The sequence below is a fragment of the Variovorax paradoxus genome (assembly GCF_022009635.1).
Lineage (GTDB): Bacteria > Pseudomonadota > Gammaproteobacteria > Burkholderiales > Burkholderiaceae_C > Variovorax.
The window spans coordinates 827,765-883,596 of the sequence record NZ_CP091716.1; the positions used below are offsets into that span (position 1 = coordinate 827,765).

At 68.6% G+C, this 55,832-nt stretch carries 51 protein-coding genes and 2 pseudogenes (2 of these 53 running past the window's edge); 21 read left to right on the forward strand and 32 right to left on the reverse strand.

Features of this window, described 5'->3' with window-relative positions:
* Positions 1-284: the 3' end of a hypothetical protein gene (locus L3V85_RS04125; RefSeq protein WP_237678138.1), read on the forward strand. 733 nt of this gene lie to the left of the window's left edge; 284 of the gene's 1,017 nt are visible here — the last part of the coding sequence; its start codon lies beyond the left edge, outside the window; the stop codon is at positions 282-284.
* A 22-nt stretch (positions 285-306) separates the two neighbouring features.
* Here L3V85_RS04125 and L3V85_RS04130 read toward each other — a convergent pair whose 3' ends face one another.
* The 6 genes from L3V85_RS04130 to L3V85_RS04155 all read right to left on the reverse strand — a co-directional run bounded on the left by L3V85_RS04130 (position 307) and on the right by L3V85_RS04155 (position 5,396).
* On the reverse strand, positions 307-528 hold the full coding sequence (locus L3V85_RS04130; RefSeq protein ID WP_237678139.1) for a hypothetical protein: 222 nt from the start codon (positions 526-528) through the stop codon (positions 307-309).
* Between the two features lie 28 nt (positions 529-556).
* Entirely contained in the window at positions 557-1,270 is a 714-nt protein-coding gene (locus L3V85_RS04135; protein ID WP_414080184.1) for an ABC-type transport auxiliary lipoprotein family protein, read from the reverse strand.
* 18 nt (positions 1,271-1,288) lie between these two features.
* Positions 1,289-2,248, reverse strand: a complete 960-nt coding sequence (locus L3V85_RS04140) for an MlaD family protein (protein WP_237678140.1) — start codon at positions 2,246-2,248, stop codon at positions 1,289-1,291.
* Positions 2,249-2,264: 16 nt separating this feature from the next.
* Positions 2,265-3,110 (reverse strand): ABC transporter ATP-binding protein, encoded by an 846-nt coding sequence (locus L3V85_RS04145; RefSeq protein WP_237678141.1) that lies wholly within the window; start codon positions 3,108-3,110, stop codon positions 2,265-2,267.
* A 4-nt stretch (positions 3,111-3,114) separates the two neighbouring features.
* Positions 3,115-4,281: an MlaE family ABC transporter permease gene (locus tag L3V85_RS04150; protein WP_237678142.1), complete on the reverse strand. Its 1,167-nt coding sequence runs from the start codon at positions 4,279-4,281 to the stop codon at positions 3,115-3,117.
* 182 nt (positions 4,282-4,463) lie between these two features.
* Positions 4,464-5,396: a LysR family transcriptional regulator gene (locus L3V85_RS04155; protein ID WP_237678143.1), complete on the reverse strand. Its 933-nt coding sequence runs from the start codon at positions 5,394-5,396 to the stop codon at positions 4,464-4,466.
* Between the two features lie 119 nt (positions 5,397-5,515).
* Here L3V85_RS04155 and L3V85_RS04160 point away from each other — a divergent pair, with 119 nt between their 5' ends.
* Together L3V85_RS04160 and L3V85_RS04165 are read left to right on the forward strand one after the other, a co-directional pair.
* On the forward strand, positions 5,516-7,027 hold the full coding sequence (locus L3V85_RS04160; protein ID WP_237678144.1) for a CoA-acylating methylmalonate-semialdehyde dehydrogenase: 1,512 nt from the start codon (positions 5,516-5,518) through the stop codon (positions 7,025-7,027).
* 78 nt (positions 7,028-7,105) lie between these two features.
* Positions 7,106-8,737 carry a GMC family oxidoreductase gene (locus tag L3V85_RS04165; protein WP_237678145.1) on the forward strand — a complete coding sequence of 544 codons (1,632 nt, stop codon included), beginning with the start codon at positions 7,106-7,108 and terminating at the stop codon, positions 8,735-8,737.
* Here L3V85_RS04165 and tetR read toward each other — a convergent pair.
* Positions 8,679-9,365 (reverse strand): tetracycline resistance transcriptional repressor TetR, encoded by a 687-nt coding sequence (tetR, locus tag L3V85_RS04170; RefSeq protein ID WP_237678146.1) that lies wholly within the window; start codon positions 9,363-9,365, stop codon positions 8,679-8,681. The genes L3V85_RS04165 and tetR overlap by 59 nt on opposite strands.
* Positions 9,366-9,439: 74 nt before the next feature.
* On the opposite strand from tetR, the gene tet reads away from it, so the two are divergent.
* Positions 9,440-10,672: a Tet(A)/Tet(B)/Tet(C) family tetracycline efflux MFS transporter gene (gene tet, locus L3V85_RS04175; protein WP_237678147.1), complete on the forward strand. Its 1,233-nt coding sequence runs from the start codon at positions 9,440-9,442 to the stop codon at positions 10,670-10,672.
* Positions 10,673-10,676: 4 nt separating this feature from the next.
* Here tet and L3V85_RS04180 read toward each other — a convergent pair whose 3' ends face one another.
* Genes L3V85_RS04180 through L3V85_RS04210 form a run of 7 tightly spaced genes read right to left on the reverse strand, consistent with a single transcriptional unit; the run spans position 10,677 to position 17,343 of the window.
* Positions 10,677-11,729, reverse strand: a complete 1,053-nt coding sequence (locus L3V85_RS04180) for an ABC transporter substrate-binding protein (protein ID WP_237678148.1) — start codon at positions 11,727-11,729, stop codon at positions 10,677-10,679.
* Positions 11,730-11,750: 21 nt separating this feature from the next.
* Entirely contained in the window at positions 11,751-12,914 is a 1,164-nt protein-coding gene (locus L3V85_RS04185; RefSeq protein WP_237678149.1) for an NAD(P)/FAD-dependent oxidoreductase, read from the reverse strand.
* Positions 12,911-14,308 carry an NAD(P)/FAD-dependent oxidoreductase gene (locus L3V85_RS04190; protein ID WP_237678150.1) on the reverse strand — a complete coding sequence of 466 codons (1,398 nt, stop codon included), beginning with the start codon at positions 14,306-14,308 and terminating at the stop codon, positions 12,911-12,913. The genes L3V85_RS04185 and L3V85_RS04190 overlap by 4 nt, the downstream gene beginning before the upstream one ends.
* Complete coding sequence (locus L3V85_RS04195) at positions 14,305-14,610, reverse strand: (2Fe-2S)-binding protein (protein WP_237678151.1); 306 nt, start codon at positions 14,608-14,610, stop codon at positions 14,305-14,307. The genes L3V85_RS04190 and L3V85_RS04195 overlap by 4 nt, the downstream gene beginning before the upstream one ends.
* A 3-nt stretch (positions 14,611-14,613) precedes the next feature.
* Positions 14,614-15,408 (reverse strand): ABC transporter permease, encoded by a 795-nt coding sequence (locus L3V85_RS04200; protein ID WP_237678152.1) that lies wholly within the window; start codon positions 15,406-15,408, stop codon positions 14,614-14,616.
* Between the two features lie 4 nt (positions 15,409-15,412).
* Positions 15,413-16,273 carry an ABC transporter permease gene (locus L3V85_RS04205; protein WP_237678153.1) on the reverse strand — a complete coding sequence of 287 codons (861 nt, stop codon included), beginning with the start codon at positions 16,271-16,273 and terminating at the stop codon, positions 15,413-15,415.
* The gene (locus tag L3V85_RS04210; protein WP_237678154.1) at positions 16,270-17,343 is read right to left on the reverse strand and encodes an ABC transporter ATP-binding protein; all 1,074 of its coding nucleotides are present in this window, start codon (positions 17,341-17,343) and stop codon (positions 16,270-16,272) included. Before L3V85_RS04210 ends, L3V85_RS04205 begins: the two co-directional genes overlap by 4 nt.
* 217 nt (positions 17,344-17,560) lie before the next feature.
* Here L3V85_RS04210 and L3V85_RS04215 point away from each other — a divergent pair, with 217 nt between their 5' ends.
* The 5 genes from L3V85_RS04215 to L3V85_RS04235 all read left to right on the forward strand — a co-directional run bounded on the left by L3V85_RS04215 (position 17,561) and on the right by L3V85_RS04235 (position 22,865).
* On the forward strand, positions 17,561-18,421 hold the full coding sequence (locus tag L3V85_RS04215; protein ID WP_237678155.1) for an IclR family transcriptional regulator: 861 nt from the start codon (positions 17,561-17,563) through the stop codon (positions 18,419-18,421).
* 52 nt (positions 18,422-18,473) lie between these two features.
* Positions 18,474-18,893, forward strand: a complete 420-nt coding sequence (locus L3V85_RS04220; RefSeq protein WP_237678156.1) for an MAPEG family protein — start codon at positions 18,474-18,476, stop codon at positions 18,891-18,893.
* 143 nt (positions 18,894-19,036) lie between these two features.
* Entirely contained in the window at positions 19,037-20,569 is a 1,533-nt protein-coding gene (locus tag L3V85_RS04225; RefSeq protein ID WP_237678157.1) for an aldehyde dehydrogenase family protein, read from the forward strand.
* A gap of 167 nt (positions 20,570-20,736) precedes the next feature.
* On the forward strand, positions 20,737-21,633 hold the full coding sequence (locus tag L3V85_RS04230) for an amino acid ABC transporter substrate-binding protein (protein ID WP_237678158.1): 897 nt from the start codon (positions 20,737-20,739) through the stop codon (positions 21,631-21,633).
* Complete coding sequence (locus L3V85_RS04235; RefSeq protein WP_237678159.1) at positions 21,630-22,865, forward strand: pyridoxal phosphate-dependent aminotransferase; 1,236 nt, start codon at positions 21,630-21,632, stop codon at positions 22,863-22,865. The genes L3V85_RS04230 and L3V85_RS04235 overlap by 4 nt, the downstream gene beginning before the upstream one ends.
* Before the next feature lie 25 nt (positions 22,866-22,890).
* Here the strand turns inward: L3V85_RS04235 and L3V85_RS04240 are convergent, their stop codons facing one another.
* Together L3V85_RS04240 and L3V85_RS04245 are read right to left on the reverse strand one after the other, a co-directional pair.
* Positions 22,891-23,193 carry a hypothetical protein gene (locus L3V85_RS04240; protein ID WP_237678160.1) on the reverse strand — a complete coding sequence of 101 codons (303 nt, stop codon included), beginning with the start codon at positions 23,191-23,193 and terminating at the stop codon, positions 22,891-22,893.
* Positions 23,194-23,211: 18 nt separating this feature from the next.
* Positions 23,212-24,447, reverse strand: a complete 1,236-nt coding sequence (locus L3V85_RS04245; protein ID WP_237678161.1) for an ammonium transporter — start codon at positions 24,445-24,447, stop codon at positions 23,212-23,214.
* A 375-nt stretch (positions 24,448-24,822) separates the two neighbouring features.
* Between L3V85_RS04245 and L3V85_RS04250 the strand changes: the two genes are divergently transcribed.
* The gene (locus L3V85_RS04250; RefSeq protein ID WP_237678162.1) at positions 24,823-25,581 is read left to right on the forward strand and encodes a TSUP family transporter; all 759 of its coding nucleotides are present in this window, start codon (positions 24,823-24,825) and stop codon (positions 25,579-25,581) included.
* Positions 25,582-25,629: 48 nt separating this feature from the next.
* Here the strand turns inward: L3V85_RS04250 and L3V85_RS04255 are convergent, their stop codons facing one another.
* The 5 genes from L3V85_RS04255 to L3V85_RS04275 all read right to left on the reverse strand — a co-directional run bounded on the left by L3V85_RS04255 (position 25,630) and on the right by L3V85_RS04275 (position 29,064).
* Positions 25,630-27,141: a tripartite tricarboxylate transporter permease gene (locus tag L3V85_RS04255; protein WP_237678163.1), complete on the reverse strand. Its 1,512-nt coding sequence runs from the start codon at positions 27,139-27,141 to the stop codon at positions 25,630-25,632.
* A 13-nt stretch (positions 27,142-27,154) separates the two neighbouring features.
* Complete coding sequence (locus L3V85_RS04260) at positions 27,155-27,643, reverse strand: tripartite tricarboxylate transporter TctB family protein (RefSeq protein ID WP_237678164.1); 489 nt, start codon at positions 27,641-27,643, stop codon at positions 27,155-27,157.
* Between the two features lie 195 nt (positions 27,644-27,838).
* The gene (locus L3V85_RS04265; RefSeq protein ID WP_237678165.1) at positions 27,839-28,249 is read right to left on the reverse strand and encodes an RNA recognition motif domain-containing protein; all 411 of its coding nucleotides are present in this window, start codon (positions 28,247-28,249) and stop codon (positions 27,839-27,841) included.
* A 180-nt stretch (positions 28,250-28,429) separates the two neighbouring features.
* Positions 28,430-28,666 (reverse strand): DUF3820 family protein, encoded by a 237-nt coding sequence (locus tag L3V85_RS04270; protein WP_081270675.1) that lies wholly within the window; start codon positions 28,664-28,666, stop codon positions 28,430-28,432.
* A gap of 20 nt (positions 28,667-28,686) precedes the next feature.
* Entirely contained in the window at positions 28,687-29,064 is a 378-nt protein-coding gene (locus L3V85_RS04275; protein ID WP_237678166.1) for a translation initiation factor Sui1, read from the reverse strand.
* 49 nt (positions 29,065-29,113) lie between these two features.
* Between L3V85_RS04275 and L3V85_RS04280 the strand changes: the two genes are divergently transcribed.
* A complete protein-coding gene (locus L3V85_RS04280) occupies positions 29,114-30,397 on the forward strand; it encodes a DEAD/DEAH box helicase (RefSeq protein ID WP_237678167.1) in 1,284 nt (427 codons plus the stop codon).
* A 32-nt stretch (positions 30,398-30,429) separates the two neighbouring features.
* Here L3V85_RS04280 and L3V85_RS04285 read toward each other — a convergent pair whose 3' ends face one another.
* From L3V85_RS04285 to argE, 10 genes are all read right to left on the reverse strand, one after another.
* A complete protein-coding gene (locus L3V85_RS04285) occupies positions 30,430-31,188 on the reverse strand; it encodes a slipin family protein (RefSeq protein WP_237678168.1) in 759 nt (252 codons plus the stop codon).
* Positions 31,189-31,262: 74 nt separating this feature from the next.
* On the reverse strand, positions 31,263-32,438 hold the full coding sequence (locus L3V85_RS04290; RefSeq protein WP_237678169.1) for an acyl-CoA dehydrogenase family protein: 1,176 nt from the start codon (positions 32,436-32,438) through the stop codon (positions 31,263-31,265).
* 7 nt (positions 32,439-32,445) lie between these two features.
* Positions 32,446-33,606, reverse strand: coding sequence for an acyl-CoA dehydrogenase family protein (locus L3V85_RS04295; protein WP_237678170.1), 1,161 nt, complete (start codon positions 33,604-33,606; stop codon positions 32,446-32,448).
* Positions 33,607-33,632: 26 nt separating this feature from the next.
* On the reverse strand, positions 33,633-34,535 hold the full coding sequence (locus L3V85_RS04300) for an SDR family oxidoreductase (RefSeq protein ID WP_237678171.1): 903 nt from the start codon (positions 34,533-34,535) through the stop codon (positions 33,633-33,635).
* 46 nt (positions 34,536-34,581) lie between these two features.
* A complete protein-coding gene (locus tag L3V85_RS04305; RefSeq protein WP_237678172.1) occupies positions 34,582-36,534 on the reverse strand; it encodes an acetyl-CoA carboxylase biotin carboxylase subunit in 1,953 nt (650 codons plus the stop codon).
* Entirely contained in the window at positions 36,531-38,141 is a 1,611-nt protein-coding gene (locus tag L3V85_RS04310) for an acyl-CoA carboxylase subunit beta (RefSeq protein WP_237678173.1), read from the reverse strand. The genes L3V85_RS04305 and L3V85_RS04310 overlap by 4 nt, the downstream gene beginning before the upstream one ends.
* Before the next feature lie 96 nt (positions 38,142-38,237).
* Positions 38,238-39,014 (reverse strand): MHYT domain-containing protein, encoded by a 777-nt coding sequence (locus L3V85_RS04315; protein ID WP_237678174.1) that lies wholly within the window; start codon positions 39,012-39,014, stop codon positions 38,238-38,240.
* 134 nt (positions 39,015-39,148) lie between these two features.
* Positions 39,149-40,864 carry a hypothetical protein gene (locus tag L3V85_RS04320; protein WP_237678175.1) on the reverse strand — a complete coding sequence of 572 codons (1,716 nt, stop codon included), beginning with the start codon at positions 40,862-40,864 and terminating at the stop codon, positions 39,149-39,151.
* 141 nt (positions 40,865-41,005) lie between these two features.
* Positions 41,006-42,229 (reverse strand): DUF445 domain-containing protein, encoded by a 1,224-nt coding sequence (locus tag L3V85_RS04325; RefSeq protein ID WP_237678176.1) that lies wholly within the window; start codon positions 42,227-42,229, stop codon positions 41,006-41,008.
* Between the two features lie 31 nt (positions 42,230-42,260).
* Positions 42,261-43,427, reverse strand: a complete 1,167-nt coding sequence (gene argE / locus L3V85_RS04330; RefSeq protein ID WP_237678177.1) for an acetylornithine deacetylase — start codon at positions 43,425-43,427, stop codon at positions 42,261-42,263.
* 134 nt (positions 43,428-43,561) lie between these two features.
* On the opposite strand from argE, the gene L3V85_RS04335 reads away from it, so the two are divergent.
* The 3 genes from L3V85_RS04335 to L3V85_RS04345 all read left to right on the forward strand — a co-directional run bounded on the left by L3V85_RS04335 (position 43,562) and on the right by L3V85_RS04345 (position 46,482).
* Positions 43,562-44,092 carry a nucleoside deaminase gene (locus L3V85_RS04335; RefSeq protein WP_237678178.1) on the forward strand — a complete coding sequence of 177 codons (531 nt, stop codon included), beginning with the start codon at positions 43,562-43,564 and terminating at the stop codon, positions 44,090-44,092.
* Between the two features lie 85 nt (positions 44,093-44,177).
* On the forward strand, positions 44,178-45,380 hold the full coding sequence (locus L3V85_RS04340; RefSeq protein ID WP_237678179.1) for a M20 aminoacylase family protein: 1,203 nt from the start codon (positions 44,178-44,180) through the stop codon (positions 45,378-45,380).
* Positions 45,381-45,387: 7 nt separating this feature from the next.
* Positions 45,388-46,482, forward strand: coding sequence for a M14 family metallopeptidase (locus L3V85_RS04345; RefSeq protein WP_237678180.1), 1,095 nt, complete (start codon positions 45,388-45,390; stop codon positions 46,480-46,482).
* Here the strand turns inward: L3V85_RS04345 and L3V85_RS04350 are convergent.
* Positions 46,472-47,602 carry an ABC transporter substrate-binding protein gene (locus tag L3V85_RS04350; RefSeq protein ID WP_237678181.1) on the reverse strand — a complete coding sequence of 377 codons (1,131 nt, stop codon included), beginning with the start codon at positions 47,600-47,602 and terminating at the stop codon, positions 46,472-46,474. The genes L3V85_RS04345 and L3V85_RS04350 overlap by 11 nt on opposite strands.
* A 51-nt stretch (positions 47,603-47,653) precedes the next feature.
* Between L3V85_RS04350 and L3V85_RS04355 the strand changes: the two genes are divergently transcribed.
* The 7 genes and pseudogenes from L3V85_RS04355 to L3V85_RS04385 all read left to right on the forward strand — a co-directional run.
* The gene (locus tag L3V85_RS04355) at positions 47,654-49,714 is read left to right on the forward strand and encodes a molybdopterin-containing oxidoreductase family protein (protein ID WP_237678182.1); all 2,061 of its coding nucleotides are present in this window, start codon (positions 47,654-47,656) and stop codon (positions 49,712-49,714) included.
* A complete protein-coding gene (locus L3V85_RS04360) occupies positions 49,711-50,835 on the forward strand; it encodes an aminopeptidase (RefSeq protein WP_237678183.1) in 1,125 nt (374 codons plus the stop codon). Before L3V85_RS04355 ends, L3V85_RS04360 begins: the two co-directional genes overlap by 4 nt.
* Complete coding sequence (locus tag L3V85_RS04365) at positions 50,828-51,142, forward strand: polyhydroxyalkanoic acid system family protein (protein ID WP_237678184.1); 315 nt, start codon at positions 50,828-50,830, stop codon at positions 51,140-51,142. The genes L3V85_RS04360 and L3V85_RS04365 overlap by 8 nt, the downstream gene beginning before the upstream one ends.
* Positions 51,143-51,154: 12 nt before the next feature.
* Positions 51,155-51,781, forward strand: a pseudogene (locus tag L3V85_RS04370) (CaiB/BaiF CoA transferase family protein); the annotation flags it as partial.
* Between the two features lie 159 nt (positions 51,782-51,940).
* Entirely contained in the window at positions 51,941-53,668 is a 1,728-nt protein-coding gene (locus L3V85_RS04375; protein WP_237674302.1) for an IS1634 family transposase, read from the forward strand.
* 64 nt (positions 53,669-53,732) lie between these two features.
* Positions 53,733-54,350: pseudogene (locus L3V85_RS04380) on the forward strand (CaiB/BaiF CoA transferase family protein); the annotation flags it as partial.
* Positions 54,351-54,417: 67 nt separating this feature from the next.
* A protein-coding gene (locus L3V85_RS04385) for a S8 family peptidase (RefSeq protein ID WP_237678185.1) crosses the window boundary here: on the forward strand, positions 54,418-55,832 show its 5' portion. It continues 247 nt past the right edge of the window; the window shows 1,415 of its 1,662 coding nt (coding positions 1-1,415); the start codon lies at positions 54,418-54,420; its stop codon lies off the right edge, out of view.

The window sequence follows — 55,832 nt, forward strand, 5'->3', positions numbered from 1 at the left end:
CGCAGGCACATGCGAAAGTGCCGATCCTGTGGATGGTGGTGCCGAACAAATGGACTACTTACCTGGAGCCGTCGCATTCGCAAGCGTTCGTCAAGGCGCTACGCCAGACCGATCTGGGGCCTGACCTCTTCACCTTCGCGGTGGAGGAGAAGACGAAGATGAAAGACTTCTACTTCCCCAACGACACCCATATTTCGACACAGGGCCAGCTCGTGCTGGGCGATCGGATGGTGAAAGCAGTCGAGCAGAAGCTGGGCGCTGCGACCGCGCCTGCGGGCGACTGAAGCGCCAGACGGGGCAAGGGCCTCAGCCTCTTTTGCCACCCAGCAAAACCAGCGCCCCGCCCACTACGATCACCGCCACCCCGGCCCATGCCGGCAGGTTGACGGTCTGCTTCTCTTTCACCGAGAACTCCAGCGGCCCCAACTTGGCTTGATGGGTTTCCTTGGTGAAGCTGAAGCTTCCCAGGGCCAGCACGGCGAGGCCGGCCACGATCAGCAGGATGCCGACGATGCGTGTTGCGTTCATGGTGTAGCTCCTCCGTTCCAGCCGCAGGTTACTGCCGGGGCGGTTGCTGCTGCAACTGGTCGACCCACTGCACCACCTCGGCCACGGCCGCGTCGCTGGCGGCGATCAGCGCTTTCACGCCGCCGGGCGCGTCGGCGCTCGGGGCGGGGCTGCGCACGGTGAACACGCGCTGGCCCAGCACGCGGTCGCCGCCGGGGGTGCCGCGGATCAGCGTGGCGCGCAGGCGCACCAGGCCCGTGCTGGCGCTGGCCGAATCGAAATAGTGGGTGAACTCGTCGAGCGAGATGCGCAGCGTGTCGGGCACTTCGCCCTTGCTGCGCGAGATGGTCGCGCTTTCTTCCGGGCCGAGCACCATGCGGCGCTCCGACAGCGTGTCGCGCAGCCGCTGGCGCAGCAGTTGCGCCGGCGGCATGCTCCAGCGCGACTGTCCGTAGGGCCGCAGTTCGTTGGCGTCGGCGTAGCCCAGGCGGTAGAGGATCTGCGTGCCGTCCAGGCGGCTGTTGCTCTCGAACTCGGCCAGCGCCAGCGTGGGGCGCATCTGCGCCGGCGCCGAAGCCGGGGCTTGCGCGGTGGCGGCCGGGCCGGGACCGAAGTCGTACAGCGCGGCGCGCGCGGGCTTGTCGGGCAGCGCGCCGCAGCCGGCGGCCAGCAGCGCGAAGCCTATGGCCAACGCCGCAGCGGCAGCAGCACGGCACGGCCTGGCCAGGGATCGGATGGCGTGGATGGTGGCGTTCATGGTCATGATGGCCTCTTGTCTCCCTCAGGGCCGCGTCGCGGCGGGCGCGCTGAAACCCGGTTCGCCCGGGCCGGCCGCCGTGCCGCCGTTGCCGAACAGCAGCGATTGCGGGTTGTCGTTGATGCTGTCGGCCGCGCGGCCCAGCCGGCGGATGGCGTGCGATGTGTCGTCGGCCACGCGGTTCACGCGCGGAAGCGTTGCGGCGTTGAACGAATCGACCGCCTGCGCCAGTGCCTTGGTGCCGTCGCTCAGGCGCTCGACCGGTCCGTCTGGCGCATTCAGCCGCACGACAGTGGTGTTGAAGTTGTTGGCCACGCGCGAGACGTCGCCCGCCGCCTTCTTCACCGAGGCCATGGTGTCGGGCAGCTTCGTCAGCGCCGGGTTCAAGCCGGTCTTCACGGTGTTGTCGAGCGTCTTGAGCAGCGTGTTGGCGCTGGCCGAGGCGGCCGCGATGTTCTCCAGCGCGTCGGCGGCGCGCTTCTGGTTGGGGTCGCTCAACAGCTGGTTGGCGCGCTTGGTCACTTCCTCGACCTGGTTGATGATGGCCTCGCCGCGGTCCTGCAGCTGCGCCAGCATCGACGGCTTGAGCGGAATGCGCGGCGGGTCGTCGTTGTCCGGCTTGAGCGACACGGTCGACTCGCCCTTGTCGTCCAGCGCGATGAAGGCCAGGCCGGTCACGCCCTGATAGCTCAGCGTGGCGAAGCTGGAGGTGGTGAGCGGCACGCGCTCGTCGACCGTGATGCGCACCCGCACGTTGCCCTTGACCTTGGGGTCGAAGTCGATCGACGTCACCTTGCCCACCGCGATGCCGCGGTAGCGCACCATGGCCTGCGGCTGCAGGCCGCTCACGGCCTCGCGCGTGGACAGTTCGTAGACGTTGCGCACGGTGTTGTCGCGCGTGAACCAGATCACCAGCGCAATGAGCGCGGCGATCAGGCCGAGCACGAAGGCGCCGGCGGCGAGGGCATGGGCCTTGTTTTCCATGATGGCTACCTACCTTTCAGCGGCCCGCCTCGGCGGCGGGCTGCGATGCGAGAGATGCGTCGGCGGGCTTGTCGTGCAGGGCTTCCAGGGCGCGCTGTCCGCGCCCGCCGAGAAAGTATTCGTGGATGAACGGGTGCGGGTACGCGATGACCTCGCGCGCCGCGCCGGTGACGATCACCTTCTGGTCGGCCAGCACCGCGATGCGGGTGCTCAGGTCGAACAGCGTGTCCAGGTCGTGCGTGACCATCACCACCGTCAGGCCCAGCTCGCGGTGCAGGCCGCGCAGCAGGGTGCAGAAGCTGTCGGACGCCTCCGGGTCCAGGCCGGCCGTGGGTTCGTCCAGCAGCAGCAGCGGCGGGTCCATGATGAGCGCGCGTGCCAGCGCCACGCGCTTGATCATGCCGCCCGACAGGTCCGACGGGCTCATGTTGGCGTGCCGGGGCTCCAGGCCCACCATCTGCAGCTTCACCAGCGCCGCGTGGCGGATCAGCTCGTCGGGCAGCAGCTTGAGTTCGCGCAGCGGAAAGGCGATGTTCTCCAGCACGCTGAAGGCCGAGAACAGCGCGCCGTGCTGGAACAGCATGCCCACGTTGGCCGCGCCCGAGGCGCTGAGCTCGCCGGGCTCCTGGCCCAGCACCTCGACATGGCCGCGCGTGGGCTTTTCCAGCCCGAGGATCTGGCGCAGCAGCACCGTCTTGCCGGTGCCCGAGCCGCCGACCAGCGACAGCACCTCGCCGCGGTCGATGTGCAGCCGCAGGTCGCGATGCACCACCTGCTCGCCGTCGGCATTCTTGAACACCGTCCACAGGCCGCGGATGTCCACCACGGTCTGGTCGGTGTCGGGGCGCACGGGCATGCTCATCGCGTCATCCCCGGAAGCCGATGCCCTTGAAGAGCACGGCGAAGAGCGCGTCCACCAGGATCACGGCGGTGATAGAGGTCACGACCGACGAGGTGGTGCCGCGCCCCAGGCTCTCGGTGTTGGGCTTGACCTTCATGCCGAAGTAGCAGCCGATCAGCGCGATCATCACGCCGAACACCGCCGACTTGGCCATGGCCAGCCACAGGTTGGAGATAGGCACCGCGCGCGGCAGCGCCGACAAAAAGTACGACGGGGAAATATTGAGCGCCGCGTCGGCCGCCAGCATGCCGCCCGCAAGCGCGGCCATCGAGGTCCAGAGGCTGATCAGCGGCATCGCGATGGCCAGCGCCAGCACGCGCGGCATCACCAGCCGGAAGCCGTGCGGTATGCCCATCACGCGCATGGCGTCGAGTTCCTCGGTCACGCGCATCACGCCGATCTGCGCGGTGATGGCCGAGCCCGAGCGCCCGGCGATCAGCACGGCCGCCAGCACCGGCCCCAGCTCGCGGATCAGCGAGAGGCCGAGGATGTTGACCACGAAGGTCTCGGCGCCGTACTGCCGCAGCTGCTGCGAGATCAGGTAGGCCAGCACCACGCCGATCAATAGCCCGACCAGCGCCGTGATGTGCAGCGCGGTCGCGCCGAACTGGTACAGGTGCCCGGAAAAATCGCGCCACGGTCCGCGGTGCGGCGCGCGGACCAGCGCGCACAGGTCGATCGCGAGCTGGCCGAGCAGGCCGGTGAAGTCGCGCATCACGATCATCGCGCGCGGGCCGTTGTGCGAGAACGCGCGCACGCGGTCGTTCAGCGTGGGCGAAGGCTCGACGGGCGTGGCGACGGTGTATTGCGCGACCTGGTCGAGCACCGCCTTGTGCTGCGGCGCCATCTCGAGCGTGGCGGGCCAGGCGTGGTGCCAGTGCTCCCACAGCAACTGCGCGCCGATGTGGTCGAGCTGCTGGATCGGGCGCAGGTCCCACGCGCGGTCGTCGGCGGCCGGCGCGGCCTCCAGGCTCTTCGACAGCGCCTGCCAGGCCGGCTTGGACGACATCGCCAGCGTGGTCCAGCGGCCGGTTGCCACGGTCCACTGCCGGCCGTCCTGCTCCTGCTGCCCGACACGGGGCCACGCGCTGTCGGCGGCTGAGGCGTCGGCAGGCAAGTGGGCAGGAGACATAGGGCGGATGAGCAGGAAAGTAAACAAAAACCAGCGTGCGAATCGCGCATCGTAACCGGGTGCTTCCAGGGTACAGGTGTTCCAGACCCCTCGTTCGCGTAGGGCACCACGCCGTTTCTTCACCTTTTCTTAAGACCGTGCTCCCGGCGTGGTCGCTGACGTTCGTGAACTGAATTAACTGCTCAGGCCGCGAAGCCTTCCGCCAGCGCCTCGCGCAGCCATGCCACGAAAGCGGTCACCGCCTGCGGCACGTGCGTGGCGTAGGGCCGGATCGCGTACAGCCGCTCGCCGAACGCGCCCACCGAGCGCCATTGCGGCAGCACCTGCTGCAGCTTGCCCGACTGCAGCGCCGACTGCGCGCTGAAGTCGGGCACCAGCGCGATGCCCAGCCCGCTCAGCGCCGCGTCGCGCAGCGCCTCGCTGTTGTTCGCCACCAGCGGGCCCGACACCGGCACGGTGATGCGCGGCGCCGAGGCCTTGCGGGCCTCGAAGTGCCAGGTCGGCGTGTCCTGCGCGCGCGGGTAGTGCAGGCAGTCGTGGCCGGCCAGCGCCTGCGGCTCGCGCGGCGTGCCGCGGCGGCGCAGGTAGGCGCGGCTGGCCACCAGCACCGAGCGCGTCTCGCACAGCGTCCAGGCCACGTGGGTGTCTGGCGGCGCGGCGGTGTGGCGGATCGCGAGGTCGAAGCCCTCCATCGCGAGCGAACTGAGCCGGTCCGACAGGTCGAGTTCGATGCGCACCTCGGGCTGCGCGCGCAGGAAGTCGGCCAGCCGCGGCACCAGCTGCTGGCGTGCGAAGGCCACCGGCGCCGTCACCCGCACCAGCCCGCGCGGCACGCCCGCCAGGTCGCGCACGCCCGCGAAGCTGTGGGCGATCTGCTCGAAGGGCGCGCGCATGTCCTCCACCAGCCGCTGGCCCGCCTCGGTGAGCCGCACGCTGCGCGTTGTGCGCTGCACCAATGGCGCGCCGGCCGCGTGCTCCAGCTCGGCGATGCGCTGGCTCATGGCCGCCTTGCTCACGCCCAGGCGCAGCGCGGCGGCGGTGAAGCTGCCTTGCTGCGCGAGCACGGTGAGCCAGTGCAGGTGGGTCCAGAGCGACTCGATATTTTGGGGTTTCATGCTTGCATTGTTCGCCATAGCGAACAATAAGTTCAAGTTTCGTGTCTAGGCGCGGACGGGGCCGCTGCCTAAACTGGCCGCACTCTCCCTCTTGATCCGTCACGCGAAAGCACAGACCCATGCCCACCACCAACATCGACCACTTCATCGGCGGCCAACCCGCCGCCAACACTTCCGGCCGCACGCAGGACGTGACCAACCCCGCCACCGGCGCCGTCACCGGCAAGGTCGGCCTGGCCGATGTCGCCCAGGTTGCCGCCGCCGTGGCGGCCGCGCAGGCCGCCTTCCCGGCCTGGGCCGACACCCCGCCGATCCGCCGCGCGCGCGTCATGTTCAAGTTCCTGCAGCTGCTCAACGAGCACAAGGACGAGCTGGCCCACCTCATCACCGCCGAGCACGGCAAGGTCTTCACCGACGCGCAGGGCGAAGTCAGCCGCGGCATCGACATCGTCGAGTTCGCCTGCGGCATTCCGCAGCTGCTCAAGGGCGACTTCACCGACCAGGTGAGCACCGGCATCGACAACTGGACCCTGCGCCAGCCCTTGGGCGTGGTCGCCGGCATCACGCCTTTCAACTTCCCGGTGATGGTGCCGATGTGGATGTTCCCGGTGGCCATTGCCGCGGGCAACACCTTCGTGCTCAAGCCCAGCCCGACCGACCCGAGCGCCTCGCTGCGCATGGCCGAGCTGCTCAAGGAAGCCGGCCTGCCCGACGGCGTGTTCAACGTGGTGCAGGGCGACAAGGTCGCGGTCGACGCGCTGCTGGAGCACCCGGACGTCAAGGCCATCAGCTTCGTCGGCTCCACGCCCATCGCCAACTACATCTACGAAACCGGCGCACGCCACGGCAAGCGCGTGCAGGCCCTGGGCGGCGCGAAGAACCACATGGTGGTGCTGCCCGACGCCGACATCGACCAGACCGTCGACGCACTGATCGGCGCCGGCTACGGCTCCGCCGGCGAGCGCTGCATGGCCATCAGCGTGGCGGTGCTGGTGGGCGACGTGGCCGACAAGATCATCCCCAAGCTCATCGAGCGCACGAAGACGCTGCAGGTGCTCAACGGCACCAACCTCGCGGCCGAGATGGGCCCGATCGTCACCCGTGCCGCGCACGAGCGCATCACCGGCTACATCGACCTGGGCGAGAAGGAAGGCGCGAAGCTCTTGGTCGACGGCCGCAAGTTCGACGGCAACAAGGCGGGCGAAGGCTGCGGCGACGGCTTCTGGATGGGCGGCACGCTGTTCGACAACGTCACGCCCGAGATGCGCATCTACAAGGAAGAGATCTTCGGCCCGGTGCTCAGCTGCGTGCGCGTGGCCAACTTCAAGGATGCCGTCGACCTGGTCAATGCGCACGAGTTCGGCAACGGCGTGAGCTGCTTCACCCGCGACGGCAACGTGGCGCGCGAATTCAGCCGCCGCATCCAGGTGGGCATGGTCGGCATCAACGTGCCGATCCCGGTGCCCATGGCCTGGCACGGCTTCGGCGGCTGGAAGCGTTCGCTGTTCGGCGACATGCACGCCTACGGCGAAGAGGGCGTGCGCTTCTACACCAAGCAGAAGTCGGTCATGCAGCGCTGGCCCGAGAGCATCGGCAAGGGCGCCGAGTTCGTGATGCCTACGGCCAAGTAGCATGCGCAGCGGCGCGAGGGGCGCCGCGATTCCGCCCGGGAATTCCGTCGAACAAAAAAGAGAGACAAGCAAAACGCCATGAGCGAGACCCAATTCGACTACATCATCATCGGGGCCGGCACCGCCGGCTCGCTCATGGCCAACCGGCTCAGCGCCGACAAGAGCAAGCGCGTGCTGCTCGTCGAGGCCGGCCGCAAGGACGACTACCACTGGATCCACATTCCGGTCGGCTACCTGTATTGCATCGGCAATCCGCGCACCGACTGGCTCTACAGCACCGAGCCCGATGCGGGCCTGAACGGCCGCGTGCTGCGCTATCCGCGCGGCAAGACGCTGGGCGGCAGCTCCAGCATCAACGGCATGATCTACATGCGCGGCCAGTCGCGCGACTACGAGCAGTGGGCGCGGCTCACGGGCGACGAGTCATGGCGCTGGCAGAACGTGCTGCCGGCGTTCAAGAAACACGAAGACTTCTACCTGGGCGCCGACGAGATGCACGGCGCCGGCGGCGAATGGCGCGTCGAGAAGCAGCGGCTGCGCTGGGACATCCTCGACGCCTTCGCCGAAGCCGCGGCCCAGGCCGACGTGCCGCACACCACCGACTTCAACCGCGGCAGCAACGAGGGCGTTGGCTACTTTCAGGTCAACCAGAAGAACGGTTGGCGCTGGAACACCGCCAAGGCCTTCCTGCGTCCGACCTGCTATGGCAGGCCCAACTTCGAGCTGTGGACCGGCGCGCAGGTGTCGCGCCTGCTGTTCGAGACGCAGCCCGACGGCACGCGCCGCTGCACCGGCGCCGAAGTGTGGAACGGCAGCGAGATGGTCACCGCGCACGCTTCGCGCGAGGTGATCCTGAGCGCGGGCGCCATCGGCTCGCCGCAGATCCTGCAGCTTTCGGGCATCGGCCCGGCGGCGCTGCTGCGCCAGCACGGCATCGACGTGGTGCTCGACGCGCCCGGTGTCGGCGCCAACCTGCAGGACCACCTGCAGATCCGCGCGGTCTACAAGATCAGCGGCGCGCCCACGCTCAACGTGCTGGCCTCGTCGATGTTCGGCAAGGCCAAGATCGGGCTCGAGTACATGCTCAGGCGCAGCGGGCCGATGAGCATGGCGCCCTCGCAGCTCGGCGCATTCACGCGCAGTTCGCCCGACCATGAGTGGCCGAACCTGCAGTACCACGTGCAGCCGCTGTCGCTCGATGCCTTCGGCGATCCGCTGCACAGCTTTCCGGCGTTCACCGCGAGCGTGTGCAACCTCAACCCCACGAGCCGTGGCGCGGTGCGCATCAAGAGCGGACGCTTTCAGGACGCGCCGGCCATCGCCCCCAACTACCTGAGCACTGACGAAGACCGCAAGGTGGCTGCCGATTCGCTGCGCGTGACGCGCCGCATCGCGTCGCAGCCGGCGCTCGCCAAGTACCAGCCGCAGGAATGGAAGCCCGGCGCGCAGTACCAGACCGACGAAGACCTGGCGCGGCTGGCCGGCGACATTGCCACCACCATCTTCCATCCGGTAGGCACGACCAAGATGGGCGCCGACGGCGACCCGATGGCGGTGCTCGATTCGCGGCTGCGCGTGCGCGGCGTGCAGGGTCTGCGCGTGGTGGATGCGGGCGCGATGCCCACCATCACCAGCGGCAACACCAACAGCCCTACGCTGATGATGGCGGAGAAGGCCGCCGGCTGGATTTGCGGCGCGGCGCAGGACTAGCCTCCGCCGCCCCTGCGTTGGCAAGGCGCGCCTTCGCGCCTTCGATCATGAGGTCCACGCCGATGTCGAACATCGCATCCGGTCCGGCCTCGCGGTAGTTCGCGAAGGCTTCGGCCAGCAGCGGGCGCGAGGCGGCGGAGGCATCGAGCGCCTGCTGCCGCGCCTCGGCGTCCGGCGGCGCCGCCTGTTCCTCCAGCACGCAGCCCACCGTGTAGCGGCCCAGCGCGATCAGCAACGTCATCGCCTGCGTTGCAGGCACGCCGCGGTCGACCACGGCCGCGAGCTGGGCCTCCACCATTTCCAGGTCGCCCGGATCGGGCTCGGTGCCGGCGTGCAGCCGGGCGCCGTCGCGCCGCGCCAGCAGCGCACGCCGGAAGCTGCGCGCGTTCTCGCGCAGGAAGGTCTCCCACGATTCGTCCGGCAACGGCAGCTTGCGGTCGTGGGCGCGGCGCAGCAGTTCGCTGTTCATCGCGTCGAGCAGCGCCCGCTTGTTCCTGAAATGCCAGTACAGCGCCGGCTGCTGCACGCCCAGCCGTTCGGCCAGCAGGCGGGTGCTGAGCTTGTCCATGCCGACCTCGTCGAGCAGCGCGAGGGCTGTCTCGAGGATCACTTCGCGGTCCAGTTTCATTCAGATGTGCGTGCCGATGTCGATTCGGGAGGGTACTTCACAGCCCAGAATTTATCGCTGATAATTCCTTATCAATGATAAATTCCACCACTTACCCACCGCCTTCCGACGCGAAGGGCCGCCATGCGCATGCGGTGATCCTGGCGATCGTCACGCTCGACGCCATCGGCATCAGCTTGGTCATGCCCATCGTGCCGAGCCTGCTGCGCGAGGTCGGCCATACCGGCGATCTCGGCTGGCGCTTCGGCGCCTTTCTCTCGCTCTACGCGCTGATGCAGTTCCTCTGCGCACCCGTGCTCGGCGCTCTCAGCGACCGCTTCGGCCGCCGGCCGGTGTTGCTCATCTCCGTGGCGGGCTCCGCCATCGATGCGCTCTTCATGGCCTTCGCGCCGTCGCTGTGGATGCTGTTCCTGGGCCGCGCCATCGCGGGCATGACGGGCGCGAGCACCGCCGTGGCCTCCGCCGCCATTGCCGACCTCACGCCCGAGAACCAGCGCGCACGCTGGTTCGGTCGCATGGGCGCCTGCTTCGGCCTGGGCTTCATCGCGGGGCCGGCCATCGGCGGCGTGCTCGGCGACTACGGCGTGCGGCTGCCGTTCGTCGCGGCCGCGGTGCTCAATGGCCTGACCTTCCTCGTCGGCCTGCTGGTGTTGCGCGAGTCGCGACCGCCGGCGCTCGCGTCGCAGCCCTTCGACCGCGGCGTGCTGCATCCGCTCGCGCCGCTGCGCTGGGCCACCAGCTTTCCGGCGCTGCTGCCCTTGCTCGGCGTGTTCCTGCTGCTGGTGCTGGTGGGCGAAGTCGCCGGCACGACCTGGGTGATCTACGGCCAGGACCGCTACGCCTGGAACGGCACCATGGTCGGCCTTTCGCTCGCGGTCTTCGGCCTGCTCCATGCGCTGGTGCAGGGCTTCGTCGCGGGCCCGCTGGTCGAGCGCTGGGGCGAGCGAGCGGCCATCGCCGTCGGCATCATTGCGGACGGCACGGGCTATGCGCTGATCGCCTTCGCCACGCAGGGCTGGATGGCGATCGCCATGCTGCCGCTGCTGTGCATGGGCGGCGTCTGCGCGCCCGCGCTGCAGGCGACGCTGTCGGCGCGCGTGGGCCAGGCGCAGCAGGGCCGGCTGCAGGGCGTGCTCGCGAGCATCACCAGTCTGGCGGCGGTGTTCGGCCCGCTGCTCATCAGCCCGCTCTACTTCGCGTTCCGCACGCGCTTTCCGGGCATCGTGTGGCTGGCTGGGGCTTCGCTCTATCTGCTGTGCCTGCCGGTGCTGCTGCGCAGGACGGGAAGAACCGGCGCGCAGGGCTGACCGATCACTTCTCTATGGTCTTGTTCCAGCGCGCGTTCCACGCGGGGCGATTGGCGTTGATGCTTTCCCAGTCGATGGTCACCGCGGTCTTCATCCACTTGTTGATGTCCGCCACCTGCGCCGCGCCTTCGCCCTCGGCGGGGGTCTTGGGGTTGGTCGGGATCTGCGCGCCGTACTGCAGCACGTTGGCCTGCGCCACCGGGCTCAGCAAGAACTCGGCGAGCTTCTGCGACAGCTCGGGCTCGCTGTTGTTGGCGATCACGCACTGGCCCACCATCAGCACCACAGCGCCTTCCTTGGGCGGCGCGTATTCCACCGGAATGCCCTTGGTCTTGAGCGCCGCGACGGCCGTGGGCGTGAGCGGGAAGATGGCGGCCTCGCCGGTCTGAACCATCTCCGACAGCTTGGCCGAACTCGGGATGTACTCCAGCACGTTCGGCCCGATGGTGGTGGGCCAGGCCTTGAAACCCGGCTCCACGTTCCTGTCGTTGCCGCCCTGGATGCGGTTGAACATCAGGAAGCCGTGCAGCCCGAAGGACGACGACGACATCGACTGGAACACCACCTTGCCCTTGTACTTGGGGTCGGCCAGGTCCATCCACGAGGTGGGCGGCGCCCAGCCCTTTTCCTTGAACATCTTGGCGTTGTAGGCCAGGCCGGTCATGCCCAGGCTCACGCCGCTGGCCATGTCGTCCTTGAAGCGTGCGGCGGGATAGATCTCACTGAGCGACTGGCTGGGCTTCTGCTTCTGGCACAGGCCCATGCCGATGGCACGCACCATGACGCCGTCGTCCAGGAACATCACGTGCATCTGCGGCTTGTCCTTGTTGGCCTGCGCCTTCGCGAGGATGTCGGACGAGGTGCCGGGCACCACCACCACCTTCGCGCCGTAGGCTTTCTCGAAGGCCGGGAACACGTACTGCGTGTACGCCTTCTCCATGGTGCCGCCGTTCATGCCGATGTAGATGGTCTTGGTCTGCGCGCCGGCGGTGCCGGCGGCCGCGAGCAGCGCGGCCAGGAGAAGGACGGAGGTCGGGGACTTGGCGGTGCGTGACATGGTGATGCTCTCCAATCAGGTTCAGGTGGGGGAAGCTGCAAGGGACGGGGAAACGGGTGCTTCGTCGAAGCGCTCGATGGCGAAGGCGTCGATGGGCGTGTCGCTGCGCCCGTCGCGCGCCAGTTCGGCCAGCACTTCGCCGGCGGCCGGGCCGATCTGGAAGCCCGCGCCCGAGAAGCCGAAGCCGTGGAACAGGCCGGGCGTGGTGCGGCTCGCGCCGAGCACCGGCTGGCGGTCGGGCAGGTAGCCCTCGGTGCCGCCCCAGGTGCGGATGATGTGCGCATGGCGCAGGGCCGGCAGCAGCTCCACCGCCTGCGCCGCGAGCGTGGCGATGCCGTCGCGCTCGGCGCGCGCGCGGTCGGCATCGAGCGTGATGCCGGTGCCGCCGCCGAGCACGAGGTTGCCGCGCTCCACCTGCCGGCAGTAGATGCCGCCGCCCTCGACGCCGAGGCTCCATGTCATGAAGCGCGGCACCGGCTCGGTCACCGCCATCAGGGGGCTGCGCGCGGACAAGGGCGGCATCTCCCCGAACTGGCCGGCGATGGCGCTGGCCCAGGCGCCCGCGCAGTTGAGCAGCACCGGTGCCTGCACTTCGAGCGTGCCGTCCGCATGGGTCGAGCGCACCGTGAACAGCGCGCCGTCGTGCGCCACCTCGTCGACCTTGTGGCGCTCGAAGACCTGCGCGCCAGCGCGGGCCGCCGCCAGCGCGAAGGCCGGCGACACCAGGCGCGGGTTGGCCTGTCCGTCCTCGATGCACAGCGAGCCGCCCACGGCGCGCGTGCCGAGCCAGGGGCATTGCGCGCGCAGCCGCGCGGCGGAGATCAGCTCCAGACCCAGGTCGAAGTCGCTGCTGAGTGCGCGATAACGCTCCAGCGAGGCCATGTCGGCCTCGCTGCGCGCGATCTTGAAATGGCCCGAACGCAGGTATTCGCCGTCGGTGCCCAGCAGCTCGGGCAGCCGGCCCCAGATGCGGTGCGCACGCTGCGCCAGCGGCAGCTGGCTCACCGGCCGGCCCTGGCGCCGCACGCCGCCGAAGTTCACGCCGCTGGAACGCGAACCGCAGAAGTCGCGCTCCAGCAGCACCACGTCGATGCCCATGTGCCGCAGCGCCAGCGCGGCGGAAGAACCGACGATACCGCCGCCGACGATGGCGACCTCGGTCTGCAGTTTCCTGATGCCGCTCATGCGCCGCCCCCTTCGGCTGGCGCGAGCCAGATCGGGATCGGCTTGATCGGCGCCTGCCCGCGCAGCCGGCCGACCTGCTGCAGCGGCTGCTGCGTGGCATGCGCGAGGATTTCGGCCGCGGCCACGCCGCACATGCGGCCCTGGCAGCGGCCCATGCCGACGCGCGACAAGGCCTTCAGCCGGTTCAGTTCGCTGGCGCCGGCTTCGGCGATCGTCTGGCGCAGGCTGCCGGCCGTCACGTTCTCGCAGCGGCAGATCACGAGATCGTCGGGCGCATGCGCGGCCCAGTCATCGGGCACGGGGAAGGCGCGCTCCAGGCCGTGGCGAAAGCCGGTGATCCGGTCGAGCTTGCGTTCGAGTTCGGCGGCGCGCGCGGTGTCGACCGCCACGCCGTTGTCCGCGAGCAGCGCCAGCGCCGCGCGTTCGCCGGCCCACTCGGCCGCATCCGCGCCCATGATGCCGGCGCCATCGCCCGCGAGGTACACGCCCTCGACGCTCGCGCGGCCCGCCGCGTCGCGCACCGGCAGGTGTGCCCGGTGTAGCGGCGCGTAGTCGAAGCGGCAGCCGAGCAGGTCGGCTAGTTGCGTCTCGGAGCGCAGCGCGTAGCCGAAGCCCACGGCATCGCAGTCCAGCGTGCGTTCCTCGCCGCCGTCCTGCCATGCCACGCCGGTCACGCGGCCCTGCGCCTCGTCGCCCAGCACGCGCAGCGGTCGCACGCCGCCGTGCAGCGCAATGCCGTGCGCGCGCAGCCAGCCGACGTAGTACACGCCCTTGGCGAACACCGTCGGCTGCGCCAGCATCGCGGGCGTGGCGGCAAGCTGGTCGGCCAGGCGCGCGGTGTCGAGCACCGCCGCCACCCGCACGCCGGCCTTCGCATACTGGTACGCCACCAGGTACAGCAGCGGCCCGGTGCCCATGAACACCACGCGCCGGCCGATGGCGCAGCCCTGGAACTTCAGCGCCACCTGCGCCCCGCCCAGCGTGTACACGCCCGGCAGCGTCCAGCCCGGCACCGGCAGCACGCGGTCGGTGGCGCCGGTCGCCACGATCAGATGGCTGTAGGGCACGCGGCTGGTGCCGCGCGTCGGGTTGTGCAGCACGTCGAGTTGATGGTCTTGCGCGTTCCACACCAGGCTGTCGGGGCGGTGCTCGATGCGGCCCTGCAGCGCGTCGAAGGCCTGGTGCAGCGCGTCGGCGCGCTTCGACTCGAAGCCGTAGAGCGTTCGCGCGGTTCGCTGCGCGAGGACTGCGGGCGGACGCCGGTAGATCTGCCCGCCGGCGCGCGGCGCCTCGTCGATCACCACCGGCCGCAGCCCGTGCGCCACCAGCGTCTGCGCCGCGCGCACGCCGGCCGGGCCGGCGCCGACGATCACGGGGCGGAGCGTGGCCGTCATGCGCCGTTCCTTCCGGTCACGAGCGCCATGCCGGGCGCGATGAAGGTGGAGCAGGCGCGCAGCCGCTCGCCGTCGTCCTTTGAAATCCAGCAGTCCTGGCAGGCGCCCATCATGCAGAAGCCCGCGCGCGGCAGGCCGCTGAATTCGTTGCGGCGCAGCTGGCCGCATTGGGTGAGCACGGCGGTCAGCACGGTGTCGCCGGCCAGCGCGCTGGCGGGGGCACCGTCGAGCGTGAAGTGCACGGCCTCGCGGCCGGCCTGTTCGGCCACGCGATGCAACAAGGCGGATGAAGGCTTCGTCATTTCTTATCTGCGTCCCACCAGCACGCGGTCCAGGCCGTAGATGCGGTCCAGCAGCACCATCGCGCAGGCCGTCACGGCCACCATCAGCGCCGAAACCGCCGCCATCAGCGGATCGATCGATTCGGTCGCGTACATGTACATGCGCACCGGCAGCGTCACCGTGCTCGGCGCGGTCACGAAGATCGACATCGTCACTTCGTCGAAGCTGTTGATGAAGGCCAGCATCCAGCCGCCCGTGACGCCCGGCAGGATCATCGGCAGCGTGATGCGCCGGAACACCGTGGCCTGGCTCGCGCCAAGCGACAGCGCGGCCTGCTCGGCGCTGCGGTCGAAGCCCACCAGCGCCGCCACCACGAGGCGCAGCGTGTAGGGCGTGACGATGAGCGCATGCGCCATCACCAGCCAGCCGAAACTGCCGGTGCCGCCCACCAGCGCGAACAGCCGCAGCAGCGCCACGCCCAGCACCAGGTGCGGCACGATCAGCGGCGACAGGAACAGGCCGTTGAGGAAGTCGCGCCCTGCAAACTCGTAGCGCGTGATCGCCATGCCGGCCGGCACCGCGAGCAGCGTCGCGATGGTGGCCGAGCTGAGCGCCAGCCACAGGCTGTTCCAGAACGACTGCATGAAGTCGGGGTGCGCGAACACCGCCTCGAACCAGCGCAGCGAGAAGCGCGTGGTCGGGATGGTCAGCGTGTTCTCGGGCGTGAACGCCACGATGCACACCACCACCAGCGGCGCCAGCATGAAGACGATGACGAGCGCGTTGAACGCGAGGGCGATGGGGCCGTTCTTGTTCATGGTGTTACCCCAAGGCCTTTTTGTATCGGCCTTCGACCAGACGGTTGTAGCTCAGCATGACCACCAGGTTCGCCACCAGCAGAACCAATGCCACGGCCGCGCCCAGCGGCCAGTTGAGTTCGCTCAGGTATTCGTCGTAGACGATGGTCGCGACCATCTTCAGCCGCCGCCCGCCCAGCAGCCCCGGGATGGCGAACGAGCTCGCGGCCAGGCCGAACACGAGCAGGCTGCCCGAGAGAATGCCCGGCATCACCTGCGGCAGCACGATGCGTCGCAGCGTGGTGAAGGGCGTGGCGTTGAGCGAGAGCGCTGCGTTCTCCACGCCCGGGTCGAGCTTCTGCAGCGATGTCCACACCGGGATCACCATGAAGGGCAGCATCACATGCACCAGCGCGATGACCACGGCGGCGTTGGTGTAGAGGATCTTCACCGGCCCGATGCCCACGAGCCGCAGCAGCGCGTTCACCGCGCCCTCGGGGCCCAGCAGCATGCTCCAGCCGAAGGCCCGCACCACCACCGACACCAGCAGCGGCGCCAGCACCACCAGCAGCAGCGCCGAACGCCAGGGGTTGCGCATGCGGCTGAGCACATAGGCCTCGGGCGCGCCGACGAGCACGCAAATGAGCGTGACCAGCGCCGAGACCCAGAAGGTGCGCCAGAAGATGCCGAGGTAGTACGAATCGGAGAACACCAGCGCGTAGTGCGCGAGCGTGAATTCGCCCGACTTGGGGCCGGTGGCCGGGTCGTACACGTTGAACGACAGCACGGCCGTGAGCGCGAGCGGCACCAGCAGCAGCGCGGTGAACAGCACCAGCGCGGGGCCGGAGAGCCACCACGGGGTGGCCTTGCTTTTCGAAGTGCTCATGCCGCGACGGCCTTTTCTTCCACGGGCAGCAGCCGCATGCAGTGCGCCGGCCAGTCGATGCCGGTGCGGCTGCCTTCTTCCAGCGCGTCGCGCCCGTCGTTGGGGCTCAGCACCGTGAGGTCGCCGACCGGCGTGGCGATGCGGTAGAGCCACTGGCTGCCGAGGAAGAAGCGCTCCTGCACCTCGCCGTCGATGCGGCCCCGGCCTGTTGGCACCAGCTGCAGTTTTTCGGGCCGCACGCTCAGCAGCGCGGCTGTGTCGACGCGAAAGCCGGTGTCGTCCACGTCGAGCGACAGCGCGCCGACCTCCACGCAGGTGCGCGCGGCGCCGCTGCCGGACACGCGGCAGTCGAGCAGGTTGGCCTTGCCCACGAAGGTGGAAATGAAGCGCGTGCTCGGGTGCTCGTACACCCGCTGCGGATGGTCGATCTGCGTGGCGCAGCCGCCTTCCATCACCACCACGCGGTCGCTGATCGACATGGCCTCGCTCTGGTCGTGCGTGACCATCACCGTGGTGGTGCCGACCTTGCGCTGGATCTGGCGCAGCTCGAACTGCATCTCCTCGCGCAGCTTGGCGTCGAGGTTGGACAGGGGCTCGTCCAGCAGCAGCACCGGCGGCTCGATGACGAGCGCGCGCGCCAGCGCCACGCGCTGCCGCTGGCCGCCCGACAGCTCGCGCGGATAGCGCGCGGCGTGCGCTTCCAGGTGCACCAGCGCCAGCGCCTGCTTCACCCGTTCGGTGCGTTCGGCCTTGGGCATCTTGCGCATCTCCAGGCCGAAGCTCACGTTGTCGGCCACCGTCATGTGCGGGAAGAGGGCGTAGGTCTGGAACACGATGCCCAGCCCGCGCGTGTTGGCCTTGGCATGCGTGATGTCCTTGCCCGCGAGTTCGATGCGGCCGCTGCTCACGGCCTCGAAGCCCGCGATCATCTGCAGCGTGGTCGTCTTGCCGCAGCCCGAGGGGCCGAGCAGCGAAACGAACTCGCCCTTTTCCACCGCCAGGTTCATGGCCGACACCGCGCGGGTGGCGCCGTAGAACTTGGTCACGTCGGTGAGCCGGAGGAATGACATGGAACAGGCCTTTCTGCGGGGGCGAAAAGATGGCGTCGGGCACCTTGTTTCAGCTTGGTGCATGCCATGGACAGCTTGCTTCTTTCAATTCACTCTATTGCAACGATTGCGCCAGATCGCCTCGGGTATTCCATTAATCAGAATCTTTCTTCAATTTATTCCATTGAATGAAATATCATGGCCAAAAGGCATCAGTGAAATTCCAAAGGAAGAAGGTATGGAAACCCCATCGGCGGCAACCGCGGCCAGCGGCGGCGTGCCGCGCGTCTTCTCGGTGATTCGCGCGCTCGGCGCGGTGCAGGCCGAAGGCGGGCGCGTGACCCAGATCGCACGTTCCGTGGGCCTGACCCAGGCCACCACGCACCGTCTGCTGCAATCGCTCATGGCCGAGGGCATGGTCGAGCAGGACGAGCGCAGCAAGCTCTACCGACTCAGCATCGATTTCTTCGCGCTCGCCGCGAGCGCGGGCAACCCCGGCGACCTGCGCTCCATTTGCCGGCCGGTGCTGCTGCGGCTGTGCGCGAGCCTGGGCGACAGCATCTTCCTGCTGGCGCGCAGCGGCTTCGACGCGGTGTGCCTGGACAGGAGTGAGGGGCCGTTTCCCATCCGCTCGTTCACGGGCGACATCGGCGGGCGCATCGCGCTGGGCGTGGGGCAGGGCGCACTGGCGATCCTCGCGTTCCTGCCCGAGGCCGAGCGCGAGGAGGTGATCCGCTTCAACCTGTCGCGCGTGCGGGAGTACGGCGTGTACGACGAGGTCTACCTGCGCACCGAGATCGAGCGCGTGCGGCAGCAGGGCTACGCCGGACGCAACACCGGCCTGCTCGAAGGCATGGCCGGCGTGGCCGTGCCGATCCTCGACCGCGAGGGCCGCGCGGTGGCCGCGCTGAGCGTGGGCACCATCGCCGACCGGCTCAACGCCGACCGCATGCCGACGGTGGTCGAGCTGCTCAAGCGCGAGGCGGCCGCCATCGGGCCGAGGATCAATCCGTTCGACGCGACGCTGAGAAGGCCGGCGCAGAGCCTGGCGAGTTCGCCGGCGGGGCAGCGCATTGCGGCGCCGGAGGCGTCGGGCTGAGGCCGCGACCGGCGCCGGGCACGACAATCTCCTGCGTCCGAGGAGCCTCCCCATGACCGACCCTTCGATCCTCTACCCCGTCTTCGCCCTCGCCGGCTGGACCGGCATCGTCCTGCTGCTGATTCCCGTCAAGCGCATCGGCGCGGCCATGCGGCGGGAAGTGGGGCCGGACGATTTCAGGCTCGGCGAATCGACGGCGGTGCCCGACGCGGTGCGCATTCCGAACCGCAACTACATGAACCTGCTGGAACTCCCGGTGCTGTTCTACGTGGTGTGCCTGCTCTCCTATATGGCGGCAACGCCTTCCGCGGCGGCCGTCGCGTTGGCCTGGGCCTACGTGGGCCTGCGCGTGCTGCACAGCGTGGTGCACCTGACCTACAACCACGTGATCCACCGGCTGGTGCTGTTCGCCGCGAGCAACGTCGTGCTGGTGATGCTGTGGGTGTCGGCGGCACTGCGGCTGGTGCGCTGACCGAAGGTGCCGAGGTGGAGTTCCTTCGCGAAACGCATCAAGTCCTTCCATATTTTCACTAGGCAATCGCGCGTAATTCGCAGACATTGGCCGCTTCGAGCCTTGCCCTGTTGCCTTTCTTCTTCCTCTCCGCTGGAGCGCACATGTCCGAAGCCCCCACCTCCCTGCCCGCCGAAGTCGAACACCTGCTGCAACGCCTGGGCGTGCCGCGCGAGGCGCACACCGGCGGCACGCTGACGGTGCGTTCGCCGGTCACGGGCGAGGTGATCGCGCAGGTGCCGCAGACCACGCCGGCCGAGGCCACCGCCGTCATCGGCCGCGCGCACGAGGCCTTCAAGACCTGGCGCAGCATGCCCGCTCCCCGACGCGGCGAACTGGTAAGGCTGCTGGGCGAAGAGCTTCGCGCCGCCAAGCGCGACCTGGGCCTGCTCGTCACGCTCGAGGCCGGCAAGATTCCGTCCGAAGGCGCGGGCGAAGTGCAGGAAATGATCGACATCTGCGACTTCGCGGTGGGCCTGTCGCGCCAGCTCTACGGCCTCACGCTGGCCACCGAGCGCGCCGAGCACCGCATGATGGAAACCTGGCATCCGCTGGGCGTGTGCGGCGTGATCTCGGCCTTCAACTTTCCGGTGGCCGTGTGGTCGTGGAACGCGGCGCTGGCGCTGGTGTGCGGCGACCCGGTGGTGTGGAAGCCGTCTGAAAAAACGCCGCTGACCGCCCTGGCCGTGCATGCCATCGCGCAGCGCGCCATCGCCCGCTTCGGCGACGCGCCCGAAGGCCTGCTGGGCCTGCTGCTGGGTCAGCGCGACATCGGCGAGGTGCTGGTCGACGACCACCGGGTGCCAATCCTCTCGGCCACCGGCTCCACGGCCATGGGCCGCCAGGTCGGGCCGAAGCTCGCCGCGCGCTTTGCCCGCGCGATTCTGGAGCTCGGCGGCAACAACGCCGCCATCGTCACCCCATCGGCCGACCTGGACCTCACGCTGCGCGGCATCGCCTTCGCGGCCATGGGCACGGCCGGCCAGCGCTGCACCACGCTGCGCCGCCTGTTCGTGCACGACAGCGTGTACGACCAGCTGGTGCCCAAGCTCGCCAAGGTCTACGGCAACGTGCGGGTCGGCGACCCGCGCGAGGCCGGCACGCTGGTCGGTCCGCTGATCGACCGCGCGGCTTTCGACGGCATGCAGAAGGCGCTCTCCGAAAGCCGCGAGACCGGCGCCACGGTGCACGGCGGCCAGCGCGTGGAAGGCATCGGCACGCACGACGCCTACTACGTGCGCCCCGCGCTGGTGGAGCTGAAGTCGCATGACGGCCCGGTGCTGCGCGAGACCTTCGCGCCAATCCTGTACGTGGTGCGCTACAGCTCGCTCGACGAGGCCATCGAATGGCACAACGCGGTGGGCGCGGGGCTGTCGTCGTCGATCTTCACGCTGAACATGCGCGAGGCCGAGCGCTTCATGTCGAGCGCGGGTTCCGACTGCGGCATTGCCAACGTCAACATCGGCCCGAGCGGCGCCGAGATCGGCGGTGCCTTCGGCGGCGAGAAGGAAACCGGCGGCGGCCGCGAAGCCGGCTCCGACAGCTGGAAGGCGTACATGCGCCGCGCCACCAACACCATCAACTATTCGACCGCGCTGCCGCTCGCGCAGGGCGTCACTTTCGATATCGAAGAGTAGGGCTCTCCCCCAGGCTTCGCGCACTTCGTGTCGCTTCGCCAACCCCCTTCCGGGGGCGACATCGGCGGCCCGGCAAAGCCGGTTCCGCGATGTCTCACGAATGGGCTGTCCGCTGCTCGCGGGCAGCCTTTGCCTTGCAGATCACAAAACCACAGGAGATAGAACCCATGAACATTCCCTTCAAGACCGCCGCGGCCGTCGCATTGCTTGCGCTCGCGTTCGGCGCCGCTGCGCAGACGGCCACCGGCACGCTCGACAAGATCAAGACCAGCGGCAAGGTCGTGCTGGGCGTGCGCGAAGCCTCGCCGCCCATGGCCTACATGCTGGGCGCGGGCGAGAAGTACGTGGGCTACCACGTCGAGCTGTGCGAGCGCGTGCTCAAGGACATCGCGCCGCAGGCCAAGCTCGAGTACATGGCCGTGACCGCGCAGAACACCATTCCGCTGGTGCAGAACGGCACTCTGGACATCGGCTGCGGCCCCACCACCAACAACATGGCGCGCCAGCAGCTGGTGGCCTTCGCCCTCACCACCTACGTGAGCGAAGTGCGCATGGCCACCAAGGTCGACTCGGGCATCACCACGCTCGACCAGCTGGCGGGCCGCAATGTGTCGGCATCGACCGGCACCACCGCGGTGCAGCTGCTGCGCAAGCGCGAGCGCTCGAACAACGTGTCGTACAAGACCGTGCTCGGCAAGGACCACCTCGAGAGCTTCCTGCAGCTGGAGTCGGGCCGCGCCGACGCCTTCGTGCTCGACGACAACCTTTTGGCCGGCATCATCGCCAACTCGAAGGACCCCGCCTCGTACCGCATCGTCGGCGAGGCGCTGGGCTCGGAACCCATCGCGCTGCTGTTCCGCAAGGACGACCCGGCCTTCAAGACCGCCGTGGACGATTCGCTGCGCCGCATGATGAAGAGCGGCGAGCTCGAGAAGATCTACACCAAGTGGTTCGTCGCCGCCATTCCGCCGAAGAACACCAGCCTGAACCTGCCGATGAGCGCCACGCTCAAGCAGCTGATGGCCGAGCCCAACGACAAGCCGCTGGAGGCCTACGCCAAGTGACCACGGACACCGCAGCGATTGCCGCTGGCGTCTTCGAGCCGGCGCAGCGCGTGCGCGCCATCGGCGTCTCGGAGATCCTGCGCATCACCGACCATGCCAATGCGCTCAAGCGCGCGGGCCGTCCGGTGATCGTGCTGGGCGCGGGCGAGCCCGATTTCGACACGCCGCAGAACGTGCGCGACGCCGCGGTGCGCGCCATCGGCCGCGGCGACACGCGCTACACCGTGCTCGACGGCAGCCCCGCCATGAAGGCGGCGGTGCAGCTGAAGTTCAAGCGCGACAACGCGCTGGAGTTCGCGCTCGACGAGATCAGCGTGAGCGCGGGCGCCAAGCAGGTCATCTTCAACGCGATGATGGCCAGCCTGGATGCCGGCGACGAGGTGATCCTGCCCGCGCCGTACTGGACCTCCTACGCCGACATCGTGCAGGTCTGCGGCGGCGTGCCGGTGCCGGTGGCCTGCACCGAGGCCAACGGCTTCCGGCTCGACGCCGCGCAGCTCGAAGCCGCGATCACGCCGCGCACGCGCTGGATCTTCCTGAACTCGCCGTCGAACCCGAGCGGCGCGGCCTACAGCGCCGCGCAACTCAAGCCGCTGTGCGACGTGCTGCTGCGCCATCCGCGGGTGTGGGTGCTGGCGGACGACATCTACGAGCACATCCTCTACGACGGCCTGGCGTTCGCGACGCCGGCGGTGGTGGAGCCGCGCCTGCGCGAGCGCACGTTGACGGTCAACGGCGTGTCCAAGGCCTATGCGATGACCGGCTGGCGCGTCGGCTACGGCGCGGGTCCGCGCGCGCTGATCGCGGCCATGGCCGTGGTGCAGAGCCAGACGACTTCGTGCCCCTCGTCGATCAGCCAGGCCGCCGCCATCGAGGCGTTGACCGGCCCGCAGGACATCGTGGCCGAGCGCTGCGCCGACTTCCAGGCGCGCCGCGACTTCGTGGTGGCGGCGCTGAACAGCGCGCCGGGCCTGCGCTGCCGCGTGCCCGAGGGCGCGTTCTACACCTTCGCGAGCTGCGCCGGCGTGCTCGGCAAGCGAACCCGCGGCGGCGCGGTGCTGCAGAGCGACAGCGACTTCTGCCGCTATCTGCTGCAGGACTTCGAGGTGGCGGTGGTGCCGGGCAGCGTGTTCGGGCTGGCGCCGTATTTCCGCATCTCGTATGCGACGTCGATGGCGCAGCTGGAAGAGGCTTGCGGGCGCATCGCCTCGGCCTGCAAAGCGCTGGAATGAGCCCGTGGCCGGCGATTGCCGCCGGTCAGCGCAGCCCGCCCACGTACCGGGGCGGCGGCGTGGGCGGCTGCCCGTCGGGCTGGCGGGCAGCCAGCCGGGCCGCGCGCGCCAGCGGCTCCATCGCCTGCTCCAGCCGCGTCGCGAGCTGGTAGAGCTCCTCGTCCTTGGTGTCCGCCGCGTGCGCGCGGGTCATGCGCACGATTTCCGTGGCGTATTCGGCGTTGGTCGCCATCCATTCGGTGTCGGTCACGCGCCCGTGCTTTCGCCGCAGCGCCACATGAAGGCGGGCGGCGAGGGCGATGCGTTCGCTTTCGGACATGGATGGCATGGTTCCTCCGTCTGTGGGTCAACTCCCGAGATGTTCCCTGTGCTGTGCAAGATCGAGGCCCAGCACTTCGCTGTCGGCGTCCACGCGCAGCCCGACCAGCACATGCACCAGGAACAGCACCACCGCCGTTCCCGTGGCGCTGTAGATCGCCACGCTGCCGACCGCGATCGCCTGCGTCAGCACGTCGCCGGTGGCGCCGGAGATGCGCGCGTCGGCGAACACGCCCGTGAGCAGCGCGCCCACGACGCCGCCGATGCCGTGCACGCCGAACACGTCGAGCGAGTCGTCCGCGCCCAGCAGGTGCTTCAGCCCGGTGGCGCCCCAGTAGCAGGCCAGCCCCGCGATGGCGCCGATGGCCAGCGCCGCCAGCGGCGTGACGAAACCGGCCGCCGGCGTGATGGCCACCAGCCCCGCCACCAGGCCCGAGCACAGGCCCAGCAGCGAGGGGCTGCGCCGCACGATCCATTCGCCGACCATCCAGCTCATGGCGCCGGCGGCCGCCGCGATGTGCGTCACCAGCATCGCCAGGCCGGCACGCCCGTCGGCCGCCACCGCCGAGCCCGCATTGAAGCCGAACCATCCGACCCACAGCAGGCCCGCGCCCATCATGGTGAAGGCCAGGCTGTAGGGCTCGAAGGCCTCGCGCCCGTAGCCCTTGCGCGGGCCGAGCGCATAGGCGCACACCAGCCCCGCGATGCCCGCGTTGACGTGCACCACCGAGCCGCCCGCGAAGTCGAGCGCCCCCATCTGCGCGAGCCAGCCGCCCGGCTCCCACACCCAATGGGCGATGGGCGCATAGACCAGCACGCTCCACAGCAGCGCGAACCACAGCACCGCCGAGAAGCGCATGCGCTCCACCAGGGCGCCCAGCACCAGCGCGGTGGTGATGATCGCGAAGGTCAGCTGGAACATCGCGTAGACCGACTCCGGCACGTTGGGCGCGACGTGGCTCACCGCCACCTGGCCGGCGTCCTTCAGGTATTCGAAGCCCGAGAACCAGAAGCGGCCCGCGCCGCCGAGCCATGGCCAGCCCTCGGTGAAGGCCAGCGAATAGCCCACGGCGAACCACGTGAGCGAGACCGCCGCGGCGACCGCCACCACGGCGGCCATCGTGGCCAGCACGCTCTTGCGGCGCACCATGCCCGCGTAGAAGAGCGCGATGCCGGGCAGCGTCATCAGCAGCACCAGCGCGGTCGAGGTCATCATCCAGGCGGTGTCTGCCGCGTTGATGGAGGCTTGCGGTGCCAGTGCCATGGGTGCTTCTTCTTCGAGTGTTGGACTGCGGTCGAACGTGCACAAGTCGTGCCACGTTGTTAACTACCAGAAACACTTTGGTTTGCGAATCTGTCTTCCGGGTTAAGGCAAAGCGGGTAATTCCTAATGCACTGGCCCGGTGCACGCCCTAAAGTCACGCCACTCGCGAACGGGCCCTGCTCGTGCTGCCGAGGGTCCGAGGAGACAGTTTCCAAGCAACTAGAAAAAAATGCTTCAAAGGCTCCGTACGAGATGCCGGGTTTGAGTTTGAAAGGCGCCGCTGGTCGGCGCCTTTTTTATGCCCGCGCGACCTGAAGCATCGCTGTCTTCTGCTCCTTTTTTGGTAGCGCCGCCGGGTGAGACAATCCGCCCCCTATGGAAATGCTGGTGGTGACGGGCGCCTCGCTGCTCGCGGGTTTTGTCGATTCGATCGTGGGCGGAGGCGGGCTGATCCTGGTGCCGGCGTTGTTTGCCGTGTTCCCCGGCGCACCACCGGCCACGCTGCTGGGCACCAACAAGAGTGCGTCGATATGGGGCACGGCCGCCGCCGCCGCGCAATTCAGCCAGCGGGTGCAGATGCGCTGGGGCGCCCTGTGGCCGGCCGCGCTGCTCGGTTTCGTGGGCTCGATGCTGGGCGCCTGGGGCGTCACGATGTTTCCGGGCGACTTCCTGCGCCGGGCGCTCCCGGTCATTCTGCTGGGCGTGCTGCTCTACACGCTGGCGCGCAAGGACATGGGCCGGCTGCACGCGCCGCGCTTCAGCGGCCGCGCCGAGACCCTGGCGGCCTGCGCCATCGGCCTGTCGATCGGGTTCTACGACGGCTTCTTCGGCCCGGGCGCCGGCAGCTTCCTGGTGTTCCTGTTCGTGCGCTGGATGGGCTACGACTTCCTCAACGCCTCCGCCTCGGCCAAGATCATCAACACCCTGACCAACGCCGCCGCGCTGATCTTGCTGGCCGCCAAGGGCCACGTCTGGTGGCACTACGGGCTGGTGATGGCGGTGGCCAACGTGGCCGGCAGCCTGCTGGGCACGCGCGTGGCGCTCAGGCACGGCGCGGGCTTCGTGCGGGTGGTGTTCATCGTGGTGGTGAGCGCGCTGATCCTCAAGACCGCCTACGACGCCTTCCTGAAATGAAAAAGCCCCCGCCGGGGCGGAGGCTTGCGGTTCTGGCGGCGGGGAGGATCAGTCTTCGACGAAGGCTTCCTCGCGCTTGGCCTTGATGGCCGGGAGCAGCACGATGCCCAGCAGCGCCACCGCGGCCACCAGCAGTCCGGCCGACAGCGGGCGCGTGACGAACACGCTCCACGCGCCGCGCGACAGCAGCAGCGCGCGTCGCAGGTTCTCTTCCATCATCGGCCCGAGGATGAAGCCCAGCAGCAGCGGCGCCGGCTCGGTGCGCAGCTTGATGAACAGGTAGCCGATGAAGCCGAAGGCCGCCACCATCCACACGTCGAAGGTGTTGTTGTTGGTCGAGTACACGCCGATGGCGCAGAACAGCACGATGGCGGGGAACAGGAACTTGTAGGGCACCGTCAGCAGCTTGATCCACATGCCGATCAGCGGCAGGTTCAGGATGATCAGCATCGCGTTGCCGATCCACATCGAGGCGATCAGGCCCCAGAACAGCTCGGGGTTGCTGGTCATCACCTGCGGGCCGGGCTGGATGTTGTGGATGGTCATCGCGCCCACCATCAGCGCCATCACGGCGTTGGGCGGAATGCCCAGCGTCAGGAGCGGGATGAAGGAGGTTTGCGCGCCGGCGTTGTTGGCCGACTCGGGCGACGCCACGCCGCGGATGTTGCCCTTGCCGAAGGGCACTTCGCCGGGGCGCATGCGGATCTTCTTTTCCAGCGCATACGAGGCGAACGAGGCCAGCAGCGCGCCGCCGCCCGGCAGGATGCCGAGGGCGGAGCCCAGCGCGGTGCCGCGCAGTACGGCGGGCGTCATGCGCTTGAAGTCGTCCTTGGTGGGCCACAGGCCCTTGACCTTGTGCGTGAACACTTCGCGCTCGTCGTCCGGCTGCGAGAGGTTGCCGATGATTTCGCCGTAGCCGAACACGCCCATGGCGATGACCACGAAGCCGATGCCGTCGGTCAGTTCCGGAATGTCGAAGCTGTAGCGCGCCACGCCCGAGTTCACGTCGGTGCCGACGATGCCCAGCAGCAGGCCCAGCACGATCATGGCCACCGCCTTGATCAGCGAGCCCGAGGCCAGCACCACGGCGCCGATCAGGCCCAGCACCATCAGCGAGAAGTACTCGGCCGGGCCGAACTTGAAGGCCAGTTCGGTGAGCGGCGGCGCGAAGGCCGCCAGGATCAGCGTACCGACGCAACCCGCGAAGAACGAGCCCAGGCCCGCCGCGGCCAGCGCCGGACCCGCTCGGCCCTGCCTGGCCATCTGGTAGCCGTCGATGCAGGTGACCACCGAGGACGACTCGCCCGGCAGGTTGACCAGAATGGCCGTGGTCGAGCCGCCGTACTGCGCGCCGTAGTAGATGCCGGCCAGCATGATCAGCGCCGACACGGGGGGCAGCGCATAGGTGGCGGGCAGCAGCATCGCGATGGTCGCGACCGGGCCGATGCCGGGGAGCACGCCGATCAGCGTACCCAGAATACAGCCGACCAGGCAGTACAGCAGGTTGGTGAAGGTAAAGGCAACGCCGAAACCGATGGAGAGGTTGTGGATCAGGTCCATGGTGTTTCTCTCCTCAGCCCGAAATGAAAGTGGGCCAGACCTGGATCTGGAGCTTCAGCGCCCAGATGAAGGCCACATAGCTGCCGGCCGCCAGGATGGTCGAGAGAATCAGCACGTCGCGCAGCTTGAAGTGCTCGCCCGCCATGCTCGAGATGATCGTGAGCGCGTAGATCGCGATGATCATGCCCATGGCCGGCACGCCGATGCTGGGCAGCCCGCCCAGCAGCACGCCGAAGGCCAGGTTGGCGCCGAGCACGAAGGCCAGCGGCTTCCAGGCCCATTTGCCGATCGGGTCGCCGTCGGTGGTTTCCACCACCATCGCCTGGAACATGATGATGACCCCGAGGACGGCCAGCAGGATGCCGAGCATCAACGGGAAGTAGCCGGGGCCCATGCGGGCGCCGTTGCCGATGGTGTAGGTGGTCGCGCCTATCGCGAACGCGCCCCCCACGGTGGTGAACATGACTCCTGAAAAGAAGTCTGCCTGACTCTTGATGCGCACTGTCTCTCTCCTCTTGTTATGAAGGGGGGAGGGTCGTCGTCCGAGCCTGACCGTTGGCTGACCATTTCGCTACGCAAAAATGCTTACCGGGTTTGCATGGGGTCCTGTTTGCAGGGTTGGCGCACCAATGAAAAAAGCTCCCGAAGGAGCTTTTTTCATTCAGAGAGCCGGAGCTCTCGGAGTGTGGGTGAGGGCTTAGTAGCCGCCGCGACCACCGCCGCCGCCGCCGTAGCCGCCGCCACCACCGCTGCGGCCACCGCCGCCGCCGCCGTAACCGCCGCCACCACCACCGCCGTAGCCGCCACCGCCGCCACCACCGTAGCCGCCGCCGCCACCACCGCTACGGGGGGGACGAGCTTCCATCGGACGGGCTTCGTTCACCGTCAGGGCGCGGCCCTGGAGCGAATGGCCGTTCATGGCTTCAATGGCTGCGAGTGCTTCGGCATCCGAACCCATTTCGACAAAGCCGAAGCCCTTCGAACGGCCGGTGTCACGTTCCATCATGACCTTGGCGCTGACGATCGAGCCGAACTCGCCGAAAGCCTGTTCCAGGTCGTTGTCACGCACGGAGTAGGCGAGGTTGCCTACGTAGAGTTTCTTGCCCATTGAGGGACTCCTAATTCAAACCAACAAAACAAAGCGATGGAGTCCCAGAATCACAACAAACAAAATGCGCTGTGGCGCGAAACTGACCGATCACTAAATTACGTGCACGGGAGGCAAAGCTCACAGACACGTAGGCCGGATTATCCAGCCCAATTGCAAAAAGGGTTGGAAATTCGTGTGTTATTGAGAAACATCCCGAGGCGACGGGCGGTTTCGCAACGGTTTCAGGAGGTCCGAGAGCCCGTTGTGGTCTATTTCATGCATCAAGGCGAGCAGCCGGCCAATTTCTCCCGAGGGAAAACCCTCGCGTGCAAACCAGGTCAGGTAATTTCCGGGCAAATCGGCAATCAGCGTGCCCTTGTGCTTGCCGAAAGGCATTTGGAGCGTCACGAGCCGCTGCAGGTCTTCGGGGTTCATCGGCGGTTGCCTCCTTCTCTCTAGCCGCCTGCGCGCTTGACCGTGTGGCCCTGCTTCACGAGCGCCGCGATCACCAGTTCGCGGTGATCGCCCTGGATTTCGATCACGCCGTCCTTCACCGTGCCGCCCGAGCCGCAGGCCGTTTTCAGCTGCTTGCCCAGCGCCGTGAGCCCAGCGGCGTCGAGCGCGACGCCCTTGACCACCGTCACGCCCTTGCCTTTGCGTCCCTTGGTCTCGTGCGATACACGCACAATGCCGTCAGTGGCCGGCAGGCGCGCATTGAGTTCCTTGCAGCGGCACTGCGCCACCGGCGCCCCGCAGCCGGGGCACATGCGGCCGCCCGCCTCGGTGGAATACACCAGGGTGCTGCCGGCCTGATTGCTTTTCGTCGTCGCCATTCGATCCATCTCTTCTCTGTTACCGGGTTTCTCTCTGCTGTCTGCTCACATGCCATTCGATTCACTGGGCCTGGCCCCCGCGCTCGTGCACGCCGCCGCCGAAAGCGGCTATGCCGCACCGACCGCCATCCAGGCCGCGGCCATCCCCGCGATTCTGCAAGGTCGCGACGTGCGGGGCTCGGCGCAGACCGGCTCCGGCAAGACCGCCGCATTTTCCCTGCCGCTGCTGCAGCGCCTGGGCGCCGAGCGCCCGCCAGGCTCCACGCGCCGCGTACGCGCCCTGGTGCTCGTGCCCACGCGCGAGCTCGCGGCCCAGGTCGGCGAAACCCTGCGCAGCCTCGCGCAGCATCTGCCAGAGCGGCTGAAGATCGTCGTCGCCTTCGGCGGCGTGTCGATCAACCCGCAGATGATGAGCCTGCGCGGCGGCGCCGACATCGTCGTCGCCACCCCGGGCCGGCTGCTCGACCTGGCCGACCACAACGCGCTGCGGCTCGACGCCGTGGCCACGCTGGTGCTCGACGAGGCCGACCGCCTGTTCGACCTCGGCTTTGCCGAAGAGCTGGGCCGCATCCTCGCGCTGCTGCCCAGGCAGCGCCAGAACCTGCTGTTCTCCGCCACCTTCCCGCCCGCCATCCAGGCGCTGGCCGACGCCACGTTGCGCGACCCCGCCGTCATCGACGTGCAGGGCGAGCCCGGCACCGAGCCCAACATCGTGCAGCGCGTGATCGAGGTCGATGCCGCGCGCCGCACGCAGCTGCTGCGCCACCTGCTCAAGCAGCACGAAGGCGAATGGGACCGCGTGCTGGTCTTCGTCGCCACGCAGCATGCCGCGCAGACCGTGGCCGAGAAGCTCTACAAGAACGGCATCTACGCCGTGCCCTTCCACGGCGACATCGCGCAGGGCACGCGCACCGACATCCTTGCGCAGTTCAAGCAGAGCCGCTGGGACGTGGTGATCGCCACCGACCTGGCCGCGCGCGGCATCGACATCGCGCAGCTGCCGGTGGTCATCAACTACGACCTGCCGCGCTCGCCGACCGACTACATCCACCGCATCGGCAGAACCGGCCGCGCGGGCGAGAGCGGCTTGGCGATCAGTTTCGTGAGCGCGGCGAGCGAGGCGCACTTCCGCCTGATCGAGAAGCGCCAGGGACTGAGCCTGCCGCGCGAGCGCGTCGAAGGCTTCGAGCCGACCGAAGTGGCGCCACCGGTGGTCGATGCCTCGGGCACCGGCGGCATCAAGGGCAAGCGCCCGAGCAAGAAGGACAAGCTGCGCGCCGCGGCCGCGAAAGCCGCGGCACGGGAAGAGGTCGCCGGCAAGAGCGGCGGCTGACCAGCCCGCAAGAGGCCTGCAGCAAGCCCGGCTCAACCGCCCTTGTCGAACAGCCCCTTCACCAGATCCATCGGCAGCGGGAACACGATCGTCGTGTTCTTGTCCGCGCCGATCACGGTGAGCGTTTCCAGGTAGCGCAGCTGAATGGCCTGCGGCTCCTGCGCCAGCACGCGCGCGGCCTGGAACAGCTTTTCGGAGGCCTGCAGCTCGCCTTCGGCGTGGATCACCTTGGCGCGGCGCTCGCGTTCCGCCTCGGCCTGCCGCGCGATGGCGCGCACCATCGATTCGGTCAGGTCGATCTGCTTGATCTCCACGTTCGACACCTTGATGCCCCACGAGGTCGTCTGCGCATCGAGCGACTCGCGCACGTCCAGGTTGAGCTGCTCGCGCTCCGCCAGCATGTCGTCGAGCTGGTGCTTGCCCAGCACCGAACGCAGCGTGGTCTGCGCCAGCTGGCTGGTGGCGTTGAAGAAGTCCTTGACCTCGATGATGGCTTTCTCGGCATCGACGATGCGGAAGTAGACGACCGCGCTGACCTTCACCGACACGTTGTCGCGCGAGATCACGTCCTGCGTGGGCACTTCGAGCACCACGGTGCGCAGGTCGACCCGCACCACCTGCTGGATGGCGGGCACCACGATCACGAAGCCGGGGCCGGCCACCTTCCAGAAGCGCCCGAGGGTGAACACGATGCCGCGCTCGTACTCCCGGAAGATCCATATCGCCGAAAAGAGCAGCACCACCAACAGGACAAGGATGGCGGCGCCGATGCCGGAGCTGAGGGAAAGCATGTCGGTCTCCTGCGACCCAGCGAGAGTGCTGGAACGTTGGACACCCGGCGCGCGGCGGCGTTCCGCGCCCCGGCCTACCAGCCCATCTGCTTGGCGGCCAGCTCCTTCATGATGTCCTCGGCGCCGCCGCCGATCATCATCACCTTCACCTCGCGGTAGATGCGCTCGCTGACCGTGCCGCGCATGAAGCCCATGCCGCCGAGGATCTGCACCGCCTGGTCGGCGCAGAACTGCATGGTCTGCGTGGCGTGGTTCTTCAGCATGCAGATCTGCGCCACCCACTCCGGCGCGTTGAAGCGCCCGGCCGCTTCCAGCGCATCGCCCTCGGCCGACACCGCCTCTATCCAGGCCTCGGTGGAGGCGATGCGCATCCGCATGTCGACCAGCTTGTGGCGCACAGCCTGGTGCTCGATGAGCGCGGCGCCGAAGGCCTTGCGCTCGCGCGCCCAGGCCAGCGCCTCGTCGAGGCAGGCCTGCGCGAAGCCCAGCGCGCCCGCCGCCAGGCCGATGCGCTCGCCGTTGAAGTTGCCCATGACCATGCGGAAGCCTTCGCCCTCGTTCCCGAGAAGGTAGCGCGCCGGCACGCGCACGTTGTCGAAGTGCAGCGTAGCGGTGTCGGAGCACAGCCAGCCCATCTTCGACAGGCGCGTGCGCGAGAGGCCGGCCGCGTCGCCCGGCACCAGCAGCATCGAGATGCCGCCCGCGCCGCGCCCCTCGCCGGTGCGAACCGCCACGGTGATCCAGTCGGCGCGCATGCCCGAGGTGATGAAGGTCTTCTCGCCGTTCACCACGTAGTGATCGCCATCGCCGTCCGGGACTCGCCGAGCCGTGGTGCGCAGCGCGGCCACGTCGGAGCCGCCGCCGGGCTCCGTGATGGCCAGCGCCGCGATCTTCTCGCCGCGCAGCACCGGCGGCGCCACTTCCTCGCGCACCGCGTCGCTGCCGTGCAGCACCACCGGTGGCAAGCCGATGTTGTGCGAGAACAGGCTCGCGAGCACGCCGCCGCTCCTGCCGTGGCTCGCGAGCGCCACCCACGCCGGCAGCTTGAGCGCGTACGAGGCGGGCGTGCCGCCCAGCGCCTCGGGATAACCCAGGCCGAGCAGGCCCAGCTCGGCGGCGCGCGTGTAAAGCGCGCGCGGGAACTCGCCCGCGTCGTCCCACGCCTGCACGTTCGGTGCGATCTCGTTCTCGGCGAAGCGCCGCACCGTGTCGGCCAGTGCCGCGCGGTCGGCCTGCAGTTCGGCGTTCATGGTGTGTTCAACCGCGCGGTGGCCGCTTGGCGATGCCCATGGTCTTCGCGAGGATGCCCAGCATCACCTCGTCCGCGCCGCCGCCGATGGAGCCCAGCCGGCCGTCGCGGAAAAGCCGCGACACGCGGTTCTCCAGCGTGAAGCCCATGCCGCCCCAGAACTGCAGGCAGGTGTCGGCCACCTGCCGCGTGAGGCGTCCGGTCTTGAGCTTGGCCATCGACGCGAGCTCGAGCACGTCCTGGCCCTGCACATGCAGGTCGCAGGCGCGGTAGGTGAGCGCGCGCAGCGCTTCCACCTCGGTCTTCAGCTCGGCCAGCTTGAACTGCACCCACTGCTGGTCGGCCAGCGTGGCGCCGAACATGCTGCGCTGCTGCGCCCACTCGATGGTCTGGGCGATGCAGTCTTCCATCGGCTCCAGCGAACTCGCCGCCGCCCAGAGCCGCTCTTCCTGGAACTGCTGCATCTGGTAGACGAAGCCCTGGCCCTCCTCGCCCACGCGGTAGCGCTGCGGCACGCGTACGTTGTCGAAGTAGATGAGGCCGGTGTCGCTCGAATTCATGCCTATCTTGCGGATCTTCTTCGCCTTCTCGATGCCGGGGCTGTCCATCGGCACCATCACCAGCGACTTGTTGCGGTGCACCGGGCCGTCGCTGGTGTTGACCAGCATGCACATCCAGTCGGCCTGCAGGCTGTTGGTGATCCACATCTTCTGGCCGCTGATGAGGTAGTCGCCGCCGTCCTTGCGCGCATGGCTCTTCAGGCCCGCCACGTCGCTGCCCGCGCCGGGCTCGCTCACGCCGATGCAGCCGACCATGTCGCCCGCGATGGCCGGCGCGAGGAACTCGCGGCGCAGCTCGTCGCTGCCGAATCGCGCGAGCGCCGGCGTGCACATGTCGGTCTGCACGCCGATGGCCATCGGCACGCCGCCGCAGCTGATGTGGCCCAGCGCCTCGGCCATGGCCATGGCATACGAATAGTCGAGCCCGCCGCCGCCGAAGGCCTCGGGCTTGTTCAGGCCCAGCAGGCCCAGGTTGCCGAGCTTCTTGAAGATCTCGTGCGCGGGAAAGATCTCGGCTTCTTCCCATTCGTCCACGCGCGGGTTGATTTCTTCGTCGATGAAGCGGCGCAGCGTTTTCTGGATCTCGAGGTGTTCGTGCGTGTACTGCATGGGTTGTGTCTCCGGTCTTTCTTTCTTTACTTTTCCTGGAACACGCGCGGCGTCTGCGCGAGGTGGAATCCGTCGAAGGGCTTCACGGCGGGGCGCTGCCGGGCCTGCGCGTCGGGCAGCGCCATCGGCCAGCCCATGCGCACCTGCGGCCGCGCGCCGTCCACGCGCAGCACGCTGCCGCTGATGAAGCTGGCCGCCGGACTCAGCAGGAAGGCGATGGCGGCGGAGGTCTCGGCCTCGTTGCCGAAGCGGCCCGCGGGCACGGTCTTGCGCATGGCGCGCAGCATGTCGCCGGCCTCGGGCGGGTAGTGGTCCATGCCGCTGGAGGCGATGTAGCCCGGCGCCACCGCGTTCACGCGAACGCCGCTCGCGGCCCATTCGAGCGCGGCGGTCTCGGTGAAGCTCACCATGCCCGCGCGCGCCGCGCCGCTGTGGCCCATGTTGGGCATCGAACCCCACATGTCGGCCACGATGTTGACGATGGCGCCGCCGTTGGCCTGCATGCTCTGCACGAAGCATTCGCGCGCCACCAGGAAGCCGCCCGTGAGGTTGGTGTGGATCACGGCCTCCCAGCCCTTGGCCGAGATGTCGGCCAGCGGCGTGATGTACTGGCCGCCCGCGTTGTTCACCAGCCCGTCGATGCGGCCGTGCGCCGCGACGATGGCACGCACCGCGTCGCGTACCGCCTCTTCCTGGCGGATGTCGAAGGCCTGCGTGGCGGCCTTGCCGCCGGCGGCTTCGATCTCGGCCTTCACCGCTTCCAGCTTCTCGGGCTTGCGGCCGACCAGCACCACCTGCGCGCCGAGCGAGGCGAGCTCGTGCGCGGTGCAGCGGCCGATGCCCGAGCCGCCGCCCGTCACCACGATGACTTGCCCGCCGAAGAGGCCGGGCGCGAAGACGGAGCGGTAGCTCGCAGGGGAGGCGTTCATTCGAGATGCTTTCTGAAAACTGCGGGAAAGGCGGCGACGGGTTTCATCAGGCGTCGGCGATCTCCGCGACCACATGGCGCGCCGCGACCTGCGCGCCCACCGCCACATGCAGCGCGGCGACGCGGCCGGCGCGCGGGGCGCAATGCACATGCTCCATCTTCATGGCCTCCAGCGTGACCAGCGGCTGCCCGGCGGCGACGGTGTCGCCCTCGGCCGCGAGCAGCGCGATGACGCGGCCGTTCATCGAAGCGCGCAGCAGGCCGTCGCCGCCGTCCGCGCCGGCGCGCGCGACCGCGGCATGGGTGAGGTCGTCGAGCTGGAAGGCCTGGCCGCGGAAATGAAAACTCGAGCGGCCCGCATCCCGCACGACGAAAGCCTGCTCGGAAAGCCCGTCGCACGAGAAACGCACCGTGCCGTCGCCGGGCAGCGCGAGCAGGGCGACAGGCTCCGGCGGCGCGCCATCGAGCGCGACGTCGAAGCGGCCCGCGCCGCGCGGCGTCACGCGGGCCTCGTGCACCGCGCCGCCCAGCGCAAAGCGCAGCGCGTTCGGCAGCGTGTGCGCGAGCGGCGATGGCCAGCCGCGCTCGCCCAGTTGCAGCAGCAGTGCGGCCAGCAGCGCGGCTTGCGTGTCGGTGGCCGCGTCGGGCGCGAGCAGCGCATCGAGGTGATCGGCAATGAAGGCGGTGGTCGCGCCGCCGCCGGCGAACACCTCGTGCGAAAGCGCGCGTTGCAGCAGTTGCTGATTGGTCGCGACGCCCAGCGCTACGGTGTCGCCCAGGCCGGCGAGCAGCTTGCGGCGGGCTTCGTCGCGCGTGCGGCCGCTCGCCACGAGCTTGGCGATCATCGAGTCGTAGAACGGCGGCACCGCCGCGCCGTCGCGCAGCGCATGCTCGGTGCGCAATGCCGGCGAAGGCCGCCAGGCGGCGAGCGTGCCGCTCTGCGGCATGAAGCCCTGCAGCGGATCTTCAGCGCACAGCCGCACTTCGATGGCGTGGCCGTCGATGCGCACGTCCTGCTGCGAGAGCGGCAGGGGCTCGCCGGCCGCCACGCGCAGTTGCAGCTCGACCAGGTCCAGGCCCGTCACCGCCTCGGTCACCGGGTGCTCCACCTGCAGGCGCGTGTTCATTTCCATGAACCAGTACTGGCCTTCGGCGTCGAGCAGGAATTCGAGCGTGCCCGCGCCCTCGTAGGCGATGGCTTTCGCGGCGGCGACGGCGGTCGCACCCATGCGTTCGCGCAGCGCCGCGGACACGGCGGGCGAGGGCGCTTCCTCGATCACCTTCTGATGCCGCCGCTGCACCGAGCAGTCGCGCTCGCCGAGGTGGATGGCATTGCCGTGCCGGTCGGCGAACACCTGGATCTCGATGTGGCGCGGCGCGACGATGGCGCGCTCGAGGATCACCGTTGCGTCGCCGAAGGCATTGAGCGCCTCGGACTGCGCGCTCTGCAGCGCCTCGGCGAAGCCTACGGCCGACGCGACCAGCCGCATGCCGCGCCCGCCGCCGCCCGCCGTGGCCTTGATCATCACGGGCCAGCCGATGCGCGCGGCCTCCGCCGCGAGCCTGTCGGCGCCCTGGTCTTCGCCCTGGTAGCCGGGAATGCACGGCACGCCCGCCGCCTGCATCAGCCGCTTGGCGCCGGCCTTGTCGCCCATCGCGAGGATGGCTTCCGGAGAAGGCCCGATGAACACCAGCCCCGCGTCGCGGCAGGCCTGCGCGAACGACGCGTTCTCCGCGAGAAAGCCGTAGCCGGGGTGCACCGCGTCGGCGCCGCTCGCGCGCGCTGCGTCGACGATCGCGGCGATGTTCAGGTAGCTCTGCGCGGGCAGCGATTCGCCGATCCACACGGCTTCGTCGGCCTGCCGCACATGCTCGGCGTCCGCGTCCGCGGTGGAATACACGGCCACGGTGCGCCAGCCCATGGCGCGCGCGGTGCGCATCACGCGCACGGCGATCTCGCCGCGGTTCGCGATCAGGATCTTGCGGAAATTCGTGTTCATGGCCGTGCCACCGAAAACTGCATGGGTTGCGGCACGCGCGCATCGGCGTCGCGGCATACGGAAAGAACCTCGGCCAGCACCGCGCGCGTGTCGCGCGGGTCGATCACGCCGTCGTCCAGCAGCAGCGCGCTGGTGGTGAAGACGCTCATCTGCCGGTCGAAGCGCTCGACGATCTGCTGTTGCATCGCGTCGATCTTCGCGTGGTCCACCGCGCCCTTGCGCGCCATGCCGGCCTCCATGACGATGGCCATGGTCTTCGCAGCCTGCTCGCCGCCCATCACGGCGGTGCGCGCGTTGGGCCAGCTGAAGCAGAAGCGCGGCGCGAAGCCCCGCCCGCACATGCCGTAGTTGCCCGCGCCGTAGGAGGCGCCGCAGTGCAGCGTGATCTGCGGCACGCTGGCGTTGGTCACGGCCTGGATCATCTTGGCGCCGTGCTTGATGATGCCGGCCTCCTCGTGCGCGCGGCCCACCATGTAGCCGGTGATGTTCTGCAGGTAGACGATGGGCGTGCGCGACTGGCAGCAGGCCTGGATGAAGTGCGTGGCCTTGGTCGCGCCGTCGGAGTCGATCGGGCCGTTGTTGGTGACGATGCCCACCGCGTGCCCTTCGAGCCGGATGTGCCCGCAGACGGTGGCGCTGCCGTAGTGCTCGCTGAACTCCAGGAACTCCGAGCCGTCCGCGATGCGCGCGATGACCTCGCGCATGTCCACCGGCCGCCGCCCGTCGCTGGGCATGATGCCGAGCAGATCTTGCGCGTCGTAGCGCGGCGGCGCGAATTGGCGCGGCGCCTCGCCGCGCGCCCAGTCGATGCCGCCGAGGATCGAGCGCGCGATGCGGATGGCGTCGCGGTCGTCCTCGGCCAGGTAGTCGCCCAGGCCCGAGACGTGGGTGTGCATCACGGCGCCGCCCAGTTCTTCTTCGGTGGCGATCTCGCCGGTGGCGGCCTTCAGCAGCGGCGGACCGGCAAGGAAGGCGCGGGTGCGGTCGCGCACCATCACGATGTAGTCGGACAGCCCGGTCTGGTAGGCGCCGCCGGCGGTCGAGGAGCCGTGCGTCACCGTCACCACCGGCAGCCCGGCGGCCGACAGGCGCGCGAGGTTGCGGAAGATGTTGCCGCCGCGCACGAAGTCCTGCACGCGGTACTGCATCAGGTTGGCGCCGGCGCTCTCCACCAGCTGCACGTAGGGCAGCTTGTTCTCCAGCGCGATCTCCTGCACGCGCAGCTGCTTGTCCAGGCCCATGGGCTGCAGCGCGCCGGCGTCGATGCCCGAGTCGGAGGCGTTGACCATGCAGCGCACGCCCGACACCTGGCCGATGCCCGACAGCAGGCCGCCGCCGGGCACGCTCTTCGACAGGTCGGGGTTGTCGTGGCCGAGGCCGGCGAGCGTGGACAGCGGCAGGAAGGGCGCGCCGGTGTCCAGCAGCAGCGCGAGGCGTTCGCGCGGCAGCAACTGCCCGCGTTTGGCGAAGCGCTCGGCCGACGCGCCCGAAGCCGCCGCGGCGCGGGCCTCGTGCGCCCGCACCTGTTCGAGCAGCGCGAGCATGCCGGCGCGGTTGGCCTGGAAGGTGTCGCTGGCCGCGTGCAGCCGGGATTCGATGACGGGCATGAGAGTCTGTGCGGATCGTGTGTTTTCGTTCTGCACGGACTGTAGAAGCGGGCCCCTCGGCCCGCTTGCGCCAACTAGCTGGTTGGCCGGCGCGCGTCAGCTCGGGCGCGGACGCCGCGCGGCGGCGAGCGGCGTGTCCAGGCTGCTGCCGGTGACCACCCAGTAGATGAAGATCAGCACCGCGCCGGCCGTGCCGAACACCGTCAGGCCCATGTAGCTGCCGCCGATGGCCAGCGCGTCGGCGGGGGCGCTCGCGGTGCAGATCATGCTGGCCGCGCTCATGCCCACGTAGTGCATGGTGCATACCGCCACGCCCATCACCGCGGCGGCCGCGACCTGGTGCGTGAACTTGCGCAGGTTGAAGGCCAGCCACAGGGCTGCCGCGGCGGCGGTGACGGCGATCAGCGCCGACAGCCCGACCGTGGCGATGTCGAAGGAAATCGATGCGCGCATGTTCATGGCGTACATGCCCATGTAGTGCATCACGCACACGCCGAGCCCGGCCAGCAGGCTGCCGGCCAGCCAGCCCGAGCGGCTGAAGTGGCGCCGTCCCCCGGCCATGTAGAGCGCGATGCCCGAAATGAGGATGGCGGCCACCAGCGACACCACGGTGAGCGGCATGTTGTACGAAATGGGCACCGGCAGCCGGTACGCCAGCATGCCGATGAAGTGCATCGACCAGATGCCGATGCCGCCCAGCGCCACCGCGGCGCAGGTCACGACGGCGAGATTGGGCTTGCCGTCGGCCCCGATCATGCGCCGCGCGCAGATCAAGGCCACCAGCGAGCCGGCGAAGGAGATGAGGAAGGAGAGGGCCACCATGCCCGGGGTGTATTCGGGCGTGAGCAATTGGCCTACGACAAGCGGAGTCATGCAATTCCCTTTCAAGAAGAAAACGCCTCGCAGACCCCCGACAACCGGATGCGATCGGGACGCCGTTGGGACGTCCCGATCAGTTTGTAATGATTGTTTTAAAAAGTAAACAGGAAAATTACACTTTCTGTTACCTACCTTGCAGCGCGAATTCGATATATCGCGTTGTTGCGATCGGCCGCCATGTAGACGGTGCCATCGGCACCCACCGCGACCCCCGTCACCACGTAGGGCGGCGGCAGTCCGGGCCCGGGCGCCAGGCCGATCGGCAGGTTTTCGGCGACGGTGCGGCGGCTGCCGTTGGCCGGGTCGATCTCCACCAGCCGGCGCGCCGCGCTCTCGGCCACGATGAAGCTGCCCCACGGCGTCTGCGCCAGGCCCTCCGGCAGCGCCAGCCCGTCGGCCACGGTGCGCAACGGCGCGCTGGCGTCCAGCGGAATGCGCACCAGCTTGCCGGCCGCCTCGGTCACGTAGAGCGCGCCGTCCTGGCCCAGCACCATCTGCACCGGGCCGCTCAGGCCGCTGGCGAGCACTGACTTTTCGGCAAACTTAGGCCCGCTGGCGCGGGTGATGCTGCCGGTGGCGATCTCGGCGTAGATCACGCTGCCGTCCGGCATGGGAATGGCGTCGAAGGGCGCCTTCAGGCCGTGGATCACTTCCACGGTCTTGAGCGTCTGGCGGTTGACCAGTTGCACCGAGCCCGTGAACCACGAGCTGAGCGCGAACAGCTTGGGCGACAGGCCGACCGCGAAGGGGTAGTCGAGCTCGGGGTCGCGCTGCATGCGGAACACGTCGTGCACCTCGCCCGTTCGCACGTCGACCCGGCGGAAGCCGAAGACGTCGGCCACCCAGAGGTCGCTGCCCTCGATCTTCATGCCCGCCGGCACCGCCACCTTGCCGCTGGTGAGCGTGCGCAGGCTGCCGGTGGCGGGGTCGAAGGCCTGGATCTCGTTGTTGGCCATGTTCGACACGTAGATCGTGCCGTCCGATGCGATGGCCAGGTTGTCGAGCGAAGGCCGCAGCTGTTTGGCCACCGTCTTGCGCCCGCTGGCCAGTTCCACCCGCACCAGCTCGCCGCTGCGCGCGTCGACCACCCAGAGGTTGCCCTTGCCGTCGAGATTGGCGGCGGCCGGCACCTGGAAGCCGTCGGCGATCACCGCCATGCGGCCGTCGGCGGGATCGATCTTCACGACCTGGCCCTTGAACCACAGCGGCCCGTAGAGCATGCCGTCGGGGCCGACCTCGAAGCCGTTGAAGCCGCCCATGTCCTTCTTGATGAGGCGGGGCGGCTTCTGGCCCGCGCGGTCGATCTCCCACAGCGCGTCGCCCAGGAACACCTGCGAGGCGTAGAGCTTGCCGTTGCGGCGGTCGAAGTCGAGCGAATTGAGGCCGGGCAGGTCCTTGGCGAGCACGCGCAGCGGGGCGCCGTCGTGCTCGCGGTAGCGCAGCTTGCCCATGAGGTAGTTGGTCCAGGCCAACTCGCCGTTCGGGCCCACGGCGATGTCGTCGGCCTGGCCCTCGGGCGCGTCGATCAGCACCTTGGCGGCGCCGGTGGCGCGGTCGACCTCCCACAGCGTGTTGCCCAGCACCGAGCCCGCGAGCAGCCTGCCCTTGGCGTCGATCGCCAGGCCGTGCACGCCCGCGAACGAAGAGGGCGCGACCAGCGCCTCTGGCGCGGCCCACGCCGCGGGCCGCGTGGGCGGTGTCGCCGGCGGGAGCGGCGCTGGCGATGCGACCGAGGTCGGCGCCGACGAGGGTGGTGCCGAGGCCGGCGGCATCACCGTGCCGCAGGCGGCCAGCAGGGCGAGGGGTGCGGCCAGCACGGCGGCGCGAAGGTATCTGCGGGGCATGGGTTCTTCTCCTCTTCTGTTTCTGTATGCGCGAAACAGTCTAGGAGGCGAACGTGTCCACCGCGTCGCGCCAGGGACAGGATGCGGACTTTCGTTCGCTGTGGATTACCCGCGGCCTTCAGCCGCCGTTCAGTCCCGGCGCTAGCCGCGCAGCAGCTGCGTGACGGCGTGGATCAGCAGCCCGACCAGCCCGCCCACGAGCGTGCCGTTGATGCGGATGAACTGCAGGTCGCGCCCGATGTGGCGCTCCAGCTCCACCGTCATCTCCTGCGCGTTCCACTCGCCCACGCGCTGCTCGATGTAGTGGCGGATGTCCTCGCGGTAGCGCTCGATGGCCAGCGGCGCGGCCGCTTCGATCTGCTCGTTGATCCAGCGGCGGATGGCCTCGTCGCCCTGCAGCCGGGTGCCCAGCGCACCGGCCATCGACGCAATGCGCTTGCGGATGGTCGAGTCGTCGCGTCCCAGGTCGTCGTGCAGCCATGCGAGCAGCTCGCCCCACAGGCCGTGCAGGTAGTCGCCCAGGGCCGGGTGCGCGATGAGTTCGGCGCGGATCTGCTCGCCGCGCCGCTGGAAGTCGGGGTCGAGCTTCAGGCGCACCACGAAGTCGTCGACGAAGTGGTCGAAGCGCCGGCGCATCGGGTGATCGGGTTCGGCCGCCAGCTCGCCGATGGTGCGCGCCACGGCCGCCACGATCTTGCGCGTGGCCAGCTTGGCGGCCACCTGGTCGAGGCCCACGTAGCGCAGCGTCTTGATCTCGCGCGCGATGGCTTCGGTGATGTGCGCCTGCACCTCGTCGCCTTCGAGCAGGCCGGCCACCTGCTGCAGCACGTCGTCGAGCAGCGCCTGGTGGCGTCCGCCGGCGGTGAGCGCATCGAGCGCCTGGCCGGTAAGGCGCGAGAGGTCGATTTTCTCGAGGCCGGCGGCAGCGGCGCGGCCCATGAAGTCGCGCACCCGCTCGTCGTCGAAGGCCGTGAGCCCGTAGCGCGTGGCGGCCACGCCCCATTCGCCGAGCTTCCGGCCGCTCTCGGGCCGGGCCAGCCAGCCGGCGATGCGGCCGGCGGTGTCGAATTCCCTCAGCTTGCCCAGCACCTGCGCGGTGCTCAGGAAGTTGTCGCAGATGAAGCCCGCGAGCTTGGCGCCGATGCGGTCCTTGTTGCTCGGGATGATGGCCGTGTGCGGAATCGGCAGGCCCAGCGGATGACGGAACAGCGCCACCACCGCGAACCAGTCGGCAATGGCGCCGACCATCGCGGCCTCGGCGAACGCGGCGACGTAGCCCCAGGCCGGATGCTGCGCATGCAGCACGCTCGCGACGGCATAGAGCACGGCGGCGCCGCACAGCAGGCCGAGCGCGACGCGCTTCATGCGCCGCAGGGCATCGTTTCTTTCCGCCGGTTCAGCCAATGGTCGGCGAGCTGGCCAGGCGCTGCATGAACAGTTCGCAGCGCGCCAGTTGTTCGAGGCTCACGAACTCGTCGGGCTGATGCGCCTGCTCGATGCTGCCCGGCCCGCACACCACCGTCGGAATGCCGGCGTTCTTGAACAGGCCCGCCTCGGTGCCGAAAGCCACCAGCGTGGTGCCTTCCTCGCCCGCAAGGCGCTGCGCCAGCTTGGTGACCGGGTTGTCGGCGGCGCCCAGGAAACTCGGAATCTCGCAGATCGTCTCGAAGCTGAAGCCCGCGTCGGGCGCCACCTTCTTCATTGCCGGTTCGATGCTGCCCGCATAGGCCATCACGTCGGCCTGCATGCGCTTGGCGTCGGCCGTGGGCAGGTCGCGGAATTCGTAGCGGAACTCGGCGTCGCGCGGCACCACGTTGTCGGCGATGCCGCCGTGGAACTGGCCCACGCTGGCGGTGCTGAAGGGCACGTCGAAGCCCTCGTAGCGCGGCTCGTTGCGCTCGAAGTCTTCCGCCATGTCGCGCACCTTGCCGATCACGCGCGCGGCCATCTCGATGGCGTTGACCGACTTCGGCGTGAGCGACGAGTGCGCTTCCTTACCGCGCACGCAGCACTTGTAGCGGTACACGCCCTTGTGCGCGATGGCCGGCACCATGCTGGTGGGCTCGCCCACGATGCAGGCCAGCGGGTTGATGCCGGCGTCGCGCATGTCGGCGATGAGTTCCTTCACGCCGAAGCAGCCGACTTCCTCGTCGTAGCTGAAGGCGAAGTGCACCGCGAAGGGCGAGTCGCTTTCGAGGAAGCGGCCGGCGTTGGCCAGCGCGATGGCGATGAAGCTCTTCATGTCGGCCGAGCCGCGGCCGTAGAGGCGCTCGTTCTGCACGATGGCCGAGAGCGGGTCGACGCTCCAGTCCTGCCCGTCCCAGGGCACCGTGTCGGTATGGCCCGAGACGATGACGCCGGCCGGCTTGCCTTCGCCCAGCGTGGCGAACAGGTTCGCCTTGGTGCGCTCGGCGTTGTAGGTGATGCGGCTTTGCACGCCCAGGGCCTTCAGGTGGCTCTGCGCGAAGTCGATCAGTTCGAGGTTGCTGTTGGCACTGACGGTGTTCATGCGCACCAGGGTCTGGGCCAGCAGGAGGCTTTGGGGGGAAAGCGTGTGGAGCATGCGCAGCATTCTCCCGGAAGTCGGCACGATGCGTGCACATGCCCATGACGCCGGCGCCTGGGCGATGATCGGCCACGCTTGTGGTGCATCGACCCGGGGCGTCTTGCCCTTTCTTTTTTCTCGCGAACATTTCCATGAACGCTCACGCACATCCCTCCGCGCCAGCCACGCCCGCCGGGCTCTCGCCGCGCGACCTCGAACTGCTGCGCATGGCCATCCGCCTATCGGACGAATCGAAGGCGCGCGGGCGCCATCCCTTCGCGGCGCTGGTGGCCGACGAGCACGGCGAGGTCGTCGCCAGCGCCGGCAACAACTCGATGCCGCCCGAGGGCGACCCCACCCAGCACGCCGAACTGGTGGCAGCCGCGCAGGCCGCGCGGCTGCTCACGCCCGAGCAACTGGCGCGCTGCACGTTGTTCACCAGCGCCGAGCCCTGCTGCATGTGCGCGGGCGCCATCTACTGGACCAACATCGGCCGCGTGGTCTATGCGCTGTCGGAACACACGCTGCTGGGCCTGACCGGCGACCACCCCGAGAACCCGACCTTCTCGCTGCCCTGTCGCGAAGTGTTCGTGCGCGGGCAGCACAAGGTCGAGGTGATCGGCCCGCTGCTCGAGGACGAGGCGGCCGCACCGCACCGGGGCTTCTGGCATGCCGCGCACTGAGCGGGTGCGCGCGCCGCGTGCGCGTATCTACGCGGTGCCTCCAGCGGGCAGACTGTATAGACTGGCATTTTGAGACCTCCACGCCATGAAACTCATCGATTCGCTCGTCACGCAGGCGGCCGGCATCGCCGCCGTGCGACGTGACCTCCACGCCCATCCCGAACTCTGCTTCGAAGAAGTCCGCACCGCCGACGTGGTGGCAGGCAAGCTCACCGAATGGGGCATTCCCATCCACCGGGGCCTCGGCACCACCGGCGTGGTGGGCATCGTCAAGAACGGCACCAGCAGCCGCGCGGTCGGCCTGCGCGCCGACATGGACGCGCTGCCCGTCACCGAACTCAACACCTTCGCCCATGCCAGCAAGCACCACGGCAAGATGCACGCCTGCGGCCACGACGGCCACACCGCCATGCTGCTGGCGGCCGCGCAGCACCTGGCGAAGAACCGCAACTTCGACGGCACCGTGTACCTGATCTTCCAGCCGGCGGAAGAGGGCGGCGGCGGCGCCCGCGAGATGATCAAGGAGGGGCTGTTCGAGCAGTTCCCCATGGACGCCGTGTTCGGCATGCACAACTGGCCCGGCATGAAGGCCGGCCAGTTCGCGGTGAGCCCGGGCCCCGTGATGGCGTCGGGCAACAAGTTCTTCGTGAACGTGATCGGCAAGGGCGGCCACGCGGCGCTGCCGCAGACCGGCATCGACCCGGTGCCCATCGCCTGCGAGATCGTGCAGGCCTTCCAGACCATCCTCACGCGCAAGATGAAGCCGACCGATTCGGCCGTGATCTCGGTCACCACCATCCACGCCGGCGAAACCAACAACGTGATTCCCGACAACTGCGAGCTGTCGGGCACGGTGCGCACGTTCTCGCTGGAGGTGCTCGACCTGATCGAGGCGAAGATGAAGCAGATCGCCGACCACATCTGCGCCGCGCACGACGCCACCTGCGATTTCCGCTTCGAGCGCTACTACCCGCCCACCGTCAACACCGAGGCCGAGGCCGACTTCGCGCGCCGCGTGATGGGCGGCATCGTCGGCTCCGAGAACGTGCTGAAGCAGGAAGCGGCCATGACCTCGGAAGACTTCGCCTTCATGCTGCAGGCCAAGCCCGGCGCCTATGCCTTCATCGGCAACGGCGACGGCGCGCACCGCGACGTGCACCACGGCGAAGGCCCGTGCACGCTGCACAACGCGAGCTACGACTTCAACGACGACCTCATCCCGCTGGGCGCCACCTGCTGGGTGCAGATCGCCGAGCAGTTCCTCAAGCCAGCCGCCGCCGCGGAGTGACCGCCACATGATCGCCATTCCCGAAGCCTTTTCGCCGCGCTACGCGCAGGCGCGCCAGAAGTTCCTGCAGGCCTGCGTGAGCGCCGGCCTCACGGTCGAGCCGCATGCGCATCCGCTCAAGGGCCGCGACGGCGAGGAACTGTCGATGGACGTGGCGCTCGACGGCAACCCCGATGCCGAGCACCTGCTGATCGTCACCAGCGCCTGCCACGGCGTGGAAGGCCATTGCGGCAGCGGCGTGCAGGTGTTCGCGCTGCACGACGCCGAATGGCGCGAGAAGGCCAAGGCGCAGGGCGTGGCGGTGCTGTACGTGCATGCGCTCAACCCGCACGGCTTTTCTTATGGCCGGCGCGTCACGCACGAGAACGTCGACCTGAACCGCAACTTCATCGATTTCTCCAAGCCGGTGCCGGTCAACGAGCCCTACGCCAAGCTGCACGAGCTGCTGCTGCCCGCCACCTGGCCGCCCACGCCCGAGAACCAGGCGGCCGTGGCCAAGTGGATCGAGAAGCACGGCGCCACCGCCTACCAGGCGGCCGTGACCAGCGGCCAGTACCAGTTCGACGACGGCCTGTTCTTCGGCGGCAAGGCGCCGACCTGGAGCAACAAGACCATCCGCGGCGTGCTCAAGCGCCATGCGGGAAAGGCCCGGCGCGTGGCCTGGATCGACCTGCACACGGGCCTGGGCCCGAACGGCCTGGGCGAGCGCATCTTCGCCTGCCGCGACGACAAGGTCGCCTACGAGCGCGCCAATGCGTGGTGGGGCACGCCGTCCGCGCCGGTCACATCGATCTACGACGGTTCGTCGACCTCGGCGCTGCTGCGCGGGCTGATGTGGGACGCCATGTACGAGGAGTGCCCGCAGGCCGAGTACACCGGCATCGCGCTCGAGTACGGCACGCTGCCCATCCTGGAAGTGACGGGCGCGCTGCGCGCCGACCACTGGCTGCACAAGCACCCGGAGGCACCGGCCGACCTGGCGGACAGCATCCGCGCGCGGATGGTGGAAGCCTTCTATACCGACACCGATGCCTGGCGCGGGCAGATCGTCAGCCAGGCCCGCCAGGCGATGTTCCAGGCGGTGGACGGACTCAGGTCCTGACCCGGCCGTCTCCGGTCAGCATCGACAGCTCGACGAACTTCGAGCCCACGTGGTTCCTGGCCGAGAACGACACCTCGAAGCCGCCGAACTGCTGGCGGTCGATGCCTTCCAGCCCCGCGATCAGGTTGTCGCGCGTGGGCTTGCCCGACACCTTGCGCAGCCCCTCGGCCAGCACCTTGGCGGCCAGGTAGCCTTCCATGCTCGAGAAATTCGCGCTCGCGCCGTTGCCGGCCTTGCGCACCGCCTCGGTGAACTCGCGCGTGAGGGCGTTGGCCGGGTTGTAGGGCGAGGGCACCACCTGCGTCACCATCACGCCCGCCGCCTCCTTGCCCAGTTCGTCGGCCAGCGCCTGCGTGCCGACGAATGACAGGTTGAAGAAGGTGCCGCCGTAGCCCGCCTTGCGCGCCTCGCGGATGAAGGCCGCGCAAGACTTGTACGCGCTCACCTGGACCACCGCGTCAGGCCGCGCCGCCACGATGGTCTTCACCGCCTGCGCCACGTCCACAGAATTGCGCTCCACCGTGGCCAGCGCCACCGGCTTGAGCGACTGCTGCGCCAGCGCCGCCGTCACGCCGTCGAGCCCGGCCTTGCCGTAGGCGTCGTTCTGCTGGAACACGGCGATCTTCTTCAGGCCCAGGTTGGTGAGCTGCTTGACCACCATCGCGGTCTCGTCGTCGTACGAGGCGCGCAGGTGGAACACGTTTTTCTGGAACGGCTCGCGCAGCGCCATCGCGCCGGTGACGGGGGCGATGAAAGGCACCTTGTCCTTCACCGCCAGTGGCAGCGCCGCCAGGCTGGTCGGCGTGCCGATGTAGCCGAACAGGGCGAACACGTCTTCCTCGATGAATTTCTGCGTGTTGGCGGCGCAGCGGTCGGGCTCGTAGCCGTCGTCGAGGTTCTTGATGACCAGGTTGCGGCGGCCCGGCTGGGCGTTGTACTGGTCCAGGAACAGCTTGGCGCCCTGGTTGAACTGGATGCCCAGCTGCGCGGACGGCCCGGTGAACGGCGCGGACTGGCCCAGCACCAGCGGCGTCTCGCCCTGCGCCCGGGCGATGCCGAAGCCGCCCAGCGCGGCGGCCGCGCCGGCGGCCAGCGAAAAATGTCGTCGATTCATCGTCATGTTGAAAACCCGTTCCCGCGCTCTGACTCGCGCACAAATTAGACTTGCCCGATGCCCCACGCACCGGATTCCCTGCTCGAAGAAGCATCCCCGCCCGTCACGTCCACCGTGCTGGGGGCCTGCCCCCATGACTGCCCGGACACGTGTGCGCTCGTCACCACCGTCAAGGACGGCGTGGCCGTGAAGCTGCAGGGCAATGCCGCGCATTCGCACACCGGCGGCGTGCTGTGCACCAAGGTGTCGCGCTACATCGAGCGCAACGACCACGCCGAGCGGCTGGTCCAGCCCCTGAAGCGCGTCGGCCCCAAGGGCAGCGGCCAGTTCGAGCCGGTGAGCTGGGACGCCGCGCTGGACGACATCGCCGCGCATCTTCGAGTATTACAGGGAAAACCCGAAGTCATTGTCCCCTACAGCTATGCGGGCACCATGGGCCTGGTGCAGGGCGAGTCGATGGACCGGCGCTTCTTCCACAAGCTGGGCGCCACCCTGCTGGACCGCACCATCTGCTCCATGGCTGGCGGCGAGGCCATGGTCTACACGCTGGGCGCCAAGGTCGGGATGCGCATCGAGTTCTTCGCCGAGGCCAAGCTCATATTGATCTGGGGCAGCAACTCCATCGCGAGCAACCTGCATTTCTGGCGCCACGCTCAGGCCGCCAAGCGCGCCGGCGCGCGGCTGGTGTGCATCGACCCGCGCAAGACCGAAACCGCCGACAAGTGCGACGAGCACATCGCGCTGCTGCCCGGCACCGACGCCGCGCTGGCGCTGGCCCTGATGCACGAGCTGATCGTGCACGACTGGCTCGACCACGACTACATCGCCAACCACACGCTGGGCTGGGAGCAGCTGCGCGAGCGCGCACTGCAGTGGCCGCCGTCGCGCGCCGCGCAGGTGTGCGGCGTGCCCGAAGAACAGATCGTGGCGCTGGCCAAGGCCTACGGCACCACCAGGCCGGCCGCCATCCGCCTGAACTACGGCATGCAGCGCGTGCGCGGCGGCGGCAACGCGGCCCGCGCCATCGCCTGCCTGCCGGCGCTGGTGGGCGCCTGGCGCGATCGCGCGGGCGGCCTGCTGCTGAGCAGTTCGGGCCACTACCCGGTCGACCGCGCCGCGCTGCAGCGCCCCGACCTGCTGGCCGGGCGCAAGCCGCGCACCATCAACATGAGCACCATCGGCGACGCGCTGCTGGACACGGCCAACCCGGTGAAGGCCATCGTGGTCTACAACAGCAACCCGGTGGCGGTGGCGCCCGAGTCGGCCAAGGTGGCGGCGGGCTTCGCGCGCGAAGACCTCTTCACCGTGGTGCTGGAGCAGTTCCGCACCGACACCGCCGACTACGCCGACTACCTGCTGCCAGCCACCACGCAGCTGGAGCACTGGGACATCCACTGCAGCTATGGCCACACCGACGTGCTGCTGAACCGCCCGGCCGTGGCGCCGCGCGGCGAGGCCCGCAGCAATGCCTGGGTGTTCCGCGAACTGGCGCGCCGCATGGGCTTCACCGAACCCTGCTTCTCCGATTCCGACGAGACGCTGTGCCGCACCGCCTTCGCTGAAAACGCCATCGACTTCCCGCAGTTGCTGGAACAAGGCTTCACCAGCGTGAAGCTGCCGGAAGCGCCTTTTGCCGAAGGCAAGTTCCCCACGCCTTCGGGCCGCTGCGAATTCTTCAGCGCGCGGCTGGAAGCCATGGGCATGAACGGCCTGCCCGACCATGTGCCCAACTGGGAGCCGGCCGGCAGCTCGACCGAATTCCCGCTGGCCATGATCTCGCCGCCGGCGCGCAATTTCCTCAATTCGACCTTCGTCAACGTGACCAGCCTGCGCGCCATCGAGGTCGAGCCGCTGCTGGAGATCCACGAGGCCGACGCCGCCGCGCGCGGCATCGAGGACGGCGCGCTGGTGCGCGTGTTCAACAAGCGCGGCGAGCACCGCTGCCGCGCCGAGGTCTCGCGCCGCGCGCGGCAGGGCGTGGTGCACGGCATGGGCATCTGGTGGCGCAAGCTCGGCATGGACGGCACCAACGTCAACGAGCTCACCAGCCAGCGCCTGACCGACATCGGCCGCGGTCCCACCTTCTACGACTGCCTCGTCGAGGTCGAGAAGGCGTGAAGCTGCTTTCGGCGCTCGCGCTGGCCGGCTCGGTGTTCCTGACCGGCTGCGCCGACCTCGGCTACTACTGGCAGTCGGCCAGCGGCCACATCGGCATCATGCGGGCCGCCAAGCCCGTGCCCGAGTGGCTGGCCGACCCGTCGGTGTCCGCGGCGCTGAAAGCCAAGCTCGAACTCACGCAGCGCATCCGCCGCTTCGCGTCCGCCGAACTCGGCCTGCCCGACAACCCCAGCTACAAGTCGTACGCCGACCTGCACCGCGCCGCCGCCGTGTGGAACGTGGTGGCCGCGCCGCCGTACTCGCTCACGCTCAAGAGCTGGTGCTTCCCGGTGGCGGGCTGCGTGGGCTATCGCGGCTACTACGACGAAGCCCTGGCCAAGGCCGAGGCCGAGGCGCAGAAGAAGGAAGGCATGGAGGTTGCCGTCTACCCCGTGCCCGCGTACTCCACGCTCGGCTGGATGAACTGGGCCGGCGGCGACCCGCTGCTGTCCACCTTCATCGGCTATCCCGAAGGCGAGCTCGCGCGCATCGTGTTCCACGAACTCGCGCACCAGGTGCTCTACGTGCCGGGCGACACGGTGTTCAACGAGTCGTACGCCACGGCGGTCGAGCGCATCGGCGGCGCCTTGTGGCTGCAGCGCGAGGCCGGCGAGCCGGCCCGCCGCGAATACGCGCAGTTCGACATGCAGCGCCAGGACTTCCGCGCGCTCGCGCTCGATACCCGCCGCGCGCTCACGCAGGTCTACGAGTCGCCCGAAGCCAAGGCCAAGGACTGGGCCAGGGTCGAGGTCATGAAGCAGGCCGCCATGGCCGACTTCCGCGAGCGCTACGCCAAGCTGAAAGCCGGCTGGAGCGGCCCGCGCCAGAACGCCTACGACGCCTGGGTGGCGCGCGCCAACAACGCGGCCTTCGGCGCGCAGGGCGCCTACGACGACCTGGTGCCGAGCTTCGAGCAACTCTTCGAGCGCGAGGGCCACGAGTGGCCGCGCTTCTACACTGAGGTCAAGCGCATTGCCGCGCTGCCGACCGAGCAGGAGCGCCGCGCCGCGCTGGCGTCGGCCAGCGGCGTCCTGCAGACCCATTCCAGCCCCAAAGACAACAAGGAAAATTCCGGTGCCTGACATCCATATCGAACGCAACCACGCGCTGGGCATTGCCGGCGCACGCGAAGTCGCGCGCAAGTGGGTGAAACAGGCCCAGGAGGAATTCGGTCTCGAATGCGCCTACACCGAAGGCAAGGACCGCGACGTGGCGCAGTTCACACGGGCCGGCATCGACGGCACGGTCGAGGTCACGGCCAGCACCTTCACGCTCGACGCGACGCTGGGCTTTCTGTTCAGCAGCTTCAGCGAGGTCATCGAGCAGAAGATCACGCGCAACCTCGACGCGCTGCTCGGCGCGCCCGGCGGCGGCACCCGCCTGGCCTGAGCGGTCCGGGGCATGACGGCGACGACAGCCTCCTCTTCCCATGCCGCCGGCCCTCTGGCCGGCTTGAAGGTCATCGAACTCGGCCAGCTGATCGCGGGGCCCTTCGCGGCGCGCACGCTGGCCGACTTCGGCGCCGAAGTCATCAAGATCGAGCCGCCCGGCGCGGGCGACCCGCTGCGCAACTGGCGGCTGTTGAAGGACGGCACTTCGGTCTGGTGGCAGGTGCAGTCGCGCAACAAGCGCTCGCTGGCGCTGGACTTGCGCGAGCCCGAGGCGCAGGCCGTGGTGCGCAAGCTCGCGGCCGAGGCCGACGTGCTGATCGAGAACTTCCGCCCCGGCGCGATGGAAGGCTGGGGCCTGGGCCCCGACGAACTGCTGGCCGCCAACCCCGCGCTCGTCATGCTGCGCATCAGCGGCTACGGCCAGACCGGACCGTATCGCGACCGGCCCGGCTTCGGCGTGGTGGCCGAGGCCATGGGCGGCCTGCGCCATCTCACGGGCGAGCCGGGCCGCGTGCCGGTGCGCGTGGGCGTGTCCATCGGCGACACGCTGGCTTCGCTGCACGGCGTGATCGGCGTTCTGCTGGCCATGCAGCATCGGCACGCCACGGTGAGCGCCGAATATCCGAAGGGGCGCGGCCACCCGAGTTCGACACCAAACCGCCGTTTTCCGATGTTTTCGCGGACCGGTGCCATATGAATCAAGCACTTAGCTGAGGCGTTTTGATTTTTATGTAGTGGCAATGTTTTATTGCTGATGTGTTGGCAATTGCCCGTATTTTTTTGCTACACTTCTTCTATGTTCATCAAGCTCACCCGCTCAGGCGGCCACACCTACGCCCAGTTGGTGGAGTCCTTCCGAGACGAACACGGCAAACCCCGCCAGCGCACGCTGGCCACCATCGGGCGGGTGGACGAAACAGATGGACAAGTCGACTCACTGCTGGGCGGTCTGCTTCGCGCCAAGGGTCGCTCACTGAGTGAGACATCCGTTCCCCAGGTGCGTTTTGAATCCGCACTGGCCCTGGGCGATGTCTGGGCGCTGGATCAACTCTGGCACGAGTTGGGTTTCGATGGCTTGGCTGCTGTCTTTCGCCGCGCACGCTTTACCAACCCCATCGAGCATGCCCTGCGGGTGATGGTCTTTAACCGGCTGTGCGACCCCGACTCCAAGCTCGGGGTGCTGCGCTGGCTGCAAACCGTCAGCATGCCGGGTATCGATGCAGAGGCACTCACCCACCAGCAACTGCTGCGCAGCATGGATGCGCTCATGGACCACCAGGACGCGGTGGATGAATGCGTGGCGGGCCTTTTGCGCCCGCTGATTGATGAGGATCTGTCGGTGGTGTTCTACGACCTGACCACCATCCGCGCCCAAGGACTGAGCCAGCAAGAGGGTGACGTGCGCCGCTATGGGATGTCCAAGGAAGGCATGGTGGTGCGCCAATTCATGCTCGGCGTGGTGCAAACAGCCGACGGCATGCCTATCTATCACGAGGTGTTTGCGGGCAACACAGCCGAGGCACCGACGTTGGAGCCGACCTTGAAGAAGGTGATGGCGCGTTACCCGCACATCCGCCGCCTGGTGGTGGTGGCTGACCGTGGGCTGCTTTCGCTGGACAACATAGAGGCCTTGTCCGAGTTGCGCTTGTCGGGTGGGGCCAGCGGATCAACCGATCAAGCGCTGGAGTTCATCCTGGCAGTGCCGGGGCGGCGCTATGGCGAGTTCGCAGACATACTGGAGCCGATCAACGCCCGAGCCCGAGCCCGCGCATCAGAGCAAGAAACGACAGAAGAGACTATCGATGAGGCGCAATGGCAGGGTCTTCGTCTGGTGGCGGCCCATAACCCGCAGCAGGCGGCCGAGCAGACTGCCAGTCGTCAGGCGCGCATTGACCAATTGCGCCAGCGCGCCGACCAGCTGGTGGGCAAGCTCGATTCGCAAGATGCAGGCAAGGCACACCGGGGTAGAAAGCTGTCTGATGCGGGTGTGACGGCACGCTTCTTCCATGAGGTGAGCGAGGCGCACCTCAAGCGCATCATCAAGGTCGATTTGCATGCCGATCTGTTCACGTATGACATCGACCAGGCAGCTCTGGCCCGCGCCCAGGCGATGGATGGCAAGCTGCTGCTGGTGACCAACGTGGCGGACTTGACACCCAAAGAGGTGGTGCAGCGCTACAAGGCACTGGCAGACATCGAACGGGGATTTCGGGTGCTGAAGTCGGAGATCGAGATTGCGCCGGTGTTCCACCGCCTGCCCGAGCGCATCAAGGCGCATGCGAGCATTTGCATGCTGGCCCTGATCCTGTACCGCGTGATGCGCCAGCGCCTGAAGATGAGTGGCAGCGATTTGTCACCGGAGGCTGCCCTGGCGGACTTGCGGCGAATTCAGCGCCACCGTGTGAGCATCAACAATGCCGCGCCCATTGCGGGCGTCTCTTCCATCGTCCAACGCCAGACCGATGTGCTGGCCGCACTGAAGATCAAAAAACCCCAGCAAGACACCCAATTGAGCCTGCTGTAGTGGCAGCCGAGAGTCTTGGCCCATACAAATCAAGCACTTAGCGCGGTTGGTGTCGAACTCGGGCGGCCAGGTGATCGACGTGGCGCTCTACGAGGCCGTCTTCAACTGCATGGAAAGCCTGCTGCCAGAGTACGACGCCTTCGGCGCGGTGCGCGAGGCCGCCGGCAGCGCGCTGCCGGGCATCGCGCCGACCAACGCCTACCGCTGCGCGGACGGCGGCTACGCCATCGTCGCGGGCAACGGCGACAGCATCTTCCGCAGGCTCATGGAATGCATCGGCCGGCCCGACCTGGCCGCCGACCCGGCCCTGGCCGGCAACGCCGGGCGCGTGGCGCAGGTCGAGATGCTGGACGCCGCCATCGGCGACTGGGCCGCGAAGCACACGGTCGACGAGGTGCTGGCCGCGCTCGACGCGTCGCACGTGCCGGCGGGGCGCATCTACACCATCGCCGATATCGCGGCCGACCCCCACTACGCGGCGCGCGGCATGCTGCGGCAGGTGCGAATGAGCGACGGCAGCGCGCTGGCCGTGCCGGGCTTCGTGCCCAAGCTCTCGCTCACGCCGGCCAGCCACCGGCACAACGCGCCCGCGCTGGGCGCGGACACCGACGCGGTGCTGAAGGAAATCGGGCTGAGCGAGGAGCAGATCGCCGCGCTGCATGCGCGCGGAATCGTGGGGTAGCTCGGGAGGCCGATTCATCGAACTGAAGCCACCTTGTGCGATAAAACGGCAACAAGGGGGAGAGTCCATGGCTACAGCAGCAAACGAGCGACGGGAAGCGCCGAGGCGCGGCAGCAACCTTCCACGCGAAGCCGGGCGCACCCCCGGCTCCACCTACCAGTCCGCAAAAAGCGAGCTGTCCAAGTCGGACGGCGAGAAGCTGGAGCGCCTGCTGCAGCAACTGCGCCTGCGTCGCATGGCGGTGGAGCCCAAGTTCTCGGACGACGTCATCGTGTGGCCCTCCAGGAGCGCCGTGGCCGGTGGTGCCGAGCTGGCGACGCTGAATGCCATCAATCTGGGCAACGCCGCGGAGGCGCTGGGCCCGCGAGTGCAGGGCCGTGGCGTTCCGCGGATGAGGCTCCTCAAGCAGATCGACGACGTTTCGGTGATGAGGGCCAACTCGTCGGCCCTGCTGGCGATGCGCCGGAATACGCCGGGGCTGCGGGTCGCGCCTGCCGCATGGGCCTATCTGCAATACATCCGCCCGCTGGGTGACGAACTGGAGGCCACCGCGATCCAGGTGGCGCCGGGTGCCAAGGTCAGACGCTTCGAGCTGCTTCTTTCCGACCCACAGGGCAGGCCGGTGCCGGGAGTGCGCGTCAAGGCGCTCGTGGATTGGGATGGCGCGCACGTGCCCGCCGTGACCGACAGCCAAGGCATCGCGAGCATTGGAATTCCCGTCCTCTACCCACGGGTGGAAATGATCCTGGTCGAGCCAGAACACACGCACTGGTCGGTTTTCGTCAAGGGGTTCGACCGGATCGCGGCACCCAAGCGATTGAATGTGCAGGCCCTTCCGCTCGTGCCCGACAGTTTCCAGCTGCTGGCGAACTACGCCCCCTACGACCCGCAAGCCGGAGCCGGCGTGACCGTCGGGGTGATCGACAGCGGCGTCGGGCCGCATGCGGACATCGCCGTGGCGGACGGCGCCTGTTTCGTCACCGGCGAGAACGCCGCGGATTTTCTCGACAACGGCATCGGGCACGGGACGCACGTGGCCGGGATCATCGCGGGCAAGAAGGCGGCGGACACCGGCATCTACGGCCTGGCGCCGGCCTGCCGCCTGCTGGCCTACCGCGTCTGCGCGAAGACTGGCGAGCGTGGACGCGCCAAATCGACCGACATTGCCAGCGCGCTCGAACGCGCGATCAGCGACGGCTGCCACATCGTCAACATCAGCATGGGCAGCCTGGAGCCGATGCCCGAGATGCCGGACCTGCTGCAGAAGGCGCGCGATGCCGGTGTCGTGGTGTTCGCGGCCACCGGCAACGACGGCCAGCCCCTGCTGCGCTATCCGGCCCGATACAGCCATACCCTGGCTGTCGGCGCACTGGGGCATGACGGCACGTTTCCGGCGGATTGCCCCGAGAGCTTCCAGGAGAGCGAGATCCGCCACAAGAAGGAGTTCGTCGCCGAGTTCTCGAACTATGGCCTCTCGACCGA

Excerpts from the sequence above, each read along its gene's own strand:
- L3V85_RS04305 (WP_237678172.1), bottom strand. The coding sequence starts at position 36,534 with ATGAACACGAATTTCCGCAAGATCCTGATCGCGAACCGCGGCGAGATC.
- L3V85_RS04240 (WP_237678160.1), bottom strand. The coding sequence starts at position 23,193 with ATGCCATCCATGTCCGAAAGCGAACGCATCGCCCTCGCCGCCCGCCTT.
- L3V85_RS04190 (WP_237678150.1), bottom strand. The coding sequence starts at position 14,308 with ATGACGGCCACGCTCCGCCCCGTGATCGTCGGCGCCGGCCCGGCCGGC.
- L3V85_RS04140 (WP_237678140.1), bottom strand. The coding sequence starts at position 2,248 with ATGGAAAACAAGGCCCATGCCCTCGCCGCCGGCGCCTTCGTGCTCGGC.
- L3V85_RS04270 (WP_081270675.1), bottom strand. The coding sequence starts at position 28,666 with ATGAACCCCGAAGACCTGCAGCGGCTCGTGACGCTCCAAATGCCTTTC.
- L3V85_RS04275 (WP_237678166.1), bottom strand. The coding sequence starts at position 29,064 with ATGGCGACGACGAAAAGCAATCAGGCCGGCAGCACCCTGGTGTATTCC.
- L3V85_RS04340 (WP_237678179.1), top strand. The coding sequence starts at position 44,178 with ATGAAACTCATCGATTCGCTCGTCACGCAGGCGGCCGGCATCGCCGCC.
- L3V85_RS04280 (WP_237678167.1), top strand. The coding sequence starts at position 29,114 with ATGCCATTCGATTCACTGGGCCTGGCCCCCGCGCTCGTGCACGCCGCC.
- L3V85_RS04320 (WP_237678175.1), bottom strand. The coding sequence starts at position 40,864 with ATGCCCCGCAGATACCTTCGCGCCGCCGTGCTGGCCGCACCCCTCGCC.
- argE (WP_237678177.1), bottom strand. The coding sequence starts at position 43,427 with ATGCTCCACACGCTTTCCCCCCAAAGCCTCCTGCTGGCCCAGACCCTG.
- L3V85_RS04225 (WP_237678157.1), top strand. The coding sequence starts at position 19,037 with ATGTCCGAAGCCCCCACCTCCCTGCCCGCCGAAGTCGAACACCTGCTG.
- L3V85_RS04245 (WP_237678161.1), bottom strand. The coding sequence starts at position 24,447 with ATGGCACTGGCACCGCAAGCCTCCATCAACGCGGCAGACACCGCCTGG.
- L3V85_RS04295 (WP_237678170.1), bottom strand. The coding sequence starts at position 33,606 with ATGCAGTACACGCACGAACACCTCGAGATCCAGAAAACGCTGCGCCGC.
- L3V85_RS04160 (WP_237678144.1), top strand. The coding sequence starts at position 5,516 with ATGCCCACCACCAACATCGACCACTTCATCGGCGGCCAACCCGCCGCC.
- L3V85_RS04180 (WP_237678148.1), bottom strand. The coding sequence starts at position 11,729 with ATGTCACGCACCGCCAAGTCCCCGACCTCCGTCCTTCTCCTGGCCGCG.
- L3V85_RS04230 (WP_237678158.1), top strand. The coding sequence starts at position 20,737 with ATGAACATTCCCTTCAAGACCGCCGCGGCCGTCGCATTGCTTGCGCTC.
- L3V85_RS04250 (WP_237678162.1), top strand. The coding sequence starts at position 24,823 with ATGGAAATGCTGGTGGTGACGGGCGCCTCGCTGCTCGCGGGTTTTGTC.
- L3V85_RS04315 (WP_237678174.1), bottom strand. The coding sequence starts at position 39,014 with ATGACTCCGCTTGTCGTAGGCCAATTGCTCACGCCCGAATACACCCCG.
- L3V85_RS04135 (WP_414080184.1), bottom strand. The coding sequence starts at position 1,270 with ATGACCATGAACGCCACCATCCACGCCATCCGATCCCTGGCCAGGCCG.
- L3V85_RS04310 (WP_237678173.1), bottom strand. The coding sequence starts at position 38,141 with ATGCCCGTCATCGAATCCCGGCTGCACGCGGCCAGCGACACCTTCCAG.
- L3V85_RS04355 (WP_237678182.1), top strand. The coding sequence starts at position 47,654 with ATGCCCCACGCACCGGATTCCCTGCTCGAAGAAGCATCCCCGCCCGTC.
- L3V85_RS04150 (WP_237678142.1), bottom strand. The coding sequence starts at position 4,281 with ATGTCTCCTGCCCACTTGCCTGCCGACGCCTCAGCCGCCGACAGCGCG.
- L3V85_RS04375 (WP_237674302.1), top strand. The coding sequence starts at position 51,941 with ATGTTCATCAAGCTCACCCGCTCAGGCGGCCACACCTACGCCCAGTTG.
- L3V85_RS04155 (WP_237678143.1), bottom strand. The coding sequence starts at position 5,396 with ATGAAACCCCAAAATATCGAGTCGCTCTGGACCCACCTGCACTGGCTC.
- L3V85_RS04265 (WP_237678165.1), bottom strand. The coding sequence starts at position 28,249 with ATGGGCAAGAAACTCTACGTAGGCAACCTCGCCTACTCCGTGCGTGAC.
- L3V85_RS04300 (WP_237678171.1), bottom strand. The coding sequence starts at position 34,535 with ATGAACGCCTCCCCTGCGAGCTACCGCTCCGTCTTCGCGCCCGGCCTC.
- L3V85_RS04290 (WP_237678169.1), bottom strand. The coding sequence starts at position 32,438 with ATGAACGCCGAACTGCAGGCCGACCGCGCGGCACTGGCCGACACGGTG.
- L3V85_RS04220 (WP_237678156.1), top strand. The coding sequence starts at position 18,474 with ATGACCGACCCTTCGATCCTCTACCCCGTCTTCGCCCTCGCCGGCTGG.
- L3V85_RS04215 (WP_237678155.1), top strand. The coding sequence starts at position 17,561 with ATGGAAACCCCATCGGCGGCAACCGCGGCCAGCGGCGGCGTGCCGCGC.
- L3V85_RS04185 (WP_237678149.1), bottom strand. The coding sequence starts at position 12,914 with ATGAGCGGCATCAGGAAACTGCAGACCGAGGTCGCCATCGTCGGCGGC.
- tet (WP_237678147.1), top strand. The coding sequence starts at position 9,440 with ATGATAAATTCCACCACTTACCCACCGCCTTCCGACGCGAAGGGCCGC.
- L3V85_RS04285 (WP_237678168.1), bottom strand. The coding sequence starts at position 31,188 with ATGCTTTCCCTCAGCTCCGGCATCGGCGCCGCCATCCTTGTCCTGTTG.
- L3V85_RS04165 (WP_237678145.1), top strand. The coding sequence starts at position 7,106 with ATGAGCGAGACCCAATTCGACTACATCATCATCGGGGCCGGCACCGCC.
- L3V85_RS04145 (WP_237678141.1), bottom strand. The coding sequence starts at position 3,110 with ATGAGCATGCCCGTGCGCCCCGACACCGACCAGACCGTGGTGGACATC.
- L3V85_RS04335 (WP_237678178.1), top strand. The coding sequence starts at position 43,562 with ATGAACGCTCACGCACATCCCTCCGCGCCAGCCACGCCCGCCGGGCTC.
- L3V85_RS04205 (WP_237678153.1), bottom strand. The coding sequence starts at position 16,273 with ATGAGCACTTCGAAAAGCAAGGCCACCCCGTGGTGGCTCTCCGGCCCC.
- L3V85_RS04255 (WP_237678163.1), bottom strand. The coding sequence starts at position 27,141 with ATGGACCTGATCCACAACCTCTCCATCGGTTTCGGCGTTGCCTTTACC.
- L3V85_RS04210 (WP_237678154.1), bottom strand. The coding sequence starts at position 17,343 with ATGTCATTCCTCCGGCTCACCGACGTGACCAAGTTCTACGGCGCCACC.
- L3V85_RS04130 (WP_237678139.1), bottom strand. The coding sequence starts at position 528 with ATGAACGCAACACGCATCGTCGGCATCCTGCTGATCGTGGCCGGCCTC.
- L3V85_RS04345 (WP_237678180.1), top strand. The coding sequence starts at position 45,388 with ATGATCGCCATTCCCGAAGCCTTTTCGCCGCGCTACGCGCAGGCGCGC.
- L3V85_RS04195 (WP_237678151.1), bottom strand. The coding sequence starts at position 14,610 with ATGACGAAGCCTTCATCCGCCTTGTTGCATCGCGTGGCCGAACAGGCC.
- L3V85_RS04325 (WP_237678176.1), bottom strand. The coding sequence starts at position 42,229 with ATGAAGCGCGTCGCGCTCGGCCTGCTGTGCGGCGCCGCCGTGCTCTAT.
- tetR (WP_237678146.1), bottom strand. The coding sequence starts at position 9,365 with ATGAAACTGGACCGCGAAGTGATCCTCGAGACAGCCCTCGCGCTGCTC.
- L3V85_RS04350 (WP_237678181.1), bottom strand. The coding sequence starts at position 47,602 with ATGACGATGAATCGACGACATTTTTCGCTGGCCGCCGGCGCGGCCGCC.
- L3V85_RS04200 (WP_237678152.1), bottom strand. The coding sequence starts at position 15,408 with ATGAACAAGAACGGCCCCATCGCCCTCGCGTTCAACGCGCTCGTCATC.